This window comes from Enterobacter sp. 198 (assembly GCF_009025585.1).
Classification (GTDB): Bacteria; Pseudomonadota; Gammaproteobacteria; order Enterobacterales; family Enterobacteriaceae; genus Enterobacter; species Enterobacter ludwigii.
The window spans coordinates 1-57671 of the sequence record NZ_WCIM01000030.1 but is presented as its reverse complement, the minus strand read 5'-3'; the positions used below and the strand labels follow the sequence as shown (position 1 = coordinate 57671).

The window sequence follows — 57671 nt, the reverse complement described above, 5'->3', positions numbered from 1 at the left end:
CAGGGTCGCCATGTCGATAATCAGCTCTGGCTTCTGCGCAGACGCGTCGATGAGACCATCGGCCAGCACCAGACGACCTTCCGCATCGGTGTTCATCACTTCCACGTTTTTACCGTTACGGTAGCGAATGATGTCGCCGAGCTTAAAGGCATTACCGCTCACCATGTTGTCCGCACAGCACAGGTAAAGCTTCACGCGCTTGTTCAGACCGCGCGTAATGGCAAACGCCAGCGCGCCGGTGATGGTTGCCGCGCCGCCCATATCGGACTTCATGGAGTCCATGAACGCGCTCTGCTTCAGGCTGTAACCGCCGGTATCGAACGTGATGCCTTTCCCGACCAGGCAGGCAAATACCGGTGCTGCTTTATCACCGGTTGGGTTGTAATCCAGCGCCAGCAATACCGGAGGACGCTCGGAACCGCGACCCACGGTGTGGATCCCCATATAGTTCTGCTCGCGCAGGTCTTCACCTTTGGTGATGCGGTAAGACATTTTGTCGCCGGCCACGCCGCACAGCAGGTCAACGGCGCGCTGCGCAAGTTGTTCAGGACCCAGCTCTTCTGCCGGGGCGTTAATGGTATCGCGCACCCAGTCGATAATGGTCAGACGGCTTTCCAGCTCTTTCTGACCCGCTTCGTCGAGCGTCGCCCACTCGATTTTACGGCTGCCTTTCGGTCCTTTGTAACCTGCCCAGAATGCCCAGCTGCGGTCGATATCCCAGCCTTCGCCGTCCAGGGTGACATGTTTAATGCCCAGACCATCAATTTTGCGCGCCGCGCGCTGGATCAGACCCAAATCATCGTTGCCAGTCAGATGCAGGGTAATACCGTCGTTGTTGATACTGTAGGTGGCTTTCTCGCCCCAGCGCGCGTCAGCAGGCTGATTCGAGATCGTAATCTTCATCGCTTCGGTCATTTTATTTATCCTTATTAGCAAACGGGCCGCCTGAAGGCAGCCCGTAAGGTGATTTATTCTGCTTCATCTAACCAGACTAACAGAATCGCCTCCAGAATTTTTTCATTGGATGCGTTTGGATCGTCGTCAAAATCGTCTAAATCGCAGATCCACTGATGCATATCGGTGAAGCGTACGGTTTTAGGATCGAGATCCGGGTTAGCGTCGTAGAGCGCTTCGCCGATTTCACGGCTGTCAGTCCACTTCAGTCCCATATCAGTGCTCGCGTGCGTGGTTGATGGTGTAGCGTGGGAATTCCACGACCAGATCTTCATCGGTCACCAGAGCCTGGCAGCTCAAACGGCTGTCTGGCTCCAGACCCCATGCTTTATCCAGCATGTCGTCTTCATCTTCGGTGCTCTCGGCCAGAGAGTCAAAACCTTCACGCACGATGCAGTGGCAGGTTGTGCAGGCACAGGATTTTTCACAGGCGTGTTCCACTTCGATACCGTTACGCAGGGCAACATCGAGAATGGTCTCACCGGTCTTCGCTTCCAGAACAGCACCATCCGGACAGAGGTCCGCATGAGGCAAAATAACAATCTTTGGCATATTAAACCTCGTCCACGGACTGGCCTTTCAGCGCGACGCGGACAGATTTGTCCATGCGGCGAGCAGCAAAGTCCTGGGTTTGTTTATCAACGTTTTTAATGGCTTCTTCTATTGCATCAGCATCATTGCCTTCGGCCACTGCGCTTAAGCGCGCGGCAGCCTCGTCAATCACCTGACGCTCAGCGGCGCTTAACAGCGCGGCGTCGGCAGCGAGCGCACCGTTCAGACTTTCCAGCACGCGTGCGGCTTCAACTTTCTGTTCTGCCAGCATACGCGCCTTCACATCCTGTTCGGCGTAGCTCATTGAATCCTGAATCATGGAGGCGATCTCACCATCGGTCAGGCCGTAGGACGGCTTCACCTGGATAGACGACTCAACGCCGGTGGATTTCTCCATCGCCGTGACGCTCAGCAGGCCGTCCGCATCCACCTGGAAGGTAACGCGAATATGCGCACCGCCCGCAGGCAGCGCAGGAATACCGCGCAGCGCAAAGCGCGCCAGTGAACGACAGTCCTGCACCAGCTCGCGCTCGCCCTGCATCACATGGATGGACATCGCGGTCTGGCCGTCTTTGAAGGTGGTGAATTCCTGTGCACGCGCCACCGGAATGGTGGTGTTACGCGGAATGACTTTCTCCACCAGTCCCCCCATGGTTTCTAAACCCAGGGAGAGCGGAATAACATCCAGCAGCAACATCTCGCTGTCCGGCTTGTTGCCGACCAGAATATCCGCCTGGATAGCCGCGCCCACGGCAACCACTTTATCCGGGTCGATGGACGTCAGCGGCGTGCGGCCAAAGAATTCACCCACCCGTTCACGCACCAGCGGTACGCGCGTGGAGCCGCCAACCATGACCACTTCCAGCACCTCGTCAGCCTCAACGCCCGCATCTTTCAGTGCGCGACGGCAGGCCAGCAGGGTGCGTTTCACCAAAGGCGCGATCAGGTCGTTAAACTGTTCCCGGGTGATTTCCCCCTGCCAGCCCGCCACGTTGACGGTGACAGACTGCGCATCGCTCAGCGCGATTTTCGCGTCGATGGCCACGTCCAGCAGTTCACGCTGCACGCGTGCATCGCTGCGATCGGGGATACCCGCCTGCTCGCGAATGAAATCAGCGAGCAGATGGTCGAAGTCATCGCCACCCAGCGCAGAATCACCGCCGGTAGCCAGCACTTCAAACACCCCACGGCTTAAGCGCAGGATAGAGATATCAAAGGTCCCGCCACCCAGATCATAAACCGCAATCACCCCTTCCTGACCGGAGTCCAGGCCGTAGGCAATGGCGGCCGCCGTCGGTTCGTTCAGCAGGCGCAGAACGTGCAGTCCCGCCAGACGCGCCGCGTCTTTGGTGCCCTGACGCTGTGCATCATCAAAGTAGGCCGGAACGGTAATGACCACGCCATCGAGATCGCCGCCGAGCGTTGCCGTAGCACGCGCCGCCAGCGCTTTGAGGATATCAGCAGAAACGCGGATCGGGTTCAGCAGCCCCGCTGTCGTGGCAATCATTGGCAGGCCGTTTTCACTGGCCTGCAGCTGATACGGCAAATGCGGATAACGGGTCTGAATATCGGCGAGGGAGCGGCCCATCATGCGTTTTACGGAACTGATGGTGTTCGCCGGATCGCGCGCGGCGTTCGCGCGTGCGTCGTAGCCAACCGCGTGGCCCTGCTGTTGGTAGTGGACCACGGAAGGCAGCAGATGACGGCCCTGCTCGTCAGCCAGCGTTTCCGCCTGGCCGCTTCGCACGGTCGCCACGAGAGAATTGGTGGTGCCCAGATCAATACCTACCGCCAGACGACGCTGGTGCGGTGCGGCACTTAAGCCAGGCTCACTAATTTGTAATAAGGCCATAATTGCTTCCGAAATTAAAAATCGAGCAGCTTTTCTTCGAGTTGTTCAGCACTGCTTCGCAGTTTATCGAGAAAACGGAGTTTGCGCACAGTGTCTGCCGCCACATCCCAGGTCTCGTTGTTCAGTTGCTCCACCATCAGTTGATGGCGGGTATCGAACATGCCTTTTACGCGCTTGATGAAGCTTTCCAGACGCGCTTCATCTTTGGCCTGTTCAATCTCATCCAGCTCTTCACGCAGTTCCAGCTGTTCCATCAAAAACGCCGTATCACGTACGGTGTGCTGTTCACTCGCCAGATCAAAGCCATGAAGCGAGAGCAGATACTCAGCGCGAGACAGTGGATGGCGCAGCGTCTGCCAGGCCTGATTGATGGTCGCAGATTGCGATACCGCAGCCAATTGCTCTGACTGAGTACCACTGGCGAATTTATCCGGATGATACTGACGCTGCAGATCCTGGAAGCGGATCGTCAGCGCCTGCAGATCAACCGGGTATTGAGCGGGTAGTCCGAAGAGAGTGAAGTAATCCATAACAATCTCAGGGGTAGCCTGTTAGAACAAACCCCACGCACAGGAGTCCTGCGGTGGGGTTTCGGATGACGCGCGGTTAAACGTGGAAGCTTTCGCCGCAACCACACTCGTCTTTGACGTTCGGGTTCGTGAATTTGAACCCTTCGTTCAGGCCTTCTTTTACAAAGTCCAGCTGAGTGCCATTGAGGAATTGCAGGCTTTTGCCATCGACCACCACCTTCACGCCCTTGTCTTCAAACACGGTGTCATCAGACGCCGGTTCGTCAACAAACTCCAGTACGTAAGCCATACCAGAACAGCCGGAGGTACGTACGCCCAGTCGCAGGCCAAAGCCTTTACCACGGTTCGCCAGAAAAGAGCTTACTCGCGCGGCAGCGCTGTCGCTAAGGGTAATCGACATACTCAAACCTCAATTATTTTGCTTCACGTTTGCTTTTGTAATCCGCAATGGCGGCTTTGATCGCGTCTTCTGCCAGGATAGAACAGTGAATTTTCACGGGTGGCAGTTCGAGTTCTTCAGCAATATCCGTGTTCTTGATTGCCTGTGCTTCGTCCAGAGACTTGCCCTTCACCCATTCGGTGACCAGGGAGCTGGAGGCGATAGCAGAACCGCAGCCGTAGGTCTTGAAGCGCGCGTCTTCAATGATACCTTCATTGTTGACTTTAATCTGCAGCTTCATCACGTCGCCACACGCTGGCGCACCGACCATACCGCTACCTACGCTTTCGTCGCTGTTGTCAAAAGAGCCAACGTTGCGCGGGTTCTCGTAATGATCAATAACTTTTTCGCTGTATGCCATGTTGAATTCTCCTTATGTACCGATTAGTGATGTGACCATTCAATGCTGTTCAGATCCACGCCCTGCTTGAACATTTCCCACAGTGGAGAAAGGTCACGCAGACGACCGATGGAGTTGCGAACCAGCTTGATGGTGTAGTCAATCTCTTCTTCGGTAGTGAAACGACCTAAAGAGAAACGGATAGAGCTGTGTGCCAGCTCGTCAGTCATGCCCAGTGCGCGCAGCACATAGGATGGCTCCAGGCTTGCAGACGTACAGGCAGAACCGGAAGAAACCGCCAGGTCTTTCAGCGCCATAATCAGCGATTCACCTTCAACATAGTTGAAGCTGACGTTGAGAATGTTTGGTGCGCCCTGTTCGAGATCGCCGTTCAGATACACTTCTTCCATATCTTTCACGCCATCCCACAGACGGTTACGCAGCGTGCGCAGGCGCGCCATCTCGGTTTCCATCTCTTCTTTCGCAATACGGTAAGCTTCGCCCATACCCACGATCTGGTGAACAGGCAGCGTACCGGAACGCATACCACGCTCGTGACCGCCACCGTGCATCTGTGCTTCGATGCGGATACGCGGTTTACGACGAACGTACAGTGCACCAATACCTTTCGGGCCATAGATTTTGTGGCCGGAGAAGGACATCAGGTCCACTTTCAGCTGGCTCAGATCGATAGGCAGTTTGCCCACGCTCTGGGTGGCGTCCACATGGTAGATGATGCCGCGCGCACGGCACATTTCGCCGATGGTCGCGATATCTTGCACAACGCCGATTTCGTTGTTTACGTGCATGATGGAGACCAGAATGGTGTCATCACGCATGGCCGCTTCGAGCTCTATCAGGTCGATGATACCGTTGCTCTGTGGTGCCAGGTAAGTCACGTCGAAACCTTCACGCTCGAGCTGACGGCAGGTGTCCAGCACGGCTTTGTGTTCGGTTTTGCTGGTGATGATGTGCTTGCCTTTTTTCTGATAAAAGTTGGCCGCACCTTTGATCGCCAGGTTATCGGATTCGGTCGCACCGGAGGTGAATACAATCTCACGCGGGTCGGCACCCACCAGGTCAGCAATCTGATTACGGGCGATATCTACCGCCTCTTCAGCATGCCAGCCAAAACGGTGTGAACGGGAAGCTGGGTTACCAAAGTTTCCGTCCAGGGTCAGACACTGCATCATTTTCTCGGCAACACGCGGGTCCACCGGCGTGGTTGCGGAGTAGTCGAGATAAATCGGTAATTTCATTGCTCTATAAACTCCGTACATCGCTTCAATGCAAGGAATCAGGCAACCGGCTGGATGTACGACCGAGTACACGGAGCGAGCGAACGCTCCGGCCTGATTCTGAAATACTTATCTTTTTATTACGCGCGTAATTTGACGTCGATCGCGTCCTGCCCGCGGGTGCTGCGTTGGGAGTCCTGGCTGTGCTGACGGCCAGAGACATCCAGAACTTCCTGGTTATTTACCAGCTCACCTAAGGTGATGTTGTTCAGGAAGCCGGTCAGACGATCGCTCAGGTCGCGCCACAGCGCGTGGGTCAGGCACTTATCGCCGCCCTGGCAGCCTCCTTTACCCTGGCAACGGGTCGCATCAACGGATTCGTCAACGGCACTGATCACTTCGCCAACTGCAATACTGCCCGCGTCTTTACCCAGCAGATAACCGCCGCCTGGGCCACGAACGCTGGAAACCAGTCCATTTTTACGCAGTCTGGAGAACAGCTGTTCCAGATAGGAGAGGGAGATCCCTTGTCGTTCAGAAATATCAGCCAACGGAACCGGGCCCGCTTCGGAGTTGAGCGCAACGTCCAGCATCGCGGTCACGGCATAACGCCCTTTAGATGTCAGTCTCATGTCTTACTTAACCTCAAACTCGCCCCTGCCCGGGGTTTTTTATAGTAAAATGGGGGTATTGCATAGCAGGGCCAAGTCTGACATTCCTGACTAAAATGGTCAACTATTTACTTGACTGTTTTAGTCAGGTATTTAACCTTCCGTGCCGTATCACCAGGATGGGCACTACTCTTTATTCTTTTGCTCAATCGACGCCAGAATCCCGCGCAGAATGTTCAGTTCCTGGCTTTCCGGACGTGCACGGGTAAACAGGCGGCGCAGCTTGTTCATTACCTGCCCCGGGTGACCTTCACGGATGAAACCGGTAGAGAGCAGGGTCTGCTCCAGGTGACCATAGAAGCGCTCCAGATCGTCCACCAGCGGGTAGACGGCCTCTTCCTGCGGCTCTGCCGTTGCTTTTTCCTGCGTCGCCAGCCACGCCATACGCACTTCATAGGCAATCACCTGAACGGCCATTGCCAGGTTCAGGGAGCTGTATTCCGGGTTAGCAGCAATGGCCACGTGGTAATGGCATTTCTGCAGTTCATCGTTGGTCAGGCCCACGCGTTCACGGCCAAACACCAGCGCTACAGGAGCCTGTTCGGCTTCAGAGACGCTTTTCAGACCGCATTCACGCGGATCCAGCATCGGCCACGGCAGTGTACGGGAGCGGGCGCTGGTCCCAACCACCAGACTGCACCCTGCCAGGGCTTCGTCCAGAGTATCCACGATCTGCGCGTTACCAATGACATCGCTGGCGCCCGCAGCCAGAGCGATAGCCTGTGAGTCGGGTTTCACCAGTGGGTTAACCAGCCACAGGTTCGTTAAGCCCATGGTTTTCATAGCGCGGGCTACGGAGCCCATATTGCCAGTGTGCGATGTTTCGACCAGCACGATTCGAATGTTTTGCAGCATAGTTTTAATGTCTGGATTCTGTGTCTGAAGAATATTCGGCCATATTATCATAAACGAGAGACATATTCCGATCTCGCTGCTATACTCTGCGCCGATTTTCCCGTTCTTTAACATCCAGTGAGAGAGACCGATGCATCCGATGCTGACCATCGCCGTGCGCGCAGCGCGCAAGGCGGGTAATGTAATTGCCAAACACTACGAAACGCCAGATTCTGTTGAAACCAGCCAGAAAGGCAGCAATGATTTCGTAACCAACGTCGATAAAGCCGCTGAAGCGATTATTATCGATACCATCCGCAAATCTTACCCGCAGCACACCATCATCACCGAAGAAAGCGGTGAACTTGAAGGTACCGATCAGGATGTTCAATGGGTTATCGATCCACTGGATGGCACCACCAACTTCGTCAAACGTCTGCCACACTTCTCCGTGTCTATCGCAGTACGCATTAAAGGCCGTACTGAAGTCGCCGTGGTTTACGATCCAATGCGTAACGAACTGTTCACCGCGACCCGCGGTCAGGGCGCGCAGCTGAACGGCTACCGTCTGCGCTGCAGCAATGCACGCGACCTCGACGGTACCATTCTGGCGACCGGCTTCCCGTTCAAGGCGAAGCAGCACGCAACCACTTACATGAATATCCTGGGCAAACTGTTCACCGAATGCGCGGACTTCCGTCGCACCGGTTCTGCCGCGCTGGACCTGGCCTATGTGGCTACCGGTCGCGTTGACGGTTACTTTGAGCTGTCACTGAAGCCGTGGGATTTTGCAGCGGGCGAGCTGATCGCGCGTGAATCAGGCGCCATTGTTTGCGATTTCACCGGCGGCCACAACCATCTGACGACCGGCAACATCGTTGCAGGTAACCCACGTGTTGTTAAAGCCATGCTGGCAAACATGCGTGATGAGCTGAGCGACGCGCTGAAGCGTTAATCCAGCCTGCGGTGCCCTCTCCCGGCGGGAGAGGGCACCATGCTGCACCTGACTAAAACGGCCTTAATCCCCTTCCCACCGGCACCGCGCTCATCCACATCGTTACCGCAGCCACCAGCAGAATCATCCCGCCCGCCAGCGCGAGCGTTGTCCATCCGACCTGCCGCCACAGCACCGGCGTTTTATTGCCGCTGAGTTTGACCGCCAGTTGACGGAAACTGTGCACCAGCAGTGCCAGTGACGAAATCGTGAGTGACGTCCCGGCCGCCATGGCCAATGCCGAGAGCATTCCCCAGCCAAATACCCCCATCACCTTACTGAACAGCAGCACCATGATTGCCCCTGAACACGGACGCATGCCCATTGAGAGCACAACCATCAGCCGCGCTCGCCAGTCATCACCGTTCTGCAGCTGCGCCTGCGTCGGCAGATGCTGATGTCCACAGCCGCAGTTTGCAGTGTGTTCATGGTGCGGCGTAAAAGCTCTGAACTGGGGTTTGTGCAGCAAAGCCCTCAGTTTTTTCAGTGCCCGCCAGCACAAGAGCAGACCCAGCACACCGACCAGCGCATAACTCCCCTTCTCCAGCCAGAAACTGCTGATATGCAGCTGACGAGCAGGAAGGCGTAATAACGACAGGACGACCACCACCAGCGCAATCGCCACGCCGCCCTGAAGCAGCGAAGATGCGAGGGTCAACCCAATGCTTGATTTGAGCCTGGACGGATGGGTCGCAAGCCAGGTCGCGATCACGATTTTGCCGTGTCCCGGCCCCAGCGCATGCAGGACACCGTAGAGAAAGCTGAAGGCCAGAAGAGAACCGCCTGCCTTCGTCGGGTTCTCCGCCACCGCCTTCAGTAAGCTACTCATCTGCTGGTTGACCTCACGCTGCCAGACAATGCTTTTCATCATCACCTGCGGCCAGGCGTGCCATAGCCACAACGCGCCGCACACGGCCAGCAGCAAAAAGAGCGCCAGCGGCCAGAGATGAAGCCAGCGGCGTGATTTTCGTGCCGGAGACGCGATCACTGACATTGCAACGTCACCTGCTGTGCGAACTGTTTACCCAGCTCCATGTCTTCGGGTGGTGCATCTTCTTTATCGAGAGAGACCGCAAAATTGAGCGTCTCTTCGCTCGGTTTTGGCGTGTGCATTGCCATCTTGCAGGTTTTTTGCAGGGCTGCCGGTAGCGTCACATCACTCCCCTCTGCGTAATGCATATCGACATAGTAAGTGGGATCAAAGGTGGAAAACGTATAGGTCTGCCCAGCCAGCGGTTGCGGATGCGCCAGCGGCAGGACAAACGTCAGTACCGCCTGATGTCCGTCGCGGGTCATGCCATATTCCGTCGGCCGATTCATAAATTTCACCTTTTGTCCGTTATGCCAGAACTCGGTGAAATAGTGCTGACCAAGCACGTTGGCCATCACTTCCGCCGCCAGCTTTTTCCAGATTTCATCCCCGGGTTTTGCATTCCCGGCATCGTACAGCAGGTCAGCCGAGGTGATTTCATCCATCGTCCAGCGCATTTTCAGGCCACTGAGCTGCGTTCCGTCCGTTACCAGCTCGGTTTTCAGGCTGATAAAACTGTGAGGATGCGCGACGACAGCAAAGGGGATCACCGTCAAAAATAACGCCATTGCGCTTTGTTTAACTGTTTGCATCAATTCCTCACGTCATAAATTCTGTGATGTTCGCCAGCAATCCTGAGTGAAAGGCCTGCCGGCGCGCTTTTCAGCGCCCATCCTTTAGCTATTCTTATCAAACATTCCCACTGGATACCCGACAGATGATGACGACGCTTGAAATTCCATCTGTGCTTTCCAGTTCGCAGCGCCGCTGCCAGGTGCTTTTAATGCTTTACCTGCCCGATGCTGCCGTTACCGCACAGAGCATTATCGCTGCCAATGGCGTGGACGACGCTATGGCACGGCAAGATATAGCCGAGACGCGCGATGAAATCCAGCGCTATCACCGGCTCGACATCGTCACGTACCATGACGGCAGCTACCGGATTGAAGGCTCAGCCCTGAATCAACGTTTATGCCTGTTGCACTGGCTGCGCAGGGCTATGCGGCTGTGTCCGCAATTCGTTTCGCATCAGTTTACCCCCGCGCTGAAAACCGCGCTTAAACAGCAGGGCATTGCCCGGCCTCTCTATGACGATACCAACCTGCGGGCGTTGATCAGCTTCTGCTCGCGCAAGCTTCAGCGCCCGTTTGATTGCCGGGACGTACAGTTTTTGCAGCTCTATCTGCAGTATTGCCTGATGCAGCATCATCTGGGGAATACCCCGCAGTTTTCATCGGTGCAGCGTAACTGGACGCAATCAAGAGGGGAATATTTCACCGCTCAGGAGATTGTTCGTCACTGGAAACGCCGTGTGCCACAAGGGACCCACAGCGATGAACAACTTTTTCTCGCGCTGCTGTTTATGATGCTGCGCACTCCTGACCCTGTGCTTGATAAGCATCAGCAGGATCAGCGTCTGCGCCGGGCAATTGTGCGCATGGTCGCCCGTTTTCGGGCGCAAACCGGGATGAACTTCAGCGATGAACAGGGGCTGACCGATCAGCTTTATATTCATCTGGCCCAGGCGCTGGACCGTTCGCTGTTTGAGATAGGCATCGACAATAGCCTGCCGGAAGAGATCCATCGTCTCTACCCCCGCCTGTTACGCACCACCAAAGAGGCGTTGTTTGAGCTGGAAGCGGAATTCGGGCTGCGTTTTTCTGATGAAGAGATGAGCCTGGTGGCGGTCATTTTCGGCGCCTGGCTGATGCAGGAGACCGATCTGCATGAGAAGCAGGTGGTGTTATTGACGGGAGAGGATAAATCCTGTGAGGACGTGATAGAGCAGCAACTGCGCGAATTGACGTTGCTGCCGCTCAACATTCGATATCAGACGCTGCAGGCCTATCAGAAAGAGGGGGCACCGCGCGAAGCGGCGCTGGTCATCACCCCTTATCCGACCGCCCTGCCCCTGTTCTCACCACCGCTGATCCACGCCGTTGAGACGCTGAACACGCAGCAGCAAGAACATATTCGCGCCATGCTGGAATCGTAGCTACGCGCGCGCGGCGACTTTAGGGCGAACGAACATCGCCGGTAGGGCGACAAGCGCCATGACCCAGAAGACCCCGTGTCCCAGATGCTGGTAAAGGAAGCCCGCAAAGACCGTCATCACCGCAATGCTGCCGCCCATCGCCACCGCCGAATAAACCGACTGCAACCGAATGACATCCCCGCCTTCACGCGCGGCGATATAGCGCATGGCCGCCAGGTGACATACCGTGAAGGTACCGCAGTGCAGAATTTGCGCCACGATCAGCCACGGCAGCTCCGTCGTCCAGCCCATAATGCCCCACCGTACGACGCCACAGACAGCAGAAAGCAGGAGCAGATCGCGCGCGCCGAAGCGCCGGAACAGCTTTTTGCTCAGCGCGAAGATAATCACCTCAGCGACCACACCGAGCGACCACAGGTAACCCACTGCAGATGCGGAGTACCCTGCCCCCTGCCAGTAGATGGCGCTGAAACCATAGTACGCCGCGTGCGCGCCCTGCAGCAGACAGACGCAGGCCAGGAAACGCCAGCTTTGTGCCACCAGGCTTCGCCAGGCCGGCCAGCCGGCGCTTTCATGATGACGGCCCTCACCTTGCGGCATTACCGATGGACGCAACAGCATCCCCAGCAGCATGGAGGCAATGCCGATACTCAGCAGCGCAAGGATCGCACGGTAATCGTAAAGGCTAACCATTTTACCCACCAGTGCAGAGCCGATGACAAAGGCAATTGAGCCCCACAGCCGCACGCGGCCATAATCCATCGTTAGCTGTTTTTGCCAGGTGTTTGCCAGGGCATCCGTCAGCGGAACCAGCGGCGAGAAAAAGAGGTTAAAACCGACCATCATCACCATCAGCCATGCAAACTGGTGGCTCAGCCAGAAACAGGCGACAAAGACCAGCGTCAACAGCGCCAGAATGCGTACCGCCTTAATCAGCAAGGAGGGATCGCTGACGCGCGGTGCGATCAGCAGGCTTCCCAGGAAACGTGCCACCAGACCAGCGCCAAGCAGGATACCTATGGTCTCGGGCGTCAGGCCGATCCCCTTGAGCCAGACGCTCCAGAAAGGCAGAAAAATACCGTAGCTAAAGAAATAGGTGAAATAACTGAGCGCCAGCCAGCGCGTGGAATGCAAGACCATGAATCCCTCCCGAAATGGAGGCCATAGTCTGGCGAGAATACAAAAATTAAGCAAGTCGATAGCCTGCTATAAATTAACGAAAATTTAACATATTGTGCAGTCATCTGACTTATGGCAGGGAATGAAAATGTGTATTACGTTTAAATTACTCCACTTGCAGAGGTATTTCTGCCATGAACTCACTTCGCTATTTAGATTTCGGCCAGGCACGTCACCTGTTGCTGTTAATAGGTCGTATCGCGCTTGTCGTACTGTTTATTATCTTCGGCTATCCAAAACTGACGGGGTTTAGCGGGACCGTACAATATATGACGTCACTGGGTACACCCATGCCCATGCTGGCGGCCATTATTGCGGTGGTAATGGAGGTGCCTGCCGCCATTCTGATCGTGCTGGGCTTTTTCACCCGCCCTGTTGCCGTACTCTTTGTATTTTACACGCTGGGTACCGCGATTATCGGCCACCACTACTGGGATATGACCGGTGATGCCGTCATGCCGAATATGATTAACTTCTACAAGAATATCAGTATTGCCGGAGCGTTTATTTTACTGGCGATAGTGGGACCGGGAGCCCTCTCCCTTGATCGGCGTTAACCCATAAAAAAAGGCCGCAATCGCGGCCTTTTTTATTTCTGCAAAACAGAAAGATTATGCGTATACCGGGAAGCGTGCGCAGATTTCCAGAACTTTACCTTTAACGCGCTCGATAACCGCTTCGTCATTGATATTGTCCAGAACGTCACACATCCAGCCTGCCAGCTCTTTCACTTCCGCTTCTTTAAAGCCGCGGCGAGTAACAGCCGGAGAACCGATACGGATACCGGAGGTCACGAACGGGCTCTTCGGATCGTTTGGCACGCTGTTTTTGTTCACGGTGATGTTGGCGCGGCCAAGGGCAGCGTCAGCTTCTTTACCGGTCAGGTTTTTATCAACCAGGTCCAGCAGGAACAGGTGGTTCTCAGTACCACCGGAAACCACTTTGTAACCGCGGTTCAGGAAGACTTCCACCATCGCTTTGGCGTTTTTAGCAACCTGCTGCTGGTAAACTTTAAACTCTGGCTCCATCGCTTCTTTCAGCGCCACCGCTTTCGCCGCGATAACGTGCATCAGTGGGCCGCCCTGCGCGCTTGGGAATACGGCAGAGTTCAGCTTTTTGTACAGCTCTTCGTCGCCACCTTTCGCCAGGATCAAGCCACCGCGTGGGCCCGCCAGGGTTTTGTGCGTGGTGGTGGTCACAACGTGAGCATGCGGAACCGGGTTCGGATAAACGCCTGCAGCAATCAGGCCGGCAACGTGCGCCATGTCAACGAACAGGTAAGCACCGATGCTGTCTGCGATTTCACGCATTTTTGCCCAGTCAACGATACCGGAGTAAGCAGAGAAACCGCCGATAATCATCTTCGGTTTGTGGGTCTGCGCCTGCTTCGCCATGTCTTCGTAGTCAATTTTACCGGACTCATCAATGCCGTAAGGAATGATGTTGTACAGTTTGCCAGAGAAGTTAACCGGAGAGCCGTGAGTCAGGTGGCCGCCTTGCGCCAGGTTCATACCCAGAACGGTATCGCCCGGTTGCAGCAGCGCGGTGTAGACCGCGAAGTTAGCCTGAGAGCCAGAGTGCGGCTGTACGTTAGCGTAGTCGGCGCCAAACAGTTCTTTAGCGCGATCGATGGCCAGTTGCTCAACGATATCAACGTACTCGCAACCGCCGTAGTAGCGTTTGCCCGGGTAACCTTCAGCGTATTTGTTGGTCAGCTGAGAACCCTGCGCCTGCATTACGCGCGGGCTGGTGTAGTTTTCGGAGGCGATCAGTTCGATGTGCTCTTCCTGACGTACTTTTTCCTGCTCCATAGCCTGCCACAGTTCGGCATCATAATCGGCAATGTTCATTTCACGCTTTAACATCCGCATCTCCTGACTCAGCTAACAATAAAATTTTGGCCTGAAAAGGCAGTCCTGTTGGACGACGGGCAACAGTATAACTGATTAGTTCTGTGATAACAGGTCTTGACAAACGATTTTACGCAAACGTTTTCCTACCCGCCACGCAAGGGTTTGAGGAATAAAGCCCTCATCATTTTCAACGGATTTCTTTTCAGGTTTGTGATGCATATTTTTCACGTTGCAAAGAACCATTTACAACGCAGGGGTATTTTTTATAAGATGCATTTAAAATACATCATTAAAAACACCACTGAAGGACGCTGCTATGCTCGACGCTCAAACCATCGCCACAGTTAAAGCCACTATTCCCCTGCTGGTCGAAACCGGCCCGAAACTCACCGCCCATTTCTACGATCGTATGTTTACGCATAACCCGGAGTTGAAAGAGATTTTCAACATGAGCAACCAGCGTAACGGCGACCAGCGCGAAGCCCTGTTCAACGCCATCGCAGCCTACGCCAGTAATATCGAAAACCTGGCGGCGTTGCTGCCTGCCGTGGAAAAAATTGCGCAGAAGCACACCAGCTTCCAGATCAAACCGGAGCAGTACAATATCGTCGGCGGCCATCTGCTGGCCACACTGGATGAGATGTTTAGCCCGGGCCAGGAGGTGCTGGATGCGTGGGGGAAAGCCTACGGCGTGCTGGCAAATGTGTTCATTAACCGTGAAGCACAGATCTACAGCGAAAACGCCAGTAAGGCAGGCGGCTGGGAAGGTACCCGCGCTTTCCGCATCGTCGAGAAAACGCCGCGCAGCCAGCTCATCACCAGTTTTGAGTTCGAGCCGGTGGATGGCAAGCCGGTCGCTGATTATCAGCCGGGGCAGTATCTGGGCGTGTGGCTGAAGCCTGAAGGTTTCCCGCACCAGGAGATTCGCCAGTACTCCCTGACCCGCAAACCAGACGGTAAACGTTATCGCATTGCCGTAAAACGCGAAGATGGCGGCCAGGTATCAAACTGGCTGCATAACGAGGCTAACGTGGGTGATGTGGTTCATCTGGCCGCGCCTGCGGGCGACTTCTTTATGGCGGTTGAGGCGAATACGCCGGTTACCCTGATCTCAGCCGGGGTGGGCCAGACGCCAATGCTGGCGATGCTCGACACCCTCGCTAAATCAAACCACAGCGCGCAGGTAAACTGGTTCCACGCCGCCGAGAACGGTGAAGTGCACGCGTTTGCCGATGAAGTGAATACGTTGGCTTCCGGTCTGCCACGCTTTACCGCCCATACCTGGTATCGTCTGCCAACGGATGCCGACCGTGCAGCCGCACGCTTTGACAGCGAAGGTCTGATGAATTTGAGTCAGCACGAGGGGGCATTCAGCGCGCCGGAGATGCAGTTTTACGTCTGCGGACCGGTAGCGTTTATGCAGTATGCCGCGAAGCAGCTGGTGGAGTTGGGTGTGAATAAAGACAACATTCATTACGAATGTTTCGGGCCGCATAAAGTACTGTAATCGCCCGATGGCGCTACACTTTCCCGGCCGGTGAGATTTTGCAGGCCGGGTAAGCATAGCGCCACCCGGCTGAATCAGGAATCAGGTACTGACGATTAAATCGCGGCGTCGTCTTCTTCACCGGTACGGATACGGATCACGCGTGCCACATCAAAGACGAAGATTTTACCGTCGCCAATTTTGCCGGTCTGCGCCGTACGGATAATGGTATCCACACAGGTATCCACGATATCGTCGCTCACCACGATTTCAATTTTCACTTTTGGCAGAAAGTCCACCATGTACTCTGCGCCACGGTAAAGTTCGGTGTGGCCCTTCTGGCGACCAAAACCTTTCACTTCCGTCACTGTCATCCCGGTGATGCCCACTTCCGCCAGCGCTTCACGCACATCATCCAGTTTGAAAGGTTTAATAATCGCATCAATCTTTTTCATGGTGGGTCCTTAAACTCTTGCCTGTAAGCTGCTTCGTAATCGGTTGCTCACAGTATCATACTCATTCAGATTTTGCGGTACTACTCTTTAAAATCGTTTGCTTCCAGCTCATGGCGGGAGAGCAGCTTGTAGAACTCGGTACGGTTGCGCCCGGCCATACGCGCCGCATGGGTTACGTTGCCTTTGGTTATCTGCAGGAGTTTGCGCAGATAGTTCAGTTCGAACTGATTACGCGCTTCTGCAAACGTCGGCAGCGCGGTGTTTTCCCCTTCCAGCGCCTGCTCCACCAGCGCGTCGCTAATGACGGGTGACGAGGTCAGCGCCACGCACTGTTCAATAACGTTCACCAGCTGGCGCACGTTGCCCGGCCAGCTTGCGGCCATCAGCCGTTTCATCGCATCGGTAGAAAACGCCCGGACAAAAGGCTTATGCCGATCGGCCGCCTGGCGCAAAAGATGGTTTGCCAGCAGCGGAATATCTTCCGCCCGCTCGGCCAGTGCCGGAATTTTCAGATTCACCACGTTCAGACGGTAGTAGAGATCTTCACGAAACTCGTTGCGCGCCATGACTTTTGGTAAATCGCGGTGCGTGGCCGAAATGATACGCACGTTAATATCGATATCGCGGTTACTGCCGAGGGGGCGCACTTTTCGCTCCTGCAAAACACGCAGCAATTTGACCTGCAGCGGTGCCGGCATATCGCCAATCTCGTCCAGGAAAAGTGTGCCGCCTTCTGCCGCCTGGAAAAGCCCTTCCCGGCTGCTCACCGCCCCGGTGAACGCCCCGCGGGCATGACCAAACAGTTCAGACTCAAGCAGTTGTTCAGGGAGCGCACCACAGTTAATCGCGATAAAGGCATTTTTGCTGCGCGGGCTGGCGTTATGGATAGCCTGGGCAAGGATCTCTTTCCCGGTACCGCTCTGGCCGTTAATCAGCACGCTAACGTCTGACTGTGCCACCATCCGGGCCTGTTCGAGCAGACGCAGCATAATCGGGCTGCGGGTGACGATAGACTCCCGCCACGCTTCATCATTCGACGGAGCCGCGTGCTCAAGCGCGCTGTCGATAGCCTTATAGAGGGCATCTTTATCTACCGGCTTGGTGAGGAAGCTGAATACCCCCTGCTGCGTCGCGGCAACGGCATCCGGAATTGATCCATGCGCCGTCAGGATGATCACCGGCATGCCAGGCTGCTGCTTCTGGATCTCCGCGAACAGCTGCAGGCCATCCATTTCATCCATTCGCAGGTCGCTAATCACCAGATCAACCTTCTCGCGGCCCAGGACTTTCAGCCCCTCCTGCCCGCTTTCAGCCGTCACCACGCTGTAGCCTTCACTGACCAGACGCATCCCCAGCAGCTTTAACAGCCCCGGATCGTCATCCACCAGTAAGAGATGGGCAGGTTTTCGGCTTGTCATGGCTTCACATCCTCTTGTTTCTGCGCATCACCGTCTGGCGCCGCGGCTGACCCTTTTGGCGCGTCAGGCAGATAATTTCCGGCCGGTTTACGCGTCGAGAGCTGTCTTTCGATGTCGGTCAGGTTTTCAAGCTTGCGTGTCGTGGTATCCAGTTGAGCACGCAAGTGCTGCTCCTGCTGGCGCAGCGTATCAAGCTCGCTGTCGGTGGATTGCTGTAATTTGCTGTAGCGAAAACGCTCTTCAGACAACTGCAGTTGTAACGCCTGACCATCACGCCAGAGCTGATACACCGGGCGCACCTGCGCCGGAAGATTTCCGACAAACGTGTCCAGCCGCGTGACGTTGGTGCGACGCTCGACGGGGGTGATTTTCGCATCCGCGAGTAAAATCCCGCGCTTGAACGCGTCCTGCCAGGTATCGTCACTGAGCATCGCCGCTTGCGAGCGCGCCTCAACCGGCGCCAGACGCTGGGCGCAATCTATTCCACGTAGCCAGAACAGCGGATTGCTCTCGACGTCATGCCCCGACAGATTCCAGATGTCGTCACAGCGGGTCGACAGGAAATCTGCCAGCTGATTATCTGGCCATTTATCTTGTTGTTTATCGCTAATCGCACTTTGCGGCACATGGGAAACACAGCCCGCCAGAAATAAACAGGGCAGGCTCAGGCGAAACATATTGCTGGAAAACACCGCGCGCACGGCGCGGGAAAAGACGTGTGACATACTCACCAGACATAGATTCATTTCATTGATTTTTCCGGCTCAGGGGCAGTTCAATACGGAAGCAAACATCTGACCGTTCGTCCGTGGCAATTTTCAGCTCACCCTGCATGCGTCGTATGCAGTCCCGGGCAATACTCAGGCCCAGCCCACTTCCTTTTACCGCCCCTTTCCGCTGATGACTTCCCTGGAAAAAGGGTTCAAAGATCATGGTTTTTTCGTCATCAGGGATTGGAGTGCCGGTGTTAGCGACGTCAATAAACACCCGTGAACCATTCGTATAACTTCGGATATAAATGTTACCGGATTCAGTACCATAGTGCACCGCATTGGAGTAAAGATTATCCAGAACGCTCATCAACAGCATCGGTTCCGCGAGGCAGGCTGGCTCACTGAGCTCCACCCCGGTATGCATCATTTTAGCTCTTGCTGGCAAGCTATGGGCGGAGATCACCATATCCACCAGCGGCTCGATATCAACGTTTTCCAGCACCACCGCGCCATCCGCCAGCTTGCGGTTGTAGTCCAGCAGTTGCTCAATCAGCTTTTGCAGATTGCGGCTGCTGGCATCCAGGATGTCGACAATCTCTTTCTGTTCGGGCGTAAGCGGCCCCGCCACTTCATCTGCCAGCAGTTCCGTTCCTTCGCGCATGCTGGCAAGCGGCGTTTTAAGCTCATGGGAAATATGGCGCAAGAACTGATGGCGCTGGGATTCCAGCCATGCCAGACGTTCAGAAAGCCAGATAATGCGCTGGCCAACGGAGCGCAACTCGCGCGGGCCTTTAAAGGCGACCGTATCCCCGAGAGACTTCCCCTCGCCCAGGCGGTTAATCATGCGCTGGATACCCTTCACCGGGCCGATGATCATGCGGGTAAAGAGCAGAACCAGACCGAGGCTGACGAGGAACAGCACCAGCGCCTGCCAGCCAAAGAACTGGCCACGTTCCGCAATCTCCTGCTGCAGCTGTTGCCCGCGCGAGAAGATAACCGTGCGGGTAGACTGCACCATCTCGGTATTGGCATTCGCAAAGGCTTCCAGACGGGCAGCCGCTGCGGCATCCGGGCCGCTGTTCTTACACTGCAGTTGCGCCAGATCGTTCAAATCCTGACGTAACGCCTGATAAAGCTTATCGTCCGGCAGCACCCCTGCATGGGCGTCCAGCATTTCACTGTAGCGTTTACGTTGATTCTGATAGACCTTTTCCAGAGTAGGATCGTCAAGCACGCAGTACTGCCGATAGCTGCGTTCCATCTCCAGCGCGGCGTTAGTCATCGCTTCACTGCGTCGGGCGTCGATCAGCGTCGTGCGGTTAGTCAGTGCCGCCTGCGCACTCAACGCGTTGAGACTCTGCCACGCCTGCCATGCCAGGATCAGCAAAGGCAGCAGGATCAGCAGAAAGGCCATCATGACAAGCTGTCGCAGGGAACGAGGAAAAACGGGCCAGCGTTTCAACGCATTACTCTCTTTATCGGGGTTTGAGGAGAGCGTAACTGAGTCTGCCCTTCAGATACAACAAAGCCGGGTAAAAACCCGGCTTTGTCATGGAATGAGGCGGTGCCTAACTCGACGTTTCGCCCTGGCCTGATAAAGCAACGCTATGATCAGTAGTTGGACAGCAGGCACCTTTTTGTGCGTCATTCGAAGTTTATGTAGCACGTCCCGAAGGGGCTGACATAAGAAGGTGAATGAGCCACTGATTAATATTATGCAACACTCGTGCCATAATGCAAAACAATAAATTATCTTGTTGATATTTATGTATTTTATGCAACTATGCCGTTAATTGCCCGCTGAATGATTTCCAGGCTAAGTGTCGCTAAAAAGCAACACCTTAACGACAACCCACCACACCCTATACAATTCAATGAGTTAAATGTCTCCTTTTGGAGACACCACGAATAGCGGATTGTCGCGGTTTTGCGACAGGCACAAAAAAGCCCGGTGGCGTTTTCGCGCACCGGGCCTGCTGTGGGAGTAGCGGTACGCTTAACCTAGCTGTTTACGCGCATTACGGAAGATACGCATCCACGGGCTGTCCTCGCCCCAGTTTTCCGGGTGCCAGGAGTTGCTCACGGTACGGAACACTCGTTCCGGGTGCGGCATCATAATGGTCGCACGACCGCTTTCGCTGGTCACCGCAGTGATACCGTTCACCGAACCGTTCGGGTTAGCCGGGTAGGATTCTGTCACCTTGCCGAAGTTATCGACAAAGCGCAGCGCCACCAGGCCTTTGCTTTCAAGCTGAGCCAGATGAGCTGCATCGCGCACTTCAACCTGGCCTTCGCCATGGGAAACGGCGATTGGCATCTGCGACCCTACCATGCCCTGCAGCAGCAGAGACGGGCTTTGGGTCACTTCCACGAGGCTGAAACGCGCTTCAAAGCGGTCAGACTGGTTACGCACAAAGCGCGGCCAGGCTTCGCTACCGGGGATCAGCTCGCGCAGGTTGGACATCATCTGGCAACCATTACATACGCCCAGCGCCAGCGTTTGCGGACGGTGGAAGAAGGTTTCAAACTCGTCGCGGACACGGCTGTTGAAGAGGATGGACTTCGCCCAACCCTCACCTGCCCCCAGCACATCGCCGTAAGAGAAACCACCGCAGGCGACCAGCGCCTGGAAATCTTCCAGACCGGTACGCCCGGCCAGCAGGTCGCTCATGTGAACGTCGATGGCATCAAAGCCCGCACGGTAGAAGGCAGCAGCCATCTCAACGTGGGAGTTGACGCCCTGCTCACGCAGTACGGCCACTTTCGGACGCGCGCCGGTCGCAATGTACGGCGCGGCGATATCTTCGTTGATGTCGAAGGAGAGCTTCACGTTCAGGCCAGGATCGTTGTCGTTAGCCTTCGCATTGTGTTCCTGATCGGCACACTCCGGGTTGTCACGCAGGCGCTGCATCTGCCAGGTGGTTTCAGCCCACCACATACGCAGGGTAGAACGGCTCTCGCTGAACACCGCGTGGCCATCCGCTTCAATGACAAAGCGGTCGCCCTGCACAGCTTTACCCAGATAATGCACGCAATCTGCCAGGCCGTGCTGAGCCAGTACGCTTTCAACCGCGTCACGATCTGCGGCACGCACCTGAATCACCGCGCCCAGCTCTTCGTTAAACAGCGCCGCCAGACGATCCTCGCCCAGCGTCGCGATGTTCGCTTCAACGCCGCAGTGCCCGGTGAAGGCCATCTCAGCCAGAGTAACCAGCAGGCCGCCGTCGGAACGGTCGTGGTAGGCCAGCAGTTTACGCTGTGCCACCAGGGCCTGGATGGCGTCGTAGAAACCTTTTAACTGCGCCACATCACGTACATCTGCCGGCTTATCACCCAGCTGACGATAAACCTGCGCCAGTGCGGTCGCTCCCAGTGCGTTATGGCCTTTACCCAGGTCAATCAGCAGCAGGGCGTTATCTTCAGTCACCAGCTGTGGCGTCACGGTATGGCGCACATCTTCTACGCGGGCAAACGCGGAGATGATCAGCGACAGCGGAGAGGTCATCTCGCGCTGCTCGTTACCCTCCTGCCAGCGGGTCTTCATCGACATGGAGTCTTTACCCACCGGAATGGTCAGGCCAAGTGCCGGGCAGAGCTCTTCACCCACCGCCTTCACGGCTTCATACAGGCCCGCATCTTCGCCCGGGTGGCCCGCTGCGGCCATCCAGTTCGCGGAAAGTTTGATACGTTTAATGTCGCCAATCTGCGTTGCGGCAATGTTGGTCAGTGCTTCACCAACGGCCAGGCGAGCAGACGCGGCGAAGTCCAGCAGAGCGACCGGGGTACGTTCGCCCAGCGCCATCGCTTCACCGTAGTAGCTGTCGAGACTCGCGGTGGTGACGGCACAGTTAGCCACCGGGATCTGCCACGGGCCAACCATCTGATCGCGCGACACCATACCGGTCACGGTACGGTCGCCGATGGTGACCAGGAAGGTTTTCTCCGCCACGGCCGGCAGGTGCAGAACGCGATTGACCGCGTCAGCCACGGTAATGCCCTGACGATCCAGCGCTTTGCCAGCTGCTTTACGGGTCTCAACGTCGCGGGTCATCTTCGGCGTTTTGCCGAGCAGCACGTCCAGCGGCAGATCGATCGGCTGGTTGTCGAAATGGGTGTCGCTCAGGGACAGGTGCAGCGCTTCGGTCGCTTCACCGATGACGGCATACGGGGCACGCTCGCGGCGGCACAGCTCGTCAAACAGCGGCAACTGATCGGCAGCGACGGCCAGAACATAACGTTCCTGGGATTCGTTACACCAGATTTCCAGCGGGCTCATGCCTGGCTCATCACTCAGGATGTCGCGCAGGTTGAAACGACCGCCACGACCACCGTCACTGACCAGCTCCGGCATGGCGTTGGACAGACCACCCGCGCCTACGTCGTGAATAAAGAGGATGGGGTTGGCATCACCCAGCTGCCAGCAGCGGTCAATGACCTCCTGGCAACGGCGTTCCATCTCCGGGTTATCACGCTGTACGGATGCAAAATCGAGATCCGCATCAGACTGACCGGAGGTCATAGAGGAGGCAGCCCCGCCGCCCAGGCCGATGTTCATAGCCGGGCCCCCCAGGACGATCAGCTTCGCACCGACTACGATCTCGCCTTTTTGCACGTGATCGGCGCGAATGTTACCGATTCCGCCAGCCAGCATGATCGGTTTGTGATAGCCGCGCAGCTCTTCGCCGTTGTGGCTCTCCACTTTCTCTTCGTAGGTACGGAAGTAACCGTTCAGCGCAGGACGTCCAAATTCATTGTTGAACGCCGCCCCGCCCAGTGGGCCTTCGGTCATGATATCCAGCGCGGTCACAATACGTTCCGGCTTGCCGAAATCCTCTTCCCACGGCTGCTCAAAGCCCGGGATGCGCAGGTTGGAGACGGAGAAACCCACCAGACCGGCTTTTGGTTTAGCACCCCGTCCGGTTGCGCCTTCGTCGCGGATTTCTCCGCCAGACCCGGTCGCCGCACCCGGCCACGGCGAGATCGCCGTCGGGTGGTTATGCGTTTCGACTTTCATCAGGATATGCGCCGGCTCCTGATGGAAATCATAGCGCCCTGCTTCGCGATCGGCGAAGAAGCGGCCCACGTCAGAACCTTCCATCACCGCGGCGTTGTCTTTGTAAGCAGACAGCACGTGGTCAGGCGTTTTTTCCATGGTGTTTTTAATCATTTTGAACAGCGACTTCGGCTGCTCTTCACCGTCGATAATCCAGTCGGCGTTGAAAATCTTGTGACGGCAGTGCTCAGAGTTTGCCTGAGCGAACATGTAAAGTTCGATGTCGTTCGGGTTGCGGTTCAGCTTAACAAACGCATCCTGCAGGTAGTCAATTTCGTCTTCTGCCAGTGCCAGACCGAGACGCAGGTTGGCGTCAATCAGCGCCTGACGGCCCTGCCCCAGCAAATCGACGCTCTGTACCGGCGCAGGCTGATGGTGGGAGAAGAGTTTCTGCGCATCGTCCAGAGAGGCAAAGACACTCTCCATCATGCGATCGTGCAGCTCAGCGGCAACGGTTTGCCACTGCGCATCGGTCAGGGTAGACGCTTCAACGTAGTACGCCACGCCGCGCTCCAGACGGTTAATCTGGTTCAGACCACAGTTGTGGGCGATGTCGGTGGCTTTGGAAGACCAGGGGGAGATGGTGCCTGGACGAGGCGTCGCAAGGATCAGTTTGCCGGTTGGCGTATGGCTGCTCAGGCTTGGACCATATTTGAGCAGGCGTTCCAGCTGTACTCGCTCCTCTGCATTCAGGGGTGCATTCAGGTCAGCAAAATGGACATACTCAGCGTAAATATTGCTTACCGGAAGGTCGGCTGCCTGAAAACGTGCCAGCAGTTTATTGATACGGAAGGCAGACAGTGCAGGCGAACCACGCAGAATTTCCATCATAAGTCTCTCGTCTTCGAAGCGCCGGGGCGCTTACAGTGTGCGCAAGGGGGGAAAACGGGCGTCATTATAGAGAATCCTGAGCGTCGACGAAACCGTTTGCGTCGAAATAAAATCAACGTTTACGTTTAACAATAGATGTGACCTCTCTCTCTAATTTGTTGCCAAGTGGCGTAACTTTACGCAAAATGCCGCTCATTCAATGGCAAACCTTATTCTTAACATGGCTACAGCATACTGAGGCACCCGGCGTCGCAGAGAATTAACTAATTGAAAAAATTAAAGATTAATTATCTGCTCATCGGCATTGTAACGTTGCTGCTGGCAGTGGCCCTCTGGCCTTCCATCCCCTGGTTCGGTAAAGCCGAAAACCGTATCGCCGCCATACAGAAGCGGGGGGAATTGCGCGTCAGTACCCTTAACTCGCCGCTGATTTACAGCGACATTAACGGCAAAACGATTGGCCTGGATTATGAACTGGCGCAACAGTTTGCCGACTATCTTGGCGTGAAGCTCAAAATTACCGTCCGTCAGAATATCAGCCAGCTGTTTGATGACCTGGATAACAACGATGCCGATATCCTTGCGGCCGGGCTGGTGTACAACAGCGAGCGCAGCAAGAGCTATCAGCCAGGCCCAACCTACTACTCCGTTTCGCAACAGCTGGTCTACCGGGTCGGGAGCCTGCGCCCGCGAACGCTGGCGGCGATTAATGCTCAACAGTTGACCATCGCCCCGGGCCACGTCGTGATTGACGATCTGCGTGAGCTCAAGGAGAAGAAATTCCCGGACCTGAGCTGGACGGTTGATCCTAAGCTCGGTACGACTGAGCTGCTGGACCAGGTAAAAGATAAAAAACTGCCCTATACCATCGCTGATTCGGTCGCGATCAGCCTTTTCCAGCGCGTGCACCCCGAAATCGCGGTGGCGCTGGACGTGACAGACGAACAGCCGGTGACCTGGTTTAGCCAGCTTGATGACGATCAGACCCTCTCTGCGGCGATGCTTGATTTCTTCAACACCATCAATGAAGACGGTACGCTGGCGCGTCTGGAAGAGAAATACCTCGGCCACGGTGACGATTTTGATTACGTCGACACCCGAAGCTTCTTGCGCGCAGTCGATAGCGTGCTGCCAGACCTGCAGCCGTTATTTGAGAAATATGCCCAGGAGATCGACTGGCGATTACTGGCAGCGATTTCGTATCAGGAATCCCACTGGGATACTCAGGCCACCTCGCCCACTGGCGTTCGCGGCTTAATGATGCTCACTAAAAATACCGCTCAGAGCCTTGGGCTGACCGACCGCACCGATGCAGAACAGAGCATCAGCGGCGGCGCACGGTATCTGCAGGATATGATGGGCAAAGTGCCGGAGACGGTGCCTGAAGAGGAACGGATCTGGTTTGCGCTGGCAGCCTACAATATGGGTTACGCGCACATGCTTGACGCGCGCGCGCTGACGGCGAAAACGAAAGGTAACCCGGACAGCTGGTCAGACGTAAAACAGCGCCTGCCGCTGCTGAGCCAGAAGCCGTGGTATAACAAGCTGACCTACGGTTACGCGCGCGGGCATGAAGCCTACGCCTACGTGGAAAATATCCGTAAATATCAGATTAGCCTGGTGGGTTATCTGCTGGAGAAGGAAAAAGAGGCGGCAGAGGCAAATCAGCTGGTCCAGAGTTATCCGGTGGTGGCACCGGACGAACTTACTCGCCCGACAACTTCAATTCTGCCTTTTGTTGCTTTTTCTGCTGACGGCGCATTCGAAAGAAATCACTTAATAGCCCCGCACACTCTGGTGCAAGTACCCCACCGATAGTCTGCACCTGGTGGTTCATCCCCGGGTGTCCCAGTACGTCCATCAGCGAACCGGCCGCTCCGGTTTTTTCATCCCGCGCGCCAAAGACCAGCGTGCCGATACGGCTATGCACCATCGCGCCGGAACACATAACGCACGGCTCAAGCGTGACATACAGCGTGGTATCAAGCAGACGATAGTTTTGCAGCACCATTCCGCCCTGACGAAGGGCCATGATTTCAGCGTGCGCAGTCGGATCGTGACGGCCAATCGGGCGGTTCCACCCTTCCCCTATCACCTGGTTATTGTGGACAAGCACAGCACCCACGGGCACTTCCCCCTCGTCCCAGGCGCGCTGGGCAAGCGTAAGCGCATGGCGCATCCAGTATTCATGATCGCGTTCAGGGTTGCACAACGGTTGATACTCCAGTCTAAAAGCGGGCGGCATTATACACACCCGCTATAGATAAGACTATTCGAGTTGCTGAAGTTCGCCTGCGGGCGTGACGCGCCAGCGATGCTGGCAAAAATAGAGCAGTGGGTTGTCCTGCTTACTGTCGCTGTAGCCGCTGTAAAGACGCAGTGGCGTACCGATTCGCTTCTCCAGTTGCACCACCTTTTCATGTCCCAGGCAGCGCATGGTCAGTACCCATCCGCCGTACCCGCGGGTAATTTGCGTGGCGATAAGATTCACCCGCGGCAGCCACGGGGTATCATAATAGACCTGTTCCACCAGCGCTTGCGGGGATCCGGTAATCAACCAGATGTCGGCATCGTTCGCGTCGAGATAGCTGGTAAGCCTTGCCTGAACAACCGGAAACGCGGTCACATGTCCGCGAAACCAGTGCACAAAATCCTGCTGAAGCTGTTTAAGCCGCGCTTCGCTGCGTCCAAAGGTACAGCCCCAGAGCAACAGGCTCATTGGCCAGCGCGCTGCCCGGCCTTTTAGCAGCAGCGCAATGCCAATTACGGGTAACAGAGGTAATACGAGCAGCGCATTCAAAGGCTGACGCCGCAGCAGGTAGCGCATAAACGTACCAAACATATCCTGCTGATGCAGCGTACCGTCCAGGTCGAAAAAAACAACGCGACGCTCGTGATTTGCCAAACCTTACTCCTCTGGATCGTTGAATCCTAACAGCCAGGTAAACAGGAACCCGGCGATCACCGCTACCAGATAGCCTAACAGATAGAGCATAACTTTTCCGGTCACGATGGTGAGCGCCAGCGGCAGCCCGGAGATCCCGAAGGTGATCACCGTTGCCACTTTCCAGTAGCTGATCAGCGCTCCGCCTACCGCCCCTCCCAGGCAAGCACCGAGGAACGGTTTCCCCAGCGGCAGCGTGACGCCGAAAATCAGCGGCTCGCCAATTCCGAGTAATCCGACCGGCAGCGCACCTTTGATCACTTTTTTCAGCCGCGCGTTGCGGGTTTTCATCAGTACGGCAATCGCCGCCCCGACCTGCCCCACGCCAGCCATCGACAGGATGGGCAGCAGCGCGTTGTAACCGTGCGCCTGCACCAGCTCGACGTGGATCGGCACCAGCCCCTGATGCAGACCGGTCAGTACCAGCGGCAAGAAGGTGCCTGACAGCACGGCACCCACTAACAGACCGCCGCGATCGATAGCCAGCGATGCGCCATGGGCGATGGCCTCAGAGATCCAGCCCCCCAGCGGTTGCAACGCCACAATAGCCACGCTGCCGGTGATCAATGTCGTTAACAGTGGATTGAGGATCAGCTCAATTGATCCAGGCAGGAGGGTGCGCAGTTTCTTCTCGAGCCAGCACATCAGGATGACCACCAGCAGCACGGCAATCACCCCGCCGCGGCCAGGCTGGAGCGCCTCACCAAACAGGGTTATCTGCGCCAGCTGTGGGCTGGACAGAATACCTGCCATCACTCCGCCCATGGCCAGCGAGCCGCCAAAGACCTTCGCGGTGTTGACCCCCACCAGAATGTTCATGATGGCAAACACGGCGCTGCCGAAAATCCCGAGAATGCCTAATAAATTAGGATACTGGGTCGCGAAGTCCCCTACGATATCCGGACGCTTAAGAATATTGATGATCCCGGTGATTAAGCCAGAGGCAATAAACGCCGGGATCAGCGGAATAAAGACGTTGGCCAGTTGTCGCAGCGCATCGCTCATGGGGGCTTTGTATCGGGCCTTTGCCTGCGCCTTCGTACGTTCGACGTCATCGATCGCCACGCTTTCGCCGCCGACCATCAGCGCACGCATGGCATCCACAACCTGCGCCGCCTTTCCCGGCCCGACAATCAGCTGGTGCTGTTGCCCCTGTTTAACGTAACCACTCACGCCGGAAAGCTGCTTCAGACGCGGCACATCAAGCTGCTCGTCGTTATGCACCTCGACGCGCACGCGCGTCATGCAATTTTCCAGACGCTGAATATTTTTTTCCCCACCGATCCCCTGCAGGATATCGCTGGCGAGCGCTGCTGTTTTGTCCATACACGCCTCTGTTAGTTTTCTAATGCCGCCCGTAAGAACCCGTTATGGGCATTGAGCCTTGCTCTGGCGGCCGCAGCGTCCAGTCCGCTCAGGATCATCAGAATGGCCGGTTTAACATCGTGATCGGTTTGTTTCAGTACCGCTTCCGCCTCTTCGCGGCTTGCTCCCGTCGCCTCCATGACCATACGGCAGGCTCTGTCCACCAGCTTGACGTTGGTCGCTTGCATATCCACCATCAGGTTCTGATAAACCTTGCCAAACTTCACCATCGCGCCAGTGGAGATCATGTTGAGCACCAGCTTTTGCGCGGTGCCGGATTTCAGGCGCGTAGAGCCGGTTAACGCTTCCGGGCCGACAACCGGAGAGATAGCGATAGCAGCGACCTGCGCAATCGGCGAGCCAGGATTACAGGAAATCGCCACCGTGGTGCAGCCCGTCTTGTTGGCATACTCCAGACCGCCGATAACGTACGGCGTACGCCCGGAGGCCGCCAGCCCAACAACCAGATCCTGAGCGGTCAGATTTAGCCCCTTCAGGTCATCCTCGCCGAGCTGTTTGTTGTCTTCCGCTCCTTCCACGGCTTTCAGCAGCGCGCCAGGGCCGCCAGCAATCAACCCGACCACCAGACCGTGCGGCACACCAAACGTTGGCGGACATTCAGAGGCATCCAGCACACCAAGACGCCCGCTGGTTCCGGCGCCCATGTAGATAATGCGACCACCGGCCTTCAGTGCTTCCGCCGCCGCATCGACAGCTTTCGCCACCTCGGGTAATGTCTCTTTCACTGCCTGCGCGACCAGCGTATCCTGTTGATTAAAACGGTTAACCAGCTCCAGGGTGCTGAGCGCATCCAGATCCATGGTTTGTGGGTTACGCGTTTCAGAAACAAGTGAGCCAAGATTCATCTTTTGTACCTCAAGAATTTTTAATTCATAATAATCTCACTATAATGGAATATAAAATTCATTCAGGCGAGCAAAATTCGTATTTGCGCAGACAATCACAATTTCGCCAGGAGAACCTATGAACTGTTTAATTCGCATTCGCCAGCGTTATGCAGGCTTTGCTCAAAGCGATAAAAAGCTGGCGGATTTTCTGCTCTCTCAGCCCGACCATGCCCGCCATCTCAGCTCGCAGCAGCTGGCGAGTGAGGCCGGAGTGAGTCAGTCGAGCGTGGTGAAATTTGCCCAGAAGATTGGCTTTAAAGGCTTCCCGGCTCTCAAGCTGGCGATTAGCGAAGCGCTGGTGAGTAACCCCAACCCGCAGTCGATGCCGGTGCATAATCAGATTCGTGGCGATGACCCGATGCGTCTGGTGGGAGAGAAGCTCATCAAAGAGAATGTCGCGGCCATGCATGCCACCCTTGATGTGAATACCGAAGAAAAATTACTGGAAAGCGTGGCGATGTTGCGTGCAGCGCGACGTATTATTTTGACCGGGATAGGCGCGTCCGGACTGGTGGCACGTAACTTTGGCTGGAAGCTGACAAAAATAGGTTACAACGCCATTGTCGAGCAGGATATGCACGCCCTGCTGGCGACCGTGCAGGCGATGGATGCTAACGATCTGCTGCTGGCGATCTCCTATTCCGGCGAACGCCGCGAGATCAATATGGCTACCGATGAAGCCTTACGCGTAGGCGGTAAGATTCTGGCCATCACCGGGTTTACTCCCAACGCGCTGCAGCAGCGGGCTACGCGCTGTTTATATACTATCGCGGAAGAGCAGGCCACGCGCAGCGCGGCGATCTCCTCGACAAGTGCGCAAATGATGTTGACCGACCTTCTGTTTATGGCCCTGGTGCAACAGGATCTGGAACACGCGCCAGAGCGTATCCGGCACAGTGAAGAGCTGGTAAAAAAACTGGTTTGAACAGGTAATGAGCGTATAATTCCCGCCCTGTTTGTGTTGTTTCTGAGAATTTCCTGATGGCGCTGTTAATCACCAAAAAATGCATCAATTGCGATATGTGCGAACCGGAATGCCCGAACCAGGCGATTTCGATGGGCGAGAGCATTTATGAGATTAACAGCGACCGCTGCACTGAATGCATCGGCCACTACGAAACGCCGACCTGTCAGAAAGTGTGCCCAATCCCCAATACCATCCTGAAAGATCCGGCACACGTCGAGAGCGAAGAGCAGCTTTGGGATAAATTTGTCCTGCTGCATCACGCGGACAAACTTTAACTTTCGATAATCACCGTCGCGCAGGCGTAGTGGCGTTCATCCGCGAGCGTCACGTGCATGTGATTTACGCCGAGTTTCTCTGCCAGCGTTTGCGCCTCACCCCATAAACGCAGGCGCGGTTTACCCAGCTCATCGTTAAACACTTCAAACTGATTAAACGCCAGACCGTTACGAATACCGGTGCCGAAGGCTTTGGCTGCCGCCTCTTTGACGGCAAAGCGCTTGGCCAGAAAACGTACCGGCTGCTGATGCGTCTCCCAGATGGCCCATTCGTTATCGCTCAGCACGCGTCGTGCCAGGCGATCGCCGCTACGGGCGATCACCGCTTCAATGCGGGCTATTTCAACGATATCGGTGCCTAAGCCCAGAATAGCCATTACTGACGCGCTTCCAGCATCAGGCGTTTCATTTCTGAGACCGCCTCTTTCAGGCCACTCATTACCGCACGGCCAATAATAGCGTGGCCGATATTCAGCTCATGCATTTCCGGCAGGGCTGCAATGGCCTTGACGTTATGGTAGGTCAGGCCATGCCCGGCGTTAACTTTCAGACCCAGGCTCGCGGCATAGGTGGCCGCATTGGCGATACGCTCCAGCTCTTTGGCCTGCGTAGTTTCATCTTTCGCATCAGCGTAACAGCCGGTATGAATTTCAATATAGGGCGCGCCCACTTCGGCAGCCGCTTTGATCTGTGCTACATCGGCGTCGATGAACAGAGAGACCAGGATACCCGCCTCAGCCAGACGCTTGCAGGCATCACGCATTTTGTCGCGTTGACCCGCCACGTCCAGGCCCCCTTCGGTGGTCACTTCCTGACGTTTTTCCGGTACCAGGCAGCAGAAATGCGGCTTCGTCTCGCAGGCAATCGTCAGCATCTCTTCCGTGACCGCCATCTCCAGGTTCATGCGGGTGTCCAGCGTCTGACGCAGAATGCGCACATCGCGGTCGGTAATATGACGGCGGTCTTCACGCAGGTGAACGGTAATGCCATCGGCGCCAGCCTGCTCAGCGATGAACGCCGCCTGAACCGGATCGGGATAAGCCGTGCCGCGTGCATTACGCAGCGTGGCGATGTGATCAATGTTGACGCCTAACAGTAATTCAGCCATGACAATCCTCGGTATTTTAGTTCGTGTCCCTGCCTCCCTCTCCCTCAGTGAGAGGGCTGGAGCGAGGGTCTGATACGTTAACGTTTCGGCATAAACTGCCTGAACAATTCGCGGCTCTTTAAGGGCTTGCCGCCAAGATACGGCTTGAGCGCAATCCGGGTAAAGCGTTTTGCTGCGCGAAGGGTATCCTGATCGGGAAACTCGCGCGCATACAGCGCTCTAAGCTGTCGCCCGGTAAAAGTGCTGTTATCTATCACGACGCTGGCGATAAAGCCTTTTTCTTCACGGTAGCGATAGGTCATCGCATCCTCTACCTCGTCTCCGCTCCCTGCACAATGCAAAAAATCGACCCCGTAGCCCAGATGTCCAAGCAGCGCCAGCTCAAAACGACGCAGGGCAGGTTCGGGCGTACCGGTTGCGCCGGCCAGCGCCTGGATACAGTGCAGGTAATCAAAGAAAAGTTCAGAGAAGCGAGTCTCATGCTCCAGAACACGTGAGATGAGTTCGTTGACATAGAGACCGCTGTACAGCGTGATACCAGAAAGGGGGAGCGCCAGAGAGACGGCCTCGGCACTGCGCAGGGTTTTGACTTCCCCACGCCCGCCGAAGCGTACCAGCAGCGGAGTGAAAGGCTGTAAGGCGCCCTTCAGGCCGGAGCGTTTGGAACGTGCGCCTTTAGCAACAAGGCGCACACGGCCCGACTCTTCCGTGAAAACGTCCAGCATAAGGCTGGTCTCGCTCCACGGACGGCTATGGAGGACAAAGGCACGCTGCCATCCATCCACGATGTTCAGTCTTAGACGTCGTCGCCGTAACCGAGGCTGCGCAATGCACGCTCATCATCGGCCCAGCCTGATTTCACCTTCACCCACAGTTCAAGGTGAACCGGGGCTTCAAACATGTCCTGCATGTCTCTGCGCGCTTCAATGCCGATGGTTTTGATCTTGGCACCTTTGTTGCCGATCACCATCTTCTTCTGCCCTTCACGCTCAACGAGGATCAGGCCGTTGATGTCATAGCCGCCGCGTTCGTTGGTCTGAAAACGTTCAATCTCAACCGTTACGGAGTACGGCAGTTCCGCGCCAAGGAAACGCATCAGTTTTTCACGGATGATCTCAGAGGCCATAAAGCGCTGAGAACGATCGGTGATGTAATCTTCCGGGAAGTGATGAATCGCTTCCGGCAGATGTTTGCGCACGATGCCTGCGATGGTATCGACGTTCAGACCGGTCTCGGCAGACAGCGGGACGATATCAAGGAAGTTCATCTGGCTTCCCAGCCACTGCAGGTGCGGCAGCAGATCGGCTTTTTCCTGCACGTTGTCCACTTTGTTGACCGCAAGGATCACCGGCGTTTTACCGTCGCGCAGTTTGTTGAGCACCATTTCGTCGTCAGGCGTCCAGCGGGTGCCTTCCACCACGAAAATCACCAGCTCTACGTCGCCAATAGAGCTGCTCGCCGCCTTGTTCATCAGGCGGTTGATGGCGCGCTTCTCTTCCATGTGCAGGCCCGGGGTATCAACGTAGATCGCCTGATAGGCGCCTTCCGTGTGGATACCGACGATGCGGTGACGCGTGGTCTGCGCCTTACGGGAAGTAATGGAAATTTTCTGCCCAAGCAGATTATTCAACAGGGTAGATTTGCCAACGTTCGGACGTCCGACGATGGCAATAAACCCGCAATACGTTTTTTCTTCGCTCATTCCAGCTCCAGCATTTTTAACGCCTGTTCGGCGGCAGCCTGTTCAGCCTTACGACGGCTAGAACCTGTGCCGACCACCGGTTCACTCAGGCCACTGACCTGGCAATGGATGGTAAATTCCTGATCGTGCGCTTCGCCCCGCACCTGTACCACCAGATAGGATGGCAGCGGGAGGTGGCGACCCTGCAAATATTCCTGCAGACGCGTTTTCGGATCTTTTTGTTTATCGCCCGGACTGATTTCGTCCAGACGGGTTTGATACCAGTTAAGGATCAGCTTTTCTACGGTCTGAATATCGCTGTCCAGGAACACACCACCAATTAATGCTTCGACCGTGTCGGCAAGAATAGATTCACGACGGAAGCCGCCGCTTTTCAGTTCACCCGGCCCAAGTCGCAGACATTCGCCCAGTTCAAATTCACGAGCGATTTCCGCCAGGGTATTACCCCGAACCAGCGTCGCGCGCATGCGGCTCATATCACCTTCGTCCACACGTGGGAAACGATGATAAAGCGCATTCGCGATCACGAAACTTAAAATAGAGTCACCCAGGAACTCGAGGCGCTCATTATGCTTGCTGCTGGCACTGCGGTGGGTTAATGCCTGTTGCAACAACTCCTGATGATGAAAAGTGTAGCCCAGCTTCCGTTGAAGCCGATTAATTACGATGGGGTTCATGCGATACCAGTAAATGAATGCGTCAAAAATGCAGCACACGAAACCGACCTGAGAAGACCAACGCGGTTTCGTGTGCCGTGGCACCCTTGCAGGGCCAACCTTAAACTTCGGGGGAATATTCTATACACAACGACAGGGGATGTCGTTAGTCCAAAGAGATTTATCGCTGAAATAATTCACGTAGCCGCTAATTAACGCGGCTACGCGTTCATTTAATGAGAATTAATGGATCCCGCCGATACGATTCAGGCGAACGCCGGTCGGCCATTCGCCTTCCTGCTTCTCAAAACTCATCCAGATAGCGGTCGCTTTACCTACCAGATTCGCTTCCGGCACAAAGCCCCAGTAACGGCTGTCCGCGGAATTATCGCGGTTATCACCCATCATGAAGTAGTGTCCCGGTGGTACGATCCAGCTGGCCAGCTGTTGGCCTGGCTGCCGGTAGTACATCCCCACTTGATCCTGCGCGATTGGCACGGTGAGGATACGGTGGGTCACATCACCCAGCGTCTCTTTACGTTCAACCAGGCGAATACCGTCCTCTTTGGTCTCGCCTTTGGGCACCTGGAAGAAACCGCTGGTCGCTTCACCGCCGTTACGGCGAGCAAAGGTCTGCACAAAATCACTTGGCTCAACGTTTGAGTAAGTGATTGGCAGCGCGTTTTCACACGCGGTACCGGAGCTGCAGCCAGGCTGAACGGTAACTTCTTTCGCCACCGGATCGTAGGTGACTTTGTCACCCGGCAGACCCACTGCACGCTTGATGTAATCCAGACGCGGATCTTCCGGGTATTTAAACACCACGATGTCGCCACGTTTTGGATGACCGGTTTCGATCAGCGTTTTCTGGTAGATCGGATCTTTAATCCCGTAGGCAAACTTCTCAACCAGAATAAAATCGCCAATCAGCAGCGTTGGCATCATTGAACCAGACGGGATCTGGAACGGCTCGTAAATAAACGAGCGGACAACCAGCACAATCGCCAGCACCGGAAATACCGATGCCCCGGTTTCCAGCCAGCCCGGTTTCGGGCCGACTTTCTTCAGGGTTTTCGCGTCCAGCCCATCGCCAGTGGCTGCCTGTGCGGCAGCCTGACGTTCATGGCGTTTTGGGGCGAAAATAAACTTATCCAGACACCACAACAAACCTGTCACCAGGGTAGCAATGACCAGAATCAGGGCAAACATGTTCGCCATGCCAACTCCTTAGGGTTATTTGCCGTCTTTACCAACATGAAGGATGGCAAGGAATGCTTCCTGCGGCAGTTCGACGTTACCGACCTGCTTCATACGCTTCTTACCTTCTTTCTGTTTCTGCAGCAGCTTTTTCTTACGGCTGACGTCACCGCCGTAGCATTTCGCCAGAACGTTTTTACGCAGCTGTTTCACAGTAGAACGGGCAATAATGTGGTTACCGATGGCGGCCTGAATCGCGATATCAAACTGCTGACGCGGGATCAGCTCTTTCATCTTCTCAACCAGCTCACGGCCACGGTATGGCGCATTGTCGTTGTGAGTGATCAGTGCCAGCGCATCCACACGCTCGCCGTTGATCAGCACGTCCACACGCACCATGTTAGACGCCTGGAAGCGTTTGAAGTTGTAATCCAGTGACGCATAGCCACGAGAGGTAGACTTCAGACGATCGAAGAAGTCGAGGACCACTTCCGCCATAGGGATTTCGTACGTCAGCGCAACCTGATTACCGTGGTAAACCATGTTGGTCTGTACGCCACGCTTCTCAATACACAGCGTAATAACGTTACCCAGGAACTCCTGCGGCAGCAGCATATGACACTCTGCAATGGGCTCGCGCAGTTCTTCGATATTGTTCAGCGGCGGCAGCTTGGACGGGCTATCGACGTAGACGATCTCTTTGTTGGTGGTCTGCACTTCGTACACAACGGTCGGTGCCGTGGTGATCAGATCCAGATCGTATTCACGCTCCAGACGCTCCTGGATGATCTCCATGTGCAGCAGACCAAGGAAGCCGCAGCGGAAGCCGAAGCCCAGCGCCGTGGAGCTTTCTGGTTCATAGAACAGGGAAGCATCGTTGAGGCTCAGCTTGCCGAGCGCATCACGGAAGTTTTCATAGTCGTCAGAGCTGACCGGGAACAGACCCGCGTAAACCTGCGGTTTAACCTTTTTAAAGCCTGGCAGCGCTTTGTCTGCCGGGTTACGTGCACCGGTCAGGGTATCGCCCACTGGCGCGCCGAGGATGTCTTTAATGGCGCAGACCAGCCAGCCTACTTCGCCACATTTCAGCTCGGTACGGTCAACCTGTTTCGGCGTGAAGATACCCAGACGGTCAGCGTTGTAAACCTGGCCAGTACTCATTACCTTGATTTTGTCGCCTTTACGCATGGTGCCGTTTTTAATACGCACCAGCGAGACAACGCCCAGGTAGTTATCAAACCAGGAGTCGATGATCAGCGCCTGCAGCGGGGCATCCGGGTCACCTTCTGGTGCCGGGATATCACGCACCAGGCGTTCCAGCACGTCGGTCACGCCCACGCCCGTTTTAGCGGAGCAGCGCACCGCATCGGTCGCGTCGATGCCGACAATATCTTCAATCTCTTCCGCTACGCGCTCAGGATCGGCAGCTGGCAGGTCAATTTTGTTCAGAACCGGCACAACCTCGAGATCCATTTCCATCGCGGTGTAGCAGTTTGCCAGAGTCTGGGCTTCAACGCCCTGCCCGGCATCCACAACCAGCAGCGCGCCTTCACAGGCCGCCAGCGAGCGTGAAACTTCATAGGAGAAGTCAACGTGGCCTGGGGTGTCGATAAAATTCAGCTGGTAGATTTCGCCATCAGCCGCTTTGTAATCAAGCGTAACGCTCTGCGCTTTGATGGTGATACCGCGTTCGCGTTCCAGGTCCATGGAGTCCAGAACCTGGGCTTCCATTTCACGATCAGACAGGCCACCGCAAATCTGGATAATACGGTCAGACAGCGTCGACTTACCGTGGTCAATGTGAGCAATGATCGAAAAGTTACGTATGTTCTTCATATAGTTAAATAATTATGCCTTACGAATTCCTGGAGGCCGCTGTTCTTAGCCTGACGTTTTTCAGTGCGAAAACGCCGCATTCTACACTACATCCCCGTTACCTGGAAATGTACTTAGCGCCAGGTATAGCGTGAAGAAATGACGTTTTCTGTTTTAGGACGTAAAAAAGGACAAAGCCCGATGGATCACCGGGCCTCAGAAGAGAGCGTCTCAACACGAAGCTGGTCGGGTGCCAGCCCAACGCTGAGAATAACAGGCTGCCATTCTTCGCGTGCGGCAAGCTTCGGGGAGAGAGCTTTGGCCAGCCAGAATCCCCCTACGCCGCCCAATGCAGCACCGCACATGGCGGCCACATCGGTACCAAACAGCATCTGGAATACGCCGCCCATAACAAACAGCCCCACCAGCGGAGAGAGATAAACCAGCATGGCGGACGTGAGCAGGCTACCTTCTGCAATTCCCAGCTCCACCTTTTGCCCCACCATCAGCGGCCGATCGCTTGGCACGGAAATGGTATGCGAGGTTTGCGGCCCGAGCTTGTTCAGCACGCGGCTACCGCAACCGGCTCTGGAAGCACAGCTATTGCATGAGGCCTTAACATCACAGCTCACCAGCGCAATGCCATTCTGCCACGATACGACCGTAGCCCACTCTTTAATCATTGTGCAGTCCTGAATTTAATGCTGTCGGAAATACGCTTCGCCGTTTGTGGCGGTAATTCACCCACAATGGTGATCTCTGCGTTATCGCGAACCGTGGTGCTGACCGTCCTGCGTCCGGTACGAAGCATTTGTTCAGAACTGTTTGCCGATGCGCGGTTAATGTTCACCGAGAAACTGAACAAACCATCGGAATAAAGACGCGATTCAACCGGTGTTTCAATGGTTGGCAGTTGTCGACGGCTGCTGGAGACTTCGCTAAACCCTTGCGGGATCCAGGAAGGAACCCAGTTGAAGTTGACGGAATCACCCGCCGGTACCGAAAGCAGCGGCGGCAGGCTGGCTTTCGCCAGATTCTGCATGCTATTACCCACCTGATTGTTCACGCTAAAGGAGATAACGCGGAACTGTTCCAGCGTTTCACCATCACGGTCAAGCAGGTCTACACGCATTGGCAGCTTGGTTTCGGCGTCAATCCAGACGATATAGCTGTAGCGCGTTCCGTCACGGGCAACAACGCGGATCACCTCACACAGTCTGTCCGCAATGCGCGTACGCCCTACCGAAATGAAGTCATAGTAAGGCGCAAGACGTTTGAAGTCGGTGTAGATAAGCGATGGCAGAGAATCGACGATATAATCGCCATTCAGCGTGAAAGGCTCCAGACCGGGTTCGAAATAACTGATTTCGTTACCACGCTGGACAACTTCCCGACGCGGGCCATCCATCTGTAAAAGCTGGGCGAGCGGCTGGTTATCAAGACGGGCATGGCGGTATCGTAACGACTCGACGCCCTGCTTATTGATACTGATAAATGCCAACTCGTAATTGAGTGACTGGCTGGCCAGATTCATTTGCTGCAACAACGCCCCGGATGAAACATCAGCCGAGGCGTTGGCAGAGAAGAACAGGCTACCCGCCATCAGAGACATGGCGAACCAAAGTTGCTTCATTACTGCGATTGCGTTCCTAAAGTTTGGTTTCCGGGCACCTGCACAGCCGCTTGCTGGGTTTGTGCCTGCTCAAACTGAAGCTGTTCAGAGTGCAGACGACGCTGCAACTCGTAATCCTGCAACATCGCATTAATGCGACGGCGTTGCTCCTGAACCTGCTGTTGCTGGCCGCCGCTGGCGGATGCATCAGCCGGAACACCCAAACTTACCGGGCTGGCTTTGCCCATCATCGGCAGTGTGTTGAACACTGGCGCTTCTGGCTGCTGATTAGTTTCAGACTGAGTATTATAGTGCTGGACGCCAACGATAACTGCAAGCGATACGCATGCAGCCACACCCATTTGGGTGAGCTGGCTGGCCCACGGACGCACCTTGTGCCAGAACGGCATTTTCTGCCACTGGTGAGGCGCAGGTTGAGCTTCAGGAATCAGCGGAGTGGTCTGACGGACAGGCTCATTTTCAATGGCCGCCATCACGCGAGCTGAGATATCGAAATGGAGAACCTCGCCGGTGTCACCGCGAAGGGTGTCACGGATGAGATGATAACTCTCCCAGGTCTCTTGCATTTCGGGAGAATGAGACAGCTCGTTGAGCAGCTCACTATCCAGCGTTTCACCATCCATTAAAGCGGAAAGTTTTTCTTTCTGCATGCCTAATACCTTTTCCAGTATCCCGCTATCGTCAACGCCTGATAAGCGGTTGAACTTTATTATCAATTGCTTCTCGCGCACGGAAAATACGTGAACGTACCGTGCCGACCGGACAATCCATGATGGCGGCTATCTCTTCATAGCTCAGACCATCCAACTCCCGTAACGTAATTGCCATGCGTAAATCTTCCGGGAGCGACTCGATCGTGCGAAAAACGATTTGTCTCAGTTCTTCTGACAACATTAAGTTCTCAGGGTTCGAAATTTCTTTCAGCGCACCGCCACTTTCGAAGTTTTCGGCGTCGATTGCGTCCACATCACTTGAAGGCGGACGGCGGCCCTGAGCGACCAGATAATTCTTTGCCGTATTGACCGCAATACGGTACAGCCAGGTATAAAAAGCACTATCTCCCCGGAATGAATCCAGCGCGCGATAGGCCTTAATAAAAGACTCTTGTACTACATCAGGTACATCGCCTGACGGTACATAGCGGGAAACCAGGCTCGCCACCTTATGCTGGTAGCGCACCACCAGTAAGTTAAAGGCTTTCTGATCTCCCTTCTGGACCCGTTCAACCAGGACCTGGTCCGTTAACTGCTCGCTCATCCGAGGTAATGTCTCCCCAAACCTAAATTCCACGCGTTATCGAAACGCCACTCTTAAAAAACCGCACTTTGAGCAAGCACCGAATTAGAGTGTCTGATCTTCAATAAGTTCCGTAACGCCTTTGTTTTTGTTCATCGCGCCGCAGACTGTTCATTTTCTCTCATTATAAGTCTGTTCACGATACGCACCACTTTATGACAAGAAACATCTCTTTTCCCGCCAGAAGAGTAACGCAACCCAGTCTTTATTTCACCACAAAATCTGACGCTAACGATCTGCTTCGCAAAATATTTTCTTTCTTTTACGTGGTTTTAATCCTCCGCTTCGAGTTTAGCGGTTACAACTCACATCAAAAAAAACGTGCGATATCTCGCATTCGGATGCTATTCTGACCAAACACTGTTTAGTAAATTAAACAAAAATCATGAACACAACACCTGAACTGCATTGTGATGTACTGATCATCGGTAGCGGCGCTGCCGGTCTCTCCCTGGCACTGCGTCTGGCCGAACATCAGAGCGTTATCGTTCTGAGCAAAGGGCCGATAAGTGAAGGTTCCACGTTTTATGCCCAGGGCGGTATTGCCGCCGTGTTTGATGAGACAGACAGCATTGCGTCGCATGTCGACGATACGCTGATTGCCGGGGCCGGGATCGTGGATGCGCATGCCGCAGAGTTTGTGGCCAGTAATGCCCGTCATTGCGTGCAGTGGTTGATCGATCAGGGCGTATTATTTGATACACAGGTGCAGCCAAACGGTGAAGAGAGCTACCACCTGACCCGCGAAGGCGGGCATAGCCACCGCCGTATCCTGCATGCCGCAGACGCTACCGGTAAAGAAGTCGAAACCACGCTGGTCAGCAAAGCCCTCAGCCATCCTAACATTCGGGTCCTTGAGCGCAGCAATGCCGTTGACCTGATTATTTCCGACAAGATTGGCCTTCCGGGTACACGTCGTGTCGTGGGTGCCTGGGTCTGGAATCGCAATAAAGAGAAGGTTGAGACCTGTCAGGCGAAGGCCGTGGTGCTGGCGACTGGCGGTGCATCCAAAGTGTATCAGTATACCACCAACCCCGATATTGCCTCCGGAGACGGGATCGCCATGGCCTGGCGCGCCGGTTGTCGCGTGGCAAACCTTGAATTCAACCAGTTTCACCCGACCGCCCTGTTCCATCCTCAGGCGCGTAATTTCCTGTTGACGGAAGCCCTGCGCGGTGAAGGCGCATACCTGAAACGTCCTGACGGCTCCCGCTTTATGCCGGACTTTGACCCCAGGGGCGAGCTGGCACCGCGCGATATCGTTGCCCGCGCCATCGACCATGAAATGAAGCGTCTTGGCGTGGACTGCATGTATCTGGACATCAGCCATAAGCCGGCAGAGTTTATCCGCCAGCATTTCCCGATGATCTACGAAAAGCTGCTGGGTCTGGGGATTGATTTAACCCGCGATTCGGTGCCCATCGTGCCTGCCGCCCACTATACCTGCGGGGGCGTAATGGTTGACGATCATGGTCGCACCGACGTGGATGGCCTGTATGCTATCGGTGAAGTAAGTTATACCGGGCTTCATGGCGCGAACCGGATGGCGTCGAACTCACTGCTGGAGTGTCTGGTTTACGGCTGGTCTGCCGCGGAAGATATCACGAAGCGCATGCCTTACGCCCGTCAGACTGAAAACCTGCCTGCCTGGGATGAAAGCCGCGTGGAGAACCCGGATGAGCTGGTCGTTATTCAGCATAACTGGCACGAACTGCGGCTGTTTATGTGGGACTACGTCGGGATTGTGCGGACCACGAAACGTCTTGAACGCGCATTACGCCGTATCACGATGCTGCAGCAGGAAATCGATGAATATTATGCCAATTTCCGCGTATCCAATAATCTGCTGGAGCTGCGCAATCTGGTTCAGGTTGCCGAATTGATTGTTCGCTGCGCGATGATGCGCAAAGAGAGCCGCGGTTTGCACTATACCCTCGACTACCCCGATCAGCTGGCCGAGTCCGGCCCGTCGATCCTCTCCCCGCAGGTTCACATAAACAGATAAAACGCCTGGGTCAGAGCGGTGTAATCTTCGGAATAACGCTGGTCTGGCCCACGGATCACCATTCGGTCGTTAAAGCATTCACCTTCTTTGGGTGAGAGCGCCAGCAGCACACGGTGCGGCAATCGCCCTTCGGTATCTGCAATATCGGTGCGTAAACGTAATTTCCAGCCAATCTCTTGCGCTATGCCAATAAACGCATTGCCGGTGCTTTCTGGCAGAACCACGCAGAAAAAACCCTCTTCTGAAATAAGTTCTGCGGCACTGATCAGCAGCGCCTTATGGTCGAGGGAGCCGGTATAACGGGCCTGTTCACGCTCAGGCGTTCCGCACTCAACTCCGGGCGCGTAGTAGGGAGGATTGCTGACAATCAGGTCGTAACGCGCGGTTTGCTCCGGCGTCCAGTCGAGCACATCTGCACATTCAACGTTAATCCGGGCGGCCCACGGAGATTCAGCCGTATTTTCACTCGCCTGCTCCGCCGCCTGCGCATCCAGCTCCACCGCATCTATGGTGACATGCGCTTCGGTACGTTGCGCCAGCATCAGCGCCAACAGTCCGCTGCCCGTCCCAATATCCAGAATACGCTTTACACCTGCGACAGGTGCCCAGGCACCCAGTAAAATACCGTCTGTACCGACTTTCATGGCACAGCGATCGTGAGCGACAAAAAATTGTTTAAACGTAAAACCATCGCGGCGCAACTGCGCTTTGAGTTGAGACATGTCAGGGCAACCTTCTAAGTGAAACTGGAGTAGCATAGGGGAAAGCGAAGTGGCCGCAAAGCGATATCCATACAAACAGATGAAGATTACAGCCGTAACGTCTATAATCAGCGCCCCACACAGAGGTAGAACATGACTGTAACGACTTTTTCCGAACTTGAACTCGATGAAAGCCTGCTCAATGCACTTGAGAGCAAAGGCTTTACACGCCCGACCGCCATTCAGGCAGCGGCCATTCCGCCTGCGCTTGAGGGCCGCGATGTGCTCGGTTCTGCGCCAACCGGCACGGGGAAGACAGCAGCTTACTTGCTGCCTGTGTTGCAGCATCTGCTCGATTTTCCACGTAAAAAATCAGGCCCGCCGCGTATTTTGATCCTGACGCCGACGCGCGAGCTGGCGATGCAGGTTGCCGATCACGCCCGCGAGCTGGCGGCCAATACCCATCTGGATATCGCCACGATCACTGGCGGCGTTGCGTATATGAACCACGCCGAAGTGTTCAGCGAAAATCAGGACATCGTCGTTGCGACGACCGGTCGCCTGCTGCAGTACATTAAAGAAGAGAACTTCGACTGCCGCGCGGTAGAAACACTGATTCTGGATGAAGCTGACCGCATGCTGGACATGGGCTTCGCGCAGGATATCGAACATATCGCGGGTGAGACACGCTGGCGTAACCAGACGATGCTGTTCTCTGCCACCCTTGAAGGGGACGCGATCAAAGACTTCGCAGAGCGCCTGCTTGAAGATCCGGTGGAAGTTTCCGCGACGCCGTCCACGCGCGAGCGCAAGAAGATCCACCAGTGGTATTACCGTGCAGATAACCTTGAACACAAGGTTGAGTTACTTAAGCACCTGCTGAAGCAGGACGATGCCACCCGTACCATCGTCTTTGTGCGTAAGCGCGAGCGTGTGCATGAACTGGCTGAAATGCTGCGTAATGCCGGAATCAATAACTGCTATCTCGAAGGCGAGATGGCGCAGGTTAAGCGTACCGAAGGGATTAAACGTCTGACTGATGGTCGCGTGAACGTGCTGGTCGCAACAGACGTTGCTGCACGCGGGATCGACATTCCGGACGTCAGTCACGTCATTAACTTCGATATGCCACGCAGCGGCGACACCTATCTGCACCGCATTGGCCGTACCGGCCGTGCCGGACGCAAAGGTATCGCGATCTCTCTGGTCGAAGCGCATGACTACCTGCTGCTGCAGAAAATTGGCCGCTACGTTGATGAGCCACTGAAAGCCCGCGTTATTGATGAGCTTCGCCCGACCACACGTGCACCGAGTGAAAAAATGACGGGCAAACCGTCTAAAAAAGCGCTCGCAAAACGTGCTGAGAAAAAAGAGAAAGAAAAAGAGAAGCCGCGCGTGAAGCAGCGCCACCGCGATACCAAGAATATTGGTAAGCGCCGTAAACCAAGCTCTGCCGCACCAGAGACGAAAACTGAAGAGTAAAAAAAGCCGGGGAAAACCCCGGCTTTTTTATTCCACCCCCGAGACTGAAACCTTACAGGCTTTCAGTAAAGGTACGCGCAATAACGTCGCGCTGCTGTTCCGGGGTCAGAGAGTTAAAACGTACTGCATAACCTGATACACGAATGGTCAGCTGTGGGTATTTTTCCGGGTGCTTAACCGCATCTTCCAGCGTTTCACGACGCAGCACGTTCACGTTCAGGTGCTGACCACCTTCAACGCGCACTTCCGGTTTTACTTCCATTGGGATTTCACGGTATTCGATTTCGCCCAGTTTGTTCACCGGAACGATTTCATCTTCAGCAAAACCCGCTTTCGCTACTACACAGCGCGCTTCATTTTTCTCGCTGTCCAGCAGCCAGAAAGAGTTGAGCAGGTCGTCATTTGCAGCTTTAGTAATCTGGATACCTGTAATCATGTGTTGCCTCCCTTAGGCTACATTAACTGGTGTCGGCCTCGCGCGGCCAATTGGTAAAACCATTGTTTCTTGTGTGTATATATATCACTCGCACCCCGGTCATTTATTGATTTAAATCAACAAAAACACCAACCACACAAAGAGTGTGGTTTGATTTTATTGTTCCAGATCAATTTCATTGCTTTGCCAGCTCAACTCCTTTCGCATCTATTCAAAATAAATTGAATGACTTACGGTGATTTTATGCCTGGGATTTTGCACCCCGGGTTTTAGCGGTTAAGCTAGGCGCAGAATGTGATTCGCAGGAGAGCGAGATGACGACACCGTTGACCTGGCACGATGTGCTGGCAGAAGAGAAACAGCAGCCCTATTTTATTAACACCCTCAGCACCGTTGCGGCAGAGCGGCAGTCTGGCCAGACGATTTATCCGCCACAAAAAGATGTTTTCAACGCGTTTCGCTATACCGAACTCAGCGATGTGAAAGTGGTTATCCTCGGCCAGGATCCTTACCACGGACCGGGACAGGCTCACGGGCTTGCTTTCTCTGTACGTCCTGGGGTTGCTATCCCCCCTTCGCTTCTGAACATGTATAAAGAACTCGAAAAGACCGTGCCCGGGTTTACCCGGCCCGCTCATGGTTATCTGGAAAGCTGGGCGCGCCAGGGCGTGCTATTACTGAATACGGTACTCACCGTACGTGCCGGTCAGGCACATTCTCACGCCAGCCTGGGCTGGGAAACCTTTACCGATAAAGTCATCAGCCTTATCAACGAGCATCGTGAAGGGGTGGTGTTTTTACTGTGGGGTTCCCACGCGCAGAAGAAAGGGGCGATTATCGACAGGCAGCGTCATCATGTCCTGAAGGCACCGCATCCGTCACCGCTGTCAGCGCATCGTGGTTTCTTTGGTTGTAATCATTTTGTTCTGGCGAACGAGTGGCTGGAAAAACGTGGCGAAACGCCAATTGACTGGATGCCAGTGTTACCGGCTGAGAGTGAGTAACGCATCGGATGTGCCCGTTTTAGCGGGCACATCCGACGCACAGTCTTATGCTTTATTCTGGCGCCACCATTCCGCCAGCAGTACGCCAGTCGCAACGGAAACGTTCAGACTTTCAACATTGCCTGTACCGTCGATAGAGACGCTCAGATCCGCGCTGGAAAGCGCAGCATCCGACAGGCCATCACGCTCCTGACCCAGCACCAGCACCATTTTACGCGGCAGTGTCGCTTTAAAAAGCGGCGTAGCGGCATGGCTGGAGGTTGTGACGATGGCATATCCCGCATTACGGAACTGCTCAATAGCATCCAGAACGCTGTCGCCGGTGATCGGCTGAACATGCTCTGCCCCGCCCTCTGCGGTACGGATCGCGGCACCCGATTCCAGCAGCGCGGCATCCTGTAACAGCACGCCTTTCACGCCAAAGTGCGCGCAGCTACGCATCATTGCACCCAGATTATGCGGGTTGCCCACATCTTCAAGCGCCAGCACGCAGTCATCGGCTTCCGCCTGGCTAACCCACTGCTGTACGGTAGTCCCGTTACGTTTTTTGATCAGGAAGCACACGCCACCGTGGTGTTCAGTGCCTGATGCTTTCGTCAGCTCAGCGTCATCCACCACATGGTAGGCTTTACGGTTTGCCGCCATCCAGCGCAGCGCTTCTTTAAAGCGCGGGGTTACGCTCTGGATAAACCATGCGCGAACGATGCACTCAGGACGGCTCTGGAACAGCGCCTGGCAGGCGTTCTCGCCATAGACTCGGGTCTCTTCTGCACGCTGACGGCGCAGCACTTCCGGGTCAATAAAGCTTTTCCCGCTGATGCCGCCGTGATCGGCTTTTTCAGGCGCCTCATCACCAGGGGCGCGAGAAACGGTACGCCAGGGGGATGAACCCTCGCGCGAGAAATCATCGCGTTTGCGATCGTCACGCTTGCGGTCATCACGTTTGCGGTCATCACCGCGGTTATTTCTGTCATCGCGGGCGGGGCGACGGCCACCGTCTGCACGAGAAGACGCCGGACGCCCGCCACCTTTTCCGGTACGCGGATTTTGGGTGCGTTTATCAGAGTCATCATCACTGCGGACATACATCACTTTGACCTTGCCGCTTTTGTTTTTCATTTCGTCGTTCATGCTTTTCTCCACCAGCGCTGCGCGAAGCGCGCAGATTACCCGATGTGCAAGCTCATAGCCATAAATTCGTACAAAAGCCTGTGACTATTGTTCTCATTGAATAAAACGCATTGTCGTTTCAAACAGGCTGAATGATAATATGTAACATATTAGAAACATTATCGGCATTCTGCCGCTGTCCCACGGCTCTATCAGAGGTTAGTTATGAATACCGTATGTGCCAACTGTCAGGCTCTTAATCGCATTCCGGACGATCGGATTGAAGATGGTGCGAAATGCGGGCGTTGTGGCCATGAACTGTTTGATGGCGATGTTATCAACGCTACGGGTGCTACGCTGGACAAACTCCTCAAGGACGATCTTCCGGTGGTTGTCGATTTTTGGGCACCGTGGTGTGGTCCGTGCCGTAGCTTCGCGCCTGTCTTCGAGGATGTTGCCGAAGAACGCAACGGCAAAATGCGTTTTGTTAAGGTCAATACCGAAGCAGAACGTGAGCTGAGCGCACGCTTTCGCATTCGCAGCATCCCAACCATCATGATTTTCAAAAATGGTGAAGTGATCGACATGCTTAACGGTGCTGTTCCTAAAGCACCGTTTGATAGCTGGTTAAACGAATCGCTGTAACATTAACGGGGCGCATCTTGTGCCCCGTTCCTTCCTCTGCGAAAATAGGGTTTTTCCTGCACTTCGCCCATGACTGATAACGCTGTTCTTCAACTGCGCGCCGCACGCCTGGCCCGCGCGACTCGCCCTTTTCTTGCCCGCGGCAATCGTGTTCGCCGCTGTCAGCGTTGTCTGCTGCCGCTAAAAGTTTGTCTGTGCGAGACCCTTGCGCCGAGCACGGCGAAGAGTCGTTTTTGCCTGGTCATGTTCGATACCGAACCAATGAAACCCAGCAATACCGGACGCCTTATTGCCGACATTCTGCCGGATACCGCGGCATTTCAGTGGTCACGCACGGAACCGCCTCAAGCCCTGCTCGACTTAGTAGCAAACCCGGACTATCAGCCAATGGTCGTATTTCCGGCCTCGTATGCTGGCGAAGATCGCCAGGTGCTTTCGGCACCGCCATCAGGTAAACCGCCGCTGTTTATTATGCTGGACGGAACCTGGACCGAAGCGCGAAAAATGTTCCGCAAAAGTCCTTATCTCGATTCATTGCCGGTGATTTCGGTCGACCTTTCACGCGTCTCGGCCTACCGCCTGCGAGAAGTGCATGCTGACGGGCAATACTGTACCGCTGAAGTGGCGATTGCCCTTCTGGATTTAGCGGGAGATACCGTCGCGGCAGGTGCGCTGGGGAGCCATTTCTCCTGCTTTCGTGAACGTTACCTGGCAGGAAAAACCGTTCATAAGGGCAGCGTCACAGCAACTGAGACAGAAAACGTTTAAAATCATCAGGTCGCTTGCATTCACAGGAGGCCTGCATGAGCCAGCGAGGGTTAGAAGCGCTACTTCGTCCTAAATCCATTGCCGTTATCGGCGCATCAATGAAACCGGATCGCGCAGGCTATCTGATGATGCGTAACCTGCTGGCCGGCGGATTTAATGGCCCCGTCATGCCCGTGACGCCTGCCTATAAGGCTGTTCAGGGGGTGCTGGCATGGCCGGACGTGCAGAGCCTGCCTTTCATACCGGACCTTGCCATCCTGTGTACAAATGCGAAACGTAATCCAGCCCTGCTGGAGTCGCTCGGCAGGAAAGGATGTAAAACCTGCATTATTCTCTCGTCTCCGCCCGAACAGCAGCCGGAGCTTCTGGCATGCGCCAGTCGCTACCAGATGCGCATTCTTGGGCCAAACAGTCTGGGCCTGCTCGCCCCGTGGCAAGGGCTGAATGCCAGCTTCTCCCCGGTCCCTATCCGCAAAGGCAAACTCGCTTTTATTTCGCAATCGGCTGCGGTATCGAACACGATCCTCGACTGGGCGCAACAGCGTGAGATGGGGTTTTCCTACTTCATTGCTCTGGGTGACAGCCTGGACATCGACGTTGATGAACTGCTCGATTTTCTGGCTCGCGACAGCAAAACCAGCGCTATTCTTCTTTATCTTGAGCACCTGAGCGACGCCCGTCGTTTTGTGTCGGCTTCCCGTAGCGCGTCCCGTAACAAACCGATTCTGGTGATCAAAAGCGGGCGTAGCCCCGCCGCCCAGCGTCTGCTGCAGTCGCATTCCGGCATGGATCCCGCCTGGGATGCCGCGATTCAACGCGCGGGTTTGCTACGGGTTCAGGATACACACGAGCTTTTTTCCGCCGTCGAGACGTTAAGCCATATGCGTCCATTACGCGGTGAGAAGTTAATGATTGTCAGTAATGGCGCGGCTCCTGCCGCGCTTGCACTGGATGAACTGTGGCTGCGCAATGGCAAGCTGGCCACCCTGGGTGAGGAGACGCTTCAACGCCTGAAAGAAGCGCTGCCGGCAAGCGTTAGCCCGGGCAATCCCCTCGATTTGCGCGATGACGCCAGTAGCGATCACTATATCAGGGCGATCTCCCTTTTACTGGATAGCCAGGATTTCGACGCGCTGATGATTATTCACTCCCCCAGCGCGGTCGCGCCCGGGAGTGAAAGCGCGCGCGCACTGATTGACGCCGTCCGGAACCATCCTCGTGGTAAATATGTCACCCTGCTGACCAACTGGTGCGGTGAGTTCTCTTCCCAGGAGGCACGACGCCTGTTCAGTGAAGTCGGTCTGCCCACCTACCGCACTCCGGAAGGCACGATTACAGCGTTCATGCATATGGTGGAGTATCGCCGCAACCAGAAGCAGCTCCGTGAAACCCCGGCTTTACCGGGTAACCTGACGGCGAACACGGCCGATGTTCATCGGCTTTTACAGCAGGCTATCGAAGAGGGAGCCACCTCGCTTGATACGCACGAAGTGCAGCCGATTCTGGGCAGTTACGGGATGCAAACCCTGCCCACCTGGATTGCCGGCGACAGCGCCGAAGCCGTGCATATTGCCGAACAGATTGGCTATCCCGTTGCCCTCAAGCTTCGCTCACCGGACATCCCGCATAAGTCTGATGTCCAGGGGGTGATGTTATATCTGCGGACTGCGACCGAGGTACAGCAAGCCGCTGATGCCATATTCGACCGGGTCAAAATGGCCTGGCCTCAGGCTCGGATCCACGGGCTGCTGGTGCAAAGCATGGCTAATCGCGCGGGCGCTCAGGAGCTGCGCGTGGTGGTTGAATACGATCCCGTCTTTGGCCCGCTTATCATGCTGGGGGAAGGCGGCGTCGAGTGGCGTCCTGAGGAGCAGGCGGTCGTGGCTTTGCCACCACTGAACATGAACCTGGCGCGCTATCTGATCATTCAGGCCATCAAAAGCAAAAAAATACGGGGCCGAAGCGCGCTGCGCGCTCTTGATATTGCTGGGTTGAGTCAGTTCCTGGTGCAGGTGTCTAACCTGATTGTTGATTGCGCGGAGATCCAGCGGCTGGACATCCACCCGCTGCTCGCCTCCGGCAGTGAGTTTACGGCTCTGGACGTCACGCTGGATATCGCGCCTTTCGAGGGTGACAGAGAGAGCCGCCTTGCGATCCGCCCGTATCCTCTGCAGCTGGAGGAGTGGGTGGAGATGAAAAACGGGGAGCGCGCGTTGTTCCGCCCTATCCTGCCGGAAGATGAACCGCAGCTGCGCACGTTCATCTCTCAGGTAACGAAAGAGGATCTTTACTATCGCTATTTTAGCGAAATCAACGAATTTACCCACGATGATTTAGCCAATATGACCCAGATCGACTACGATCGAGAAATGGCATTTGTCGCCGTTCGTCGTTCCGATAAGGGCGATGAGATCCTCGGCGTTACGCGTGCTATTTCCGACCCGGATAATGTTGATGCGGAGTTTGCTGTGCTGGTGCGCTCCGATCTGAAAGGGTTGGGTCTGGGGCGACGGCTGCTGGAAAAACTCATCAGTTATACGCGAGATCACGGATTGTTACGCCTCAATGGCATTACTATGCCTAACAATCGCGGTATGGTGACCCTGGCGCGAAAACTTGGATTTGACGTTGATATTCAGCTGGACGAAGGTATTGTGGCCTTATCCCTGAGCCTGATATCAGCGGATAAAGCCGAGTAAGCTACTGGAAATGTTACCCACTTTGGACGGGACTGGTGGTATCATTGTCCGCTTATGTTGTTTGCATGGTACAGACAACCCTTCAATGAACAGAGAAGAAACGCACTGTGATGTTGTCAAAATTTAAGCGTAATAAACATCAACAACACCTTGCTCAACTACCGAAGATTTCTCAGTCAGTTGATGATGTAGAGTTCTTTTACGCTCCCGCCCATTTTCGGGAGACGCTTCTGGAAAAGATTGCCGGCGCTACGCGTCGCATTTGCATTGTGGCCCTGTATCTTGAACAAGATGAAGGTGGGCGCGCGATCTTAAATGCGCTCTATGAAGCCAAGCGTCAACGTCCGGAACTGGATGTTCGCGTGCTGGTCGACTGGCACCGTGCTCAGCGTGGCCGTATAGGCGCTGCTGCTTCAAACACCAATGCTGACTGGTATTGCCGCACGGCGCAGGAAAATCCTGGCGTCGATGTGCCCGTTTACGGCGTACCTGTAAATACCCGGGAAGCGCTCGGCGTCCTTCATTTCAAAGGGTTCATCATTGATGACAGCGTGCTGTACAGCGGCGCGAGCCTGAATGATGTTTACCTCCATCAGCTCGATAAATATCGATATGACCGTTACCATCTGGTTCGTAATCCGCAGATGGCGGATATCATGTTTAATTGGGTTGATAAGAACTTAGTACAGGGTCGCGGCGTAAATCGTCTTGACGATCCACACCGTCCTAAAAGCCCGGAAATTAAAAATGATATCCGCGCGTTCCGCCAGGAACTGCGTGATGCGGTCTACCATTTCCAGGGCGATGCCAATAACGAAGAGCTATCCGTTACACCGCTGGTGGGGTTAGGCAAATCAAGCCTGCTGAACAAAACGATTTTCCACCTGATGCCGTGTGCGGAGCAGAAACTCATCATCTGCACCCCTTACTTCAACCTTCCCGCCGTGCTGGTGCGTAATATCATTCAGCTGCTGCGTGATGGTAAAAAAGTTGAAATTATCGTCGGTGACAAAACGGCTAACGACTTCTTTATTCCTGAAGATCAACCGTTCAAGATTATCGGTGCCCTCCCTTATCTCTATGAGATTAACCTGCGCCGTTTCCTGAGCCGTTTACAGTATTACGTTAACACTGACCAGCTGGTCGTGCGTCTGTGGAAAGATGAAGACAACAGTTATCATCTGAAAGGGATGTGGGTCGATGATGAATGGATGCTGCTTACGGGCAATAACCTCAACCCTCGCGCCTGGCGTCTGGATCTCGAAAATGCCATCCTGATCCATGACCCGAAACATGAGTTAGCGACCAGTCGTGAACGTGAGCTCGAGCTTATTCGCACGCATACCACTGTGGTTCAGCATTACCGTGAACTGCAGAGCATTGCCGATTACCCGGTGAAAGTCCGCAAGCTTATTCGTCGCCTGCGTCGAATCCGTATTGACAGACTTATCAGCCGTATTCTGTGATGTCCAGGCCCTGTCAGCGACAGGGCTTTTTTTTGGAGTCCGCTAATGCGTATTCTTCTCTTGCTGAGTGCTCTCTTTCTCAGTGGCTGTAGCCATATGGCTAACGATAGCTGGTCCGGGCAGGATAAAGCGCAACACTTTCTCGCCTCCGCAATGTTGTCCGCTGCCGGTAATGAGTATGCACAACATCAGGGGTACAGTCGGGATCGTAGTGCGGCAATCGGCCTGATGTTCTCTGTAAGCCTTGGGGCTTCAAAAGAACTGTGGGATAGCCGCCCCGCGGGGAGCGGCTGGAGCTGGAAAGACTTTGCCTGGGATGTAGCCGGTGCCACGACCGGCTATGCCGTATGGCAGATGGCACGCTATTAGAGACGAATACCTTTACCCTTTCGATGCAGCATCAGGGAGACAATAAAGGCCAGTGCCCCCATCACCGTCACGTACCAGAAGAAGGTTGTTTCCGTTCCCCATGATTTAAGCGACAGCGCGACGTACTCCGCAGAGCCACCGAACAGCGCATTGGCGACCGCATAAGAAAGCCCTACCCCCAAAGCGCGTACCTGTGCCGGGAACATCTCAGCCTTCAGGATCCCACTGATCGATGTGTAAAAACTGACAATGACCATCGCCAGCATGACCAGACCAAAGGCGGCATACGGTGAGGAAACGTGCTGAAGCGCAGTTAAAATGGGAACAGTACATAACGCGGACATGCCGCCAAAGATCAGCATTGATGTGCGACGCCCTATTTTATCGGAGAGCGCGCCAATAAGTGGCTGAATCAGCATAAAGACGAACAACGCGGCGGTCATGATAGCGCTGGCGACGTTGGCGTGCATGCCCGTGGTGTTCACCAGATATTTTTGCATGTAGGTGGTGAAGGTGTAAAAGCTGAGAGAACCGCCCGCGGTGAACCCGAGAACCATCAGGAAAGCTTTGCGGTTACGCCACAGCCCTTTAAACGACCCCGCCTCCTTCAGCGCCCGGACCTCTTTTTGCGAGGTTTCATCCAACTGACGACGCAACCAAAGTGCGACGACCGCCAGTACAGCGCCCATCGCGAAAGGAATTCGCCATCCCCACTCATGAAGCTGGCTGTCGGTAAGGACCTGCTGCAGAATAACCACCACCAGAATGGCCAGAAGCTGGCCACCAATAAGCGTGACGTACTGGAAAGAGGCGTAAAATCCTTTCCGGCCCTCGAGGGCAATTTCACTCATGTAAGTGGCGCTGGTACCGTATTCTCCTCCAACAGAAAGTCCCTGGAACAGACGAGCCAGTAGCAAAAGAGCCGGCGCCCATGTCCCGATAGCATCATAACCGGGGAGACAGGCGATCACCAGCGAGCCAAAGCACATCATGCAGACCGAAATCAGCATGGATGCCTTACGTCCTCGACGGTCTGCGATCCGTCCAAACAACCATCCACCAATGGGGCGCATTAAGAAGCCCGCAGCAAATACGCCAGCCGTTTGCAGAAGCTGTGTGGTGGTGTTTCCGGACGGGAAGAAGATATGTGCGAAGTAAAGTGAACAGAATGAGTAGACGTAAAAGTCGAACCATTCCACCAGGTTCCCTGAAGAGGCACTGACGATTGCCCATACCCTTCTACGGGAATCACTGGCAGCCAGCGTCCCGTTCGATGTTATGCTTTCTGTCATTGTGATTATGCTCCTGCCATAAAAACGGCATGCTGAGTCCTGAGAACTCACGATCTTGTAAAGCAAATGTTATTATTTTGTTATAAATAACATTGAGAGTAAGATCACATTTTCTGTTAGCAAGGTAAGTTATAGGATAAAGACTAAGGGTCGTTGGCTGGTGTGGCGGTGTGCAGTCTGACGCCGTCTCCGGTGGCGGGAAAGAACCAAAGCAAAAAACCCCGCACCATACGGTACGGGTTTTTTTTAATTGATGCCTGGCAGTTCCCTACTCTCACATGGGGAGACCCCACACTACCATCGGCGCTACGGCGTTTCACTTCTGAGTTCGGCATGGGGTCAGGTGGGACCACCGCGCTAAAGCCGCCAGGCAAATTCTGTTAATCTGTATCAGCTGAAAATCGTCTCTCATCGCCAAAACATCTTCGGCGTTGTAAGGTTAAGCCTCACGGTTCATTAGTATCGGTTAGCTCAACGCATCGCTGCGCTTACACACCCGACCTATCAACGTCGTAGTCTTCAACGTTCCTTCAGGAGACTTAAAGTCTCAGGGAGAACTCATCTCGGGGCAAGTTTCGTGCTTAGATGCTTTCAGCACTTATCTCTTCCGCATTTAGCTACCGGGCAGTGCCATTGGCATGACAACCCGAACACCAGTGATGCGTCCACTCCGGTCCTCTCGTACTAGGAGCAGCCCCCCTCAATTCTCCAGCGCCCACGGCAGATAGGGACCGAACTGTCTCACGACGTTCTAAACCCAGCTCGCGTACCACTTTAAATGGCGAACAGCCATACCCTTGGGACCTACTTCAGCCCCAGGATGTGATGAGCCGACATCGAGGTGCCAAACACCGCCGTCGATATGAACTCTTGGGCGGTATCAGCCTGTTATCCCCGGAGTACCTTTTATCCGTTGAGCGATGGCCCTTCCATTCAGAACCACCGGATCACTATGACCTGCTTTCGCACCTGCTCGAGCCGTCACTCTCGCAGTCAAGCTAGCTTATGCCATTGCACTAACCTCCTGATGTCCGACCAGGATTAGCTAACCTTCGTGCTCCTCCGTTACTCTTTGGGAGGAGACCGCCCCAGTCAAACTACCCACCAGACACTGTCCGCAACCCGGATTACGGGTCTACGTTAGAACACCAGCCATTAAAGGGTGGTATTTCAAGGTTGGCTCCACGCAGACTGGCGTCCACGCTTCAAAGCCTCCCACCTATCCTACACATCAAGGACCAGTGTTCAGTGTCAAGCTATAGTAAAGGTTCACGGGGTCTTTCCGTCTTGCCGCGGGTACACTGCATCTTCACAGCGAGTTCAATTTCACTGAGTCTCGGGTGGAGACAGCCTGGCCATCATTACGCCATTCGTGCAGGTCGGAACTTACCCGACAAGGAATTTCGCTACCTTAGGACCGTTATAGTTACGGCCGCCGTTTACCGGGGCTTCGATCAAGAGCTTCGCGTTACCGCTAACCCCATCAATTAACCTTCCGGCACCGGGCAGGCGTCACACCGTATACGTCCACTTTCGTGTTTGCACAGTGCTGTGTTTTTAATAAACAGTTGCAGCCAGCTGGTATCTTCGACTGATTTCAGCTCCACCCGCAGGGGCTTCACCTACATATCAGCGTGCCTTCTCCCGAAGTTACGGCACCATTTTGCCTAGTTCCTTCACCCGAGTTCTCTCAAGCGCCTTGGTATTCTCTACCTGACCACCTGTGTCGGTTTGGGGTACGATTTGATGTTACCTGATGCTTAGAGGCTTTTCCTGGAAGCAGGGCATTTGTTACTTCAGCACCGTAGTGCCTCGTCATCACACCTCAGCGTTAATAAGGAACCGGATTTACCTGGAACCTCCGCCTACATGCTTAAACCGGGACAACCGTCGCCCGGCTAACATAGCCTTCTCCGTCCCCCCTTCGCAGTAACACCAAGTACAGGAATATTAACCTGTTTCCCATCGACTACGCCTTTCGGCCTCGCCTTAGGGGTCGACTCACCCTGCCCCGATTAACGTTGGACAGGAACCCTTGGTCTTCCGGCGAGCGGGCTTTTCACCCGCTTTATCGTTACTTATGTCAGCATTCGCACTTCTGATACCTCCAGCACCCCTCACAGGACACCTTCAACGGCTTACAGAACGCTCCCCTACCCAACAACACATAGTGTCGCTGCCGCAGCTTCGGTGCATGGTTTAGCCCCGTTACATCTTCCGCGCAGGCCGACTCGACCAGTGAGCTATTACGCTTTCTTTAAATGATGGCTGCTTCTAAGCCAACATCCTGGCTGTCTGTGCCTTCCCACATCGTTTCCCACTTAACCATGACTTTGGGACCTTAGCTGGCGGTCTGGGTTGTTTCCCTCTTCACGACGGACGTTAGCACCCGCCGTGTGTCTCCCGTGATAACATTCTTCGGTATTCGTAGTTTGCATCGGGTTGGTAAGCCGGGATGGCCCCCTAGCCGAAACAGTGCTCTACCCCCGAAGATGAGTTCACGAGGCGCTACCTAAATAGCTTTCGGGGAGAACCAGCTATCTCCCGGTTTGATTGGCCTTTCACCCCCAGCCACAAGTCATCCGCTAATTTTTCAACATTAGTCGGTTCGGTCCTCCAGTTAGTGTTACCCAACCTTCAACCTGCCCATGGCTAGATCACCGGGTTTCGGGTCTATACCCTGCAACTTAACGCCCAGTTAAGACTCGGTTTCCCTTCGGCTCCCCTATACGGTTAACCTTGCTACAGAATATAAGTCGCTGACCCATTATACAAAAGGTACGCAGTCACCCCATAAAAGAGGCTCCCACTGCTTGTACGTACACGGTTTCAGGTTCTTTTTCACTCCCCTCGCCGGGGTTCTTTTCGCCTTTCCCTCACGGTACTGGTTCACTATCGGTCAGTCAGGAGTATTTAGCCTTGGAGGATGGTCCCCCCATATTCAGACAGGATACCACGTGTCCCGCCCTACTCTTCGAGTTCACAGCCTGTGTGCTTTCGTGTACGGGACTGTCACCCTGTACCGTGCGACTTTCCAGACGCTTCCACTAACACACAAGCTGATTCAGACTCTGGGCTGCTCCCCGTTCGCTCGCCGCTACTGGGGGAATCTCGGTTGATTTCTTTTCCTCGGGGTACTTAGATGTTTCAGTTCCCCCGGTTCGCCTCGTTAACCTATGTATTCAGTTAACGATAGTGTGTCGGAACACACTGGGTTTCCCCATTCGGACATCGCCGGGTCAAAGGTTCATATCACCTCGCCGGCGCTTTTCGCAGATTAGCACGTCCTTCATCGCCTCTGACTGCCAGGGCATCCACCGTGTACGCTTAGTCGCTTAACCTCACAACCCGAAGATGTTTCTTTCGATTCATCACCGGTTTGCGAAAATTTGAGAGACTCGAACACACAT

The 57671-nt window shown here is 54.9% G+C and carries 53 protein-coding genes and 2 rRNA genes (1 of these 55 running past the window's edge); 15 read left to right on the top strand and 40 right to left on the bottom strand.

Annotated features, from left to right (window positions below; translation table 11 throughout):
- The 10 genes from pepB to trmJ all read right to left on the bottom strand — a co-directional run.
- Positions 1-915, bottom strand: partial view of an aminopeptidase PepB gene (gene pepB / locus F8561_RS18535; protein WP_020883024.1) — the 5' portion only. The gene continues 372 nt to the left of window position 1, outside the view; the window shows 915 of its 1287 coding nt (coding positions 1-915); its start codon is at positions 913-915; its stop codon lies beyond the left edge, outside the window.
- Between the two features lie 53 nt (positions 916-968).
- Entirely contained in the window at positions 969-1169 is a 201-nt protein-coding gene (gene iscX / locus F8561_RS18530) for a Fe-S cluster assembly protein IscX (RefSeq protein ID WP_014171178.1), read from the bottom strand.
- Between the two features lies 1 nt (position 1170).
- Positions 1171-1506: an ISC system 2Fe-2S type ferredoxin gene (gene fdx / locus F8561_RS18525; RefSeq protein WP_014171179.1), complete on the bottom strand. Its 336-nt coding sequence runs from the start codon at positions 1504-1506 to the stop codon at positions 1171-1173.
- Position 1507: 1 nt separating this feature from the next.
- Positions 1508-3358, bottom strand: a complete 1851-nt coding sequence (hscA, locus tag F8561_RS18520) for a Fe-S protein assembly chaperone HscA (RefSeq protein ID WP_025203461.1) — start codon at positions 3356-3358, stop codon at positions 1508-1510.
- Positions 3359-3372: 14 nt separating this feature from the next.
- A complete protein-coding gene (gene hscB / locus F8561_RS18515; RefSeq protein WP_151887765.1) occupies positions 3373-3888 on the bottom strand; it encodes a co-chaperone HscB in 516 nt (171 codons plus the stop codon).
- Positions 3889-3964: 76 nt separating this feature from the next.
- Positions 3965-4288 carry an iron-sulfur cluster assembly protein IscA gene (gene iscA / locus F8561_RS18510; RefSeq protein ID WP_003860659.1) on the bottom strand — a complete coding sequence of 108 codons (324 nt, stop codon included), beginning with the start codon at positions 4286-4288 and terminating at the stop codon, positions 3965-3967.
- A 13-nt stretch (positions 4289-4301) separates the two neighbouring features.
- Complete coding sequence (iscU, locus tag F8561_RS18505; RefSeq protein WP_003860661.1) at positions 4302-4688, bottom strand: Fe-S cluster assembly scaffold IscU; 387 nt, start codon at positions 4686-4688, stop codon at positions 4302-4304.
- A 23-nt stretch (positions 4689-4711) separates the two neighbouring features.
- Entirely contained in the window at positions 4712-5926 is a 1215-nt protein-coding gene (gene iscS, locus F8561_RS18500) for a cysteine desulfurase (protein WP_151887764.1), read from the bottom strand.
- A gap of 119 nt (positions 5927-6045) precedes the next feature.
- Positions 6046-6537: a Fe-S cluster assembly transcriptional regulator IscR gene (gene iscR / locus F8561_RS18495; RefSeq protein WP_020883021.1), complete on the bottom strand. Its 492-nt coding sequence runs from the start codon at positions 6535-6537 to the stop codon at positions 6046-6048.
- A 165-nt stretch (positions 6538-6702) separates the two neighbouring features.
- Positions 6703-7431 carry a tRNA (cytosine(32)/uridine(32)-2'-O)-methyltransferase TrmJ gene (gene trmJ / locus F8561_RS18490; protein ID WP_032669904.1) on the bottom strand — a complete coding sequence of 243 codons (729 nt, stop codon included), beginning with the start codon at positions 7429-7431 and terminating at the stop codon, positions 6703-6705.
- A gap of 130 nt (positions 7432-7561) precedes the next feature.
- On the opposite strand from trmJ, the gene suhB reads away from it, so the two are divergent.
- Positions 7562-8365 carry an inositol-1-monophosphatase gene (gene suhB, locus F8561_RS18485; protein ID WP_020883019.1) on the top strand — a complete coding sequence of 268 codons (804 nt, stop codon included), beginning with the start codon at positions 7562-7564 and terminating at the stop codon, positions 8363-8365.
- A 52-nt stretch (positions 8366-8417) separates the two neighbouring features.
- Here the strand turns inward: suhB and F8561_RS18480 are convergent, their stop codons facing one another.
- Entirely contained in the window at positions 8418-9398 is a 981-nt protein-coding gene (locus F8561_RS18480; RefSeq protein ID WP_151887763.1) for a nickel/cobalt transporter, read from the bottom strand.
- A complete protein-coding gene (locus F8561_RS18475) occupies positions 9389-10027 on the bottom strand; it encodes a DUF1007 family protein (RefSeq protein WP_047955965.1) in 639 nt (212 codons plus the stop codon). Before F8561_RS18475 ends, F8561_RS18480 begins: the two co-directional genes overlap by 10 nt.
- A 125-nt stretch (positions 10028-10152) precedes the next feature.
- Here F8561_RS18475 and csiE point away from each other — a divergent pair, with 125 nt between their 5' ends.
- Positions 10153-11430, top strand: a complete 1278-nt coding sequence (gene csiE / locus F8561_RS18470) for a stationary phase inducible protein CsiE (RefSeq protein WP_014171189.1) — start codon at positions 10153-10155, stop codon at positions 11428-11430.
- Here csiE and F8561_RS18465 read toward each other — a convergent pair whose 3' ends face one another.
- Entirely contained in the window at positions 11431-12570 is a 1140-nt protein-coding gene (locus tag F8561_RS18465) for a 3-phenylpropionate MFS transporter (protein WP_151887762.1), read from the bottom strand.
- 173 nt (positions 12571-12743) lie between these two features.
- Between F8561_RS18465 and F8561_RS18460 the strand changes: the two genes are divergently transcribed.
- A complete protein-coding gene (locus F8561_RS18460; protein ID WP_014171191.1) occupies positions 12744-13166 on the top strand; it encodes a DoxX family protein in 423 nt (140 codons plus the stop codon).
- A gap of 54 nt (positions 13167-13220) precedes the next feature.
- Here F8561_RS18460 and glyA read toward each other — a convergent pair whose 3' ends face one another.
- Positions 13221-14474 (bottom strand): serine hydroxymethyltransferase, encoded by a 1254-nt coding sequence (glyA, locus tag F8561_RS18455; RefSeq protein ID WP_020883014.1) that lies wholly within the window; start codon positions 14472-14474, stop codon positions 13221-13223.
- 304 nt (positions 14475-14778) lie between these two features.
- On the opposite strand from glyA, the gene hmpA reads away from it, so the two are divergent.
- The gene (gene hmpA / locus F8561_RS18450) at positions 14779-15969 is read left to right on the top strand and encodes an NO-inducible flavohemoprotein (RefSeq protein ID WP_049023208.1); all 1191 of its coding nucleotides are present in this window, start codon (positions 14779-14781) and stop codon (positions 15967-15969) included.
- Between the two features lie 95 nt (positions 15970-16064).
- Here hmpA and glnB read toward each other — a convergent pair whose 3' ends face one another.
- The 5 genes from glnB to purL form a co-directional block, all read right to left on the bottom strand.
- A complete protein-coding gene (gene glnB, locus F8561_RS18445; protein WP_003860685.1) occupies positions 16065-16403 on the bottom strand; it encodes a nitrogen regulatory protein P-II in 339 nt (112 codons plus the stop codon).
- Between the two features lie 80 nt (positions 16404-16483).
- Entirely contained in the window at positions 16484-17821 is a 1338-nt protein-coding gene (gene glrR / locus F8561_RS18440; protein WP_078774703.1) for a two-component system response regulator GlrR, read from the bottom strand.
- Positions 17818-18567 (bottom strand): two-component system QseEF-associated lipoprotein QseG, encoded by a 750-nt coding sequence (qseG, locus tag F8561_RS18435; RefSeq protein ID WP_151887761.1) that lies wholly within the window; start codon positions 18565-18567, stop codon positions 17818-17820. Before qseG ends, glrR begins: the two co-directional genes overlap by 4 nt.
- Before the next feature lies 1 nt (position 18568).
- Positions 18569-19996: a two component system sensor histidine kinase QseE/GlrK gene (gene qseE, locus F8561_RS18430; RefSeq protein ID WP_059305945.1), complete on the bottom strand. Its 1428-nt coding sequence runs from the start codon at positions 19994-19996 to the stop codon at positions 18569-18571.
- A 534-nt stretch (positions 19997-20530) separates the two neighbouring features.
- Positions 20531-24418: a phosphoribosylformylglycinamidine synthase gene (purL, locus tag F8561_RS18425; protein WP_059305944.1), complete on the bottom strand. Its 3888-nt coding sequence runs from the start codon at positions 24416-24418 to the stop codon at positions 20531-20533.
- Between the two features lie 267 nt (positions 24419-24685).
- On the opposite strand from purL, the gene mltF reads away from it, so the two are divergent.
- Positions 24686-26236: a membrane-bound lytic murein transglycosylase MltF gene (gene mltF / locus F8561_RS18420; RefSeq protein ID WP_151887760.1), complete on the top strand. Its 1551-nt coding sequence runs from the start codon at positions 24686-24688 to the stop codon at positions 26234-26236.
- On the opposite strand, the gene tadA is transcribed toward mltF, so the two are convergent.
- The 4 genes from tadA to murQ are packed head-to-tail and all read right to left on the bottom strand — an operon-like array spanning position 26124 to position 29593.
- Entirely contained in the window at positions 26124-26663 is a 540-nt protein-coding gene (gene tadA, locus F8561_RS18415; protein WP_020883010.1) for a tRNA adenosine(34) deaminase TadA, read from the bottom strand. The two genes, mltF and tadA, sit on opposite strands and share 113 nt — an antisense overlap.
- Before the next feature lie 24 nt (positions 26664-26687).
- Positions 26688-27323, bottom strand: coding sequence for a phosphatidylglycerophosphatase C (yfhb, locus tag F8561_RS18410; protein WP_020883009.1), 636 nt, complete (start codon positions 27321-27323; stop codon positions 26688-26690).
- A gap of 3 nt (positions 27324-27326) precedes the next feature.
- Entirely contained in the window at positions 27327-28688 is a 1362-nt protein-coding gene (locus tag F8561_RS18405; RefSeq protein WP_113656140.1) for a PTS transporter subunit EIIC, read from the bottom strand.
- 11 nt (positions 28689-28699) lie between these two features.
- A complete protein-coding gene (gene murQ / locus F8561_RS18400) occupies positions 28700-29593 on the bottom strand; it encodes an N-acetylmuramic acid 6-phosphate etherase (RefSeq protein ID WP_014171205.1) in 894 nt (297 codons plus the stop codon).
- Between the two features lie 118 nt (positions 29594-29711).
- Here murQ and F8561_RS18395 point away from each other — a divergent pair, with 118 nt between their 5' ends.
- Positions 29712-30560 (top strand): MurR/RpiR family transcriptional regulator, encoded by an 849-nt coding sequence (locus F8561_RS18395; protein ID WP_014171207.1) that lies wholly within the window; start codon positions 29712-29714, stop codon positions 30558-30560.
- Between the two features lie 56 nt (positions 30561-30616).
- On the top strand, positions 30617-30877 hold the full coding sequence (locus tag F8561_RS18390; RefSeq protein WP_020883006.1) for a YfhL family 4Fe-4S dicluster ferredoxin: 261 nt from the start codon (positions 30617-30619) through the stop codon (positions 30875-30877).
- Here F8561_RS18390 and acpS read toward each other — a convergent pair.
- The 11 genes from acpS to rpoE all read right to left on the bottom strand — a co-directional run bounded on the left by acpS (position 30874) and on the right by rpoE (position 40245).
- On the bottom strand, positions 30874-31254 hold the full coding sequence (acpS, locus tag F8561_RS18385; protein ID WP_014171209.1) for a holo-ACP synthase: 381 nt from the start codon (positions 31252-31254) through the stop codon (positions 30874-30876). The two genes, F8561_RS18390 and acpS, sit on opposite strands and share 4 nt — an antisense overlap.
- Positions 31254-31985 carry a pyridoxine 5'-phosphate synthase gene (gene pdxJ, locus F8561_RS18380; RefSeq protein WP_014171210.1) on the bottom strand — a complete coding sequence of 244 codons (732 nt, stop codon included), beginning with the start codon at positions 31983-31985 and terminating at the stop codon, positions 31254-31256. The genes acpS and pdxJ overlap by 1 nt, the downstream gene beginning before the upstream one ends.
- 77 nt (positions 31986-32062) lie before the next feature.
- Positions 32063-32770, bottom strand: a complete 708-nt coding sequence (recO, locus tag F8561_RS18375; protein WP_014171211.1) for a DNA repair protein RecO — start codon at positions 32768-32770, stop codon at positions 32063-32065.
- A gap of 11 nt (positions 32771-32781) precedes the next feature.
- Positions 32782-33687 (bottom strand): GTPase Era, encoded by a 906-nt coding sequence (era, locus tag F8561_RS18370; protein WP_014171212.1) that lies wholly within the window; start codon positions 33685-33687, stop codon positions 32782-32784.
- A complete protein-coding gene (gene rnc / locus F8561_RS18365; RefSeq protein ID WP_003860711.1) occupies positions 33684-34364 on the bottom strand; it encodes a ribonuclease III in 681 nt (226 codons plus the stop codon). Before rnc ends, era begins: the two co-directional genes overlap by 4 nt.
- 222 nt (positions 34365-34586) lie before the next feature.
- Positions 34587-35561 carry a signal peptidase I gene (gene lepB, locus F8561_RS18360; protein ID WP_014171215.1) on the bottom strand — a complete coding sequence of 325 codons (975 nt, stop codon included), beginning with the start codon at positions 35559-35561 and terminating at the stop codon, positions 34587-34589.
- Positions 35562-35576: 15 nt separating this feature from the next.
- A complete protein-coding gene (gene lepA, locus F8561_RS18355) occupies positions 35577-37376 on the bottom strand; it encodes a translation elongation factor 4 (protein WP_014171216.1) in 1800 nt (599 codons plus the stop codon).
- Positions 37377-37561: 185 nt separating this feature from the next.
- Positions 37562-38038 (bottom strand): SoxR-reducing system protein RseC, encoded by a 477-nt coding sequence (rseC, locus tag F8561_RS18350; RefSeq protein WP_014171217.1) that lies wholly within the window; start codon positions 38036-38038, stop codon positions 37562-37564.
- Positions 38035-38988, bottom strand: coding sequence for a sigma-E factor regulatory protein RseB (rseB, locus tag F8561_RS18345; RefSeq protein ID WP_047955969.1), 954 nt, complete (start codon positions 38986-38988; stop codon positions 38035-38037). The genes rseC and rseB overlap by 4 nt, the downstream gene beginning before the upstream one ends.
- The gene (gene rseA / locus F8561_RS18340) at positions 38988-39638 is read right to left on the bottom strand and encodes an anti-sigma-E factor RseA (protein ID WP_025203448.1); all 651 of its coding nucleotides are present in this window, start codon (positions 39636-39638) and stop codon (positions 38988-38990) included. The genes rseB and rseA overlap by 1 nt, the downstream gene beginning before the upstream one ends.
- A 31-nt stretch (positions 39639-39669) precedes the next feature.
- Positions 39670-40245, bottom strand: a complete 576-nt coding sequence (rpoE, locus tag F8561_RS18335; RefSeq protein ID WP_006176728.1) for an RNA polymerase sigma factor RpoE — start codon at positions 40243-40245, stop codon at positions 39670-39672.
- Positions 40246-40669: 424 nt separating this feature from the next.
- Between rpoE and nadB the strand changes: the two genes are divergently transcribed.
- Positions 40670-42289 carry an L-aspartate oxidase gene (gene nadB / locus F8561_RS18320; protein WP_020883000.1) on the top strand — a complete coding sequence of 540 codons (1620 nt, stop codon included), beginning with the start codon at positions 40670-40672 and terminating at the stop codon, positions 42287-42289.
- Here nadB and trmN read toward each other — a convergent pair.
- Positions 42274-43011, bottom strand: a complete 738-nt coding sequence (gene trmN, locus F8561_RS18315) for a tRNA(1)(Val) (adenine(37)-N(6))-methyltransferase TrmN (protein ID WP_020882999.1) — start codon at positions 43009-43011, stop codon at positions 42274-42276. The genes nadB and trmN overlap by 16 nt on opposite strands.
- A 132-nt stretch (positions 43012-43143) precedes the next feature.
- On the opposite strand from trmN, the gene srmB reads away from it, so the two are divergent.
- A complete protein-coding gene (srmB, locus tag F8561_RS18310) occupies positions 43144-44472 on the top strand; it encodes an ATP-dependent RNA helicase SrmB (protein WP_020882998.1) in 1329 nt (442 codons plus the stop codon).
- Positions 44473-44524: 52 nt separating this feature from the next.
- On the opposite strand, the gene grcA is transcribed toward srmB, so the two are convergent.
- A complete protein-coding gene (gene grcA, locus F8561_RS18305) occupies positions 44525-44908 on the bottom strand; it encodes an autonomous glycyl radical cofactor GrcA (RefSeq protein ID WP_013098327.1) in 384 nt (127 codons plus the stop codon).
- A gap of 314 nt (positions 44909-45222) precedes the next feature.
- Between grcA and ung the strand changes: the two genes are divergently transcribed.
- Positions 45223-45912 carry a uracil-DNA glycosylase gene (gene ung, locus F8561_RS18300; protein ID WP_079231770.1) on the top strand — a complete coding sequence of 230 codons (690 nt, stop codon included), beginning with the start codon at positions 45223-45225 and terminating at the stop codon, positions 45910-45912.
- A 45-nt stretch (positions 45913-45957) separates the two neighbouring features.
- Here the strand turns inward: ung and F8561_RS18295 are convergent, their stop codons facing one another.
- Positions 45958-47043: a tRNA/rRNA methyltransferase gene (locus tag F8561_RS18295; protein ID WP_025203443.1), complete on the bottom strand. Its 1086-nt coding sequence runs from the start codon at positions 47041-47043 to the stop codon at positions 45958-45960.
- 204 nt (positions 47044-47247) lie between these two features.
- Here F8561_RS18295 and trxC point away from each other — a divergent pair, with 204 nt between their 5' ends.
- From trxC to F8561_RS18270, 5 genes are all read left to right on the top strand, one after another.
- The gene (gene trxC, locus F8561_RS18290; RefSeq protein WP_151887759.1) at positions 47248-47667 is read left to right on the top strand and encodes a thioredoxin TrxC; all 420 of its coding nucleotides are present in this window, start codon (positions 47248-47250) and stop codon (positions 47665-47667) included.
- A gap of 69 nt (positions 47668-47736) precedes the next feature.
- A complete protein-coding gene (gene tapT, locus F8561_RS18285) occupies positions 47737-48435 on the top strand; it encodes a tRNA-uridine aminocarboxypropyltransferase (protein WP_151887758.1) in 699 nt (232 codons plus the stop codon).
- A gap of 35 nt (positions 48436-48470) precedes the next feature.
- A complete protein-coding gene (locus F8561_RS18280; protein ID WP_151887757.1) occupies positions 48471-51134 on the top strand; it encodes a bifunctional acetate--CoA ligase family protein/GNAT family N-acetyltransferase in 2664 nt (887 codons plus the stop codon).
- Between the two features lie 110 nt (positions 51135-51244).
- Entirely contained in the window at positions 51245-52600 is a 1356-nt protein-coding gene (gene pssA, locus F8561_RS18275; RefSeq protein ID WP_020882993.1) for a CDP-diacylglycerol--serine O-phosphatidyltransferase, read from the top strand.
- A 45-nt stretch (positions 52601-52645) separates the two neighbouring features.
- Complete coding sequence (locus F8561_RS18270) at positions 52646-52969, top strand: YfiM family lipoprotein (protein ID WP_014171230.1); 324 nt, start codon at positions 52646-52648, stop codon at positions 52967-52969.
- On the opposite strand, the gene F8561_RS18265 is transcribed toward F8561_RS18270, so the two are convergent.
- The 3 genes from F8561_RS18265 to F8561_RS18255 form a co-directional block, all read right to left on the bottom strand.
- Positions 52966-54261, bottom strand: a complete 1296-nt coding sequence (locus F8561_RS18265; RefSeq protein WP_025203439.1) for an MFS transporter — start codon at positions 54259-54261, stop codon at positions 52966-52968. The two genes, F8561_RS18270 and F8561_RS18265, sit on opposite strands and share 4 nt — an antisense overlap.
- 255 nt (positions 54262-54516) lie before the next feature.
- Positions 54517-54632, bottom strand: a 5S ribosomal RNA gene (rrf, locus tag F8561_RS18260).
- Between the two features lie 64 nt (positions 54633-54696).
- Positions 54697-57602, bottom strand: a 23S ribosomal RNA gene (locus tag F8561_RS18255).
- Between the last annotated feature and the right edge of the window lie 69 nt (positions 57603-57671).

Coding starts and splice junctions, on each gene's coding strand:
- F8561_RS18295 (WP_025203443.1), bottom strand. CDS start 47,043: ATGAACGACGAAATGAAAAACAAAAGCGGCAAGGTCAAAGTGATGTAT.
- F8561_RS18395 (WP_014171207.1), top strand. CDS start 29,712: ATGAACTGTTTAATTCGCATTCGCCAGCGTTATGCAGGCTTTGCTCAA.
- srmB (WP_020882998.1), top strand. CDS start 43,144: ATGACTGTAACGACTTTTTCCGAACTTGAACTCGATGAAAGCCTGCTC.
- rnc (WP_003860711.1), bottom strand. CDS start 34,364: ATGAACCCCATCGTAATTAATCGGCTTCAACGGAAGCTGGGCTACACT.
- F8561_RS18405 (WP_113656140.1), bottom strand. CDS start 28,688: ATGGACAAAACAGCAGCGCTCGCCAGCGATATCCTGCAGGGGATCGGT.
- qseG (WP_151887761.1), bottom strand. CDS start 18,567: ATGAATCTATGTCTGGTGAGTATGTCACACGTCTTTTCCCGCGCCGTG.
- ung (WP_079231770.1), top strand. CDS start 45,223: ATGACGACACCGTTGACCTGGCACGATGTGCTGGCAGAAGAGAAACAG.
- lepA (WP_014171216.1), bottom strand. CDS start 37,376: ATGAAGAACATACGTAACTTTTCGATCATTGCTCACATTGACCACGGT.
- F8561_RS18480 (WP_151887763.1), bottom strand. CDS start 9,398: ATGTCAGTGATCGCGTCTCCGGCACGAAAATCACGCCGCTGGCTTCAT.
- grcA (WP_013098327.1), bottom strand. CDS start 44,908: ATGATTACAGGTATCCAGATTACTAAAGCTGCAAATGACGACCTGCTC.
- F8561_RS18265 (WP_025203439.1), bottom strand. CDS start 54,261: ATGACAGAAAGCATAACATCGAACGGGACGCTGGCTGCCAGTGATTCC.
- hscA (WP_025203461.1), bottom strand. CDS start 3,358: ATGGCCTTATTACAAATTAGTGAGCCTGGCTTAAGTGCCGCACCGCAC.
- trmN (WP_020882999.1), bottom strand. CDS start 43,011: ATGTCTCAACTCAAAGCGCAGTTGCGCCGCGATGGTTTTACGTTTAAA.
- murQ (WP_014171205.1), bottom strand. CDS start 29,593: ATGAATCTTGGCTCACTTGTTTCTGAAACGCGTAACCCACAAACCATG.
- iscA (WP_003860659.1), bottom strand. CDS start 4,288: ATGTCGATTACCCTTAGCGACAGCGCTGCCGCGCGAGTAAGCTCTTTT.
- F8561_RS18475 (WP_047955965.1), bottom strand. CDS start 10,027: ATGCAAACAGTTAAACAAAGCGCAATGGCGTTATTTTTGACGGTGATC.
- fdx (WP_014171179.1), bottom strand. CDS start 1,506: ATGCCAAAGATTGTTATTTTGCCTCATGCGGACCTCTGTCCGGATGGT.
- F8561_RS18280 (WP_151887757.1), top strand. CDS start 48,471: ATGAGCCAGCGAGGGTTAGAAGCGCTACTTCGTCCTAAATCCATTGCC.
- iscX (WP_014171178.1), bottom strand. CDS start 1,169: ATGGGACTGAAGTGGACTGACAGCCGTGAAATCGGCGAAGCGCTCTAC.
- hscB (WP_151887765.1), bottom strand. CDS start 3,888: ATGGATTACTTCACTCTCTTCGGACTACCCGCTCAATACCCGGTTGAT.
- purL (WP_059305944.1), bottom strand. CDS start 24,418: ATGATGGAAATTCTGCGTGGTTCGCCTGCACTGTCTGCCTTCCGTATC.
- csiE (WP_014171189.1), top strand. CDS start 10,153: ATGATGACGACGCTTGAAATTCCATCTGTGCTTTCCAGTTCGCAGCGC.
- tadA (WP_020883010.1), bottom strand. CDS start 26,663: ATGCCGCCCGCTTTTAGACTGGAGTATCAACCGTTGTGCAACCCTGAA.
- F8561_RS18390 (WP_020883006.1), top strand. CDS start 30,617: ATGGCGCTGTTAATCACCAAAAAATGCATCAATTGCGATATGTGCGAA.
- lepB (WP_014171215.1), bottom strand. CDS start 35,561: ATGGCGAACATGTTTGCCCTGATTCTGGTCATTGCTACCCTGGTGACA.
- rseA (WP_025203448.1), bottom strand. CDS start 39,638: ATGCAGAAAGAAAAACTTTCCGCTTTAATGGATGGTGAAACGCTGGAT.
- glyA (WP_020883014.1), bottom strand. CDS start 14,474: ATGTTAAAGCGTGAAATGAACATTGCCGATTATGATGCCGAACTGTGG.
- glrR (WP_078774703.1), bottom strand. CDS start 17,821: ATGACAAGCCGAAAACCTGCCCATCTCTTACTGGTGGATGACGATCCG.
- trmJ (WP_032669904.1), bottom strand. CDS start 7,431: ATGCTGCAAAACATTCGAATCGTGCTGGTCGAAACATCGCACACTGGC.
- iscS (WP_151887764.1), bottom strand. CDS start 5,926: ATGAAATTACCGATTTATCTCGACTACTCCGCAACCACGCCGGTGGAC.
- nadB (WP_020883000.1), top strand. CDS start 40,670: ATGAACACAACACCTGAACTGCATTGTGATGTACTGATCATCGGTAGC.
- acpS (WP_014171209.1), bottom strand. CDS start 31,254: ATGGCTATTCTGGGCTTAGGCACCGATATCGTTGAAATAGCCCGCATT.
- pssA (WP_020882993.1), top strand. CDS start 51,245: ATGTTGTCAAAATTTAAGCGTAATAAACATCAACAACACCTTGCTCAA.
- F8561_RS18460 (WP_014171191.1), top strand. CDS start 12,744: ATGAACTCACTTCGCTATTTAGATTTCGGCCAGGCACGTCACCTGTTG.
- iscU (WP_003860661.1), bottom strand. CDS start 4,688: ATGGCATACAGCGAAAAAGTTATTGATCATTACGAGAACCCGCGCAAC.
- hmpA (WP_049023208.1), top strand. CDS start 14,779: ATGCTCGACGCTCAAACCATCGCCACAGTTAAAGCCACTATTCCCCTG.
- era (WP_014171212.1), bottom strand. CDS start 33,687: ATGAGCGAAGAAAAAACGTATTGCGGGTTTATTGCCATCGTCGGACGT.
- iscR (WP_020883021.1), bottom strand. CDS start 6,537: ATGAGACTGACATCTAAAGGGCGTTATGCCGTGACCGCGATGCTGGAC.
- rseC (WP_014171217.1), bottom strand. CDS start 38,038: ATGATTAAAGAGTGGGCTACGGTCGTATCGTGGCAGAATGGCATTGCG.
- rpoE (WP_006176728.1), bottom strand. CDS start 40,245: ATGAGCGAGCAGTTAACGGACCAGGTCCTGGTTGAACGGGTCCAGAAG.
- F8561_RS18465 (WP_151887762.1), bottom strand. CDS start 12,570: ATGGTCTTGCATTCCACGCGCTGGCTGGCGCTCAGTTATTTCACCTAT.
- suhB (WP_020883019.1), top strand. CDS start 7,562: ATGCATCCGATGCTGACCATCGCCGTGCGCGCAGCGCGCAAGGCGGGT.
- rseB (WP_047955969.1), bottom strand. CDS start 38,988: ATGAAGCAACTTTGGTTCGCCATGTCTCTGATGGCGGGTAGCCTGTTC.
- trxC (WP_151887759.1), top strand. CDS start 47,248: ATGAATACCGTATGTGCCAACTGTCAGGCTCTTAATCGCATTCCGGAC.
- tapT (WP_151887758.1), top strand. CDS start 47,737: ATGACTGATAACGCTGTTCTTCAACTGCGCGCCGCACGCCTGGCCCGC.
- glnB (WP_003860685.1), bottom strand. CDS start 16,403: ATGAAAAAGATTGATGCGATTATTAAACCTTTCAAACTGGATGATGTG.
- pdxJ (WP_014171210.1), bottom strand. CDS start 31,985: ATGGCTGAATTACTGTTAGGCGTCAACATTGATCACATCGCCACGCTG.
- F8561_RS18270 (WP_014171230.1), top strand. CDS start 52,646: ATGCGTATTCTTCTCTTGCTGAGTGCTCTCTTTCTCAGTGGCTGTAGC.